The organism is Sporosarcina quadrami, assembly GCF_014836615.1.
Taxonomy (GTDB): Bacteria; Bacillota; Bacilli; order Bacillales_A; family Planococcaceae; genus Sporosarcina; species Sporosarcina quadrami.
This window is the reverse complement of the sequence record NZ_JACSQN010000001.1, coordinates 288,357-346,027: the sequence shown is the minus strand read 5'-3', so window position 1 is coordinate 346,027 and position 57,671 is coordinate 288,357. Positions and strand designations below refer to the sequence as shown.

General features: G+C 39.2%; 60 protein-coding genes and 1 tRNA gene (2 of these 61 cut by a window edge). 26 read left to right on the top strand and 35 right to left on the bottom strand.

Annotated features, from left to right (window positions below; genetic code table 11):
- From H9649_RS01770 to H9649_RS01755, 4 genes are all read right to left on the bottom strand, one after another.
- Window positions 1–152 carry the beginning of an amino acid ABC transporter permease gene (locus tag H9649_RS01770; protein WP_191692922.1) on the bottom strand. It extends 511 nt beyond the left edge of the window, so only the first 152 of its 663 coding nucleotides appear in the window; the start codon lies at window positions 150–152; the stop codon falls past the left edge of the window.
- 91 nt (window positions 153–243) lie between these two features.
- Entirely contained in the window at window positions 244–1,131 is an 888-nt protein-coding gene (gene ehuB / locus H9649_RS01765; RefSeq protein ID WP_318241635.1) for an ectoine/hydroxyectoine ABC transporter substrate-binding protein EhuB, read from the bottom strand.
- Window positions 1,132–1,484: 353 nt separating this feature from the next.
- On the bottom strand, window positions 1,485–2,618 hold the full coding sequence (locus H9649_RS01760; protein WP_191692921.1) for a virulence factor: 1,134 nt from the start codon (window positions 2,616–2,618) through the stop codon (window positions 1,485–1,487).
- Window positions 2,619–2,636: 18 nt separating this feature from the next.
- The gene (locus tag H9649_RS01755) at window positions 2,637–4,523 is read right to left on the bottom strand and encodes an ABC-F family ATP-binding cassette domain-containing protein (protein WP_191692920.1); all 1,887 of its coding nucleotides are present in this window, start codon (window positions 4,521–4,523) and stop codon (window positions 2,637–2,639) included.
- A 383-nt stretch (window positions 4,524–4,906) separates the two neighbouring features.
- Here H9649_RS01755 and H9649_RS01750 point away from each other — a divergent pair, with 383 nt between their 5' ends.
- Both H9649_RS01750 and H9649_RS01745 read left to right on the top strand, forming a co-directional pair.
- On the top strand, window positions 4,907–6,400 hold the full coding sequence (locus tag H9649_RS01750; protein ID WP_191692919.1) for a peptide MFS transporter: 1,494 nt from the start codon (window positions 4,907–4,909) through the stop codon (window positions 6,398–6,400).
- A 135-nt stretch (window positions 6,401–6,535) separates the two neighbouring features.
- On the top strand, window positions 6,536–7,549 hold the full coding sequence (locus tag H9649_RS01745; RefSeq protein WP_191692918.1) for a DUF1646 family protein: 1,014 nt from the start codon (window positions 6,536–6,538) through the stop codon (window positions 7,547–7,549).
- A gap of 68 nt (window positions 7,550–7,617) precedes the next feature.
- On the opposite strand, the gene H9649_RS01740 is transcribed toward H9649_RS01745, so the two are convergent.
- Window positions 7,618–8,586, bottom strand: coding sequence for a proline dehydrogenase family protein (locus H9649_RS01740; RefSeq protein WP_191692917.1), 969 nt, complete (start codon window positions 8,584–8,586; stop codon window positions 7,618–7,620).
- A gap of 244 nt (window positions 8,587–8,830) precedes the next feature.
- Here H9649_RS01740 and H9649_RS01735 point away from each other — a divergent pair, with 244 nt between their 5' ends.
- Window positions 8,831–9,253, top strand: coding sequence for a MarR family winged helix-turn-helix transcriptional regulator (locus H9649_RS01735; RefSeq protein WP_191692916.1), 423 nt, complete (start codon window positions 8,831–8,833; stop codon window positions 9,251–9,253).
- A 90-nt stretch (window positions 9,254–9,343) separates the two neighbouring features.
- Here the strand turns inward: H9649_RS01735 and H9649_RS01730 are convergent, their stop codons facing one another.
- Window positions 9,344–10,780, bottom strand: a complete 1,437-nt coding sequence (locus H9649_RS01730; protein WP_191692915.1) for an amidase — start codon at window positions 10,778–10,780, stop codon at window positions 9,344–9,346.
- Between the two features lie 394 nt (window positions 10,781–11,174).
- Here H9649_RS01730 and H9649_RS01725 point away from each other — a divergent pair, with 394 nt between their 5' ends.
- The 3 genes from H9649_RS01725 (at window position 11,175) to ilvA (ending at window position 13,503) form a co-directional block, all read left to right on the top strand.
- A complete protein-coding gene (locus tag H9649_RS01725) occupies window positions 11,175–11,762 on the top strand; it encodes a diacylglycerol/lipid kinase family protein (protein WP_191692914.1) in 588 nt (195 codons plus the stop codon).
- A complete protein-coding gene (locus H9649_RS01720; protein ID WP_191692913.1) occupies window positions 11,762–12,073 on the top strand; it encodes a diacylglycerol/lipid kinase family protein in 312 nt (103 codons plus the stop codon). Before H9649_RS01725 ends, H9649_RS01720 begins: the two co-directional genes overlap by 1 nt.
- Window positions 12,074–12,240: 167 nt before the next feature.
- Window positions 12,241–13,503: a threonine ammonia-lyase IlvA gene (ilvA, locus tag H9649_RS01715; protein WP_191692980.1), complete on the top strand. Its 1,263-nt coding sequence runs from the start codon at window positions 12,241–12,243 to the stop codon at window positions 13,501–13,503.
- Between the two features lie 56 nt (window positions 13,504–13,559).
- On the opposite strand, the gene dacB is transcribed toward ilvA, so the two are convergent.
- Complete coding sequence (dacB, locus tag H9649_RS01710) at window positions 13,560–15,047, bottom strand: D-alanyl-D-alanine carboxypeptidase/D-alanyl-D-alanine endopeptidase (RefSeq protein ID WP_191692912.1); 1,488 nt, start codon at window positions 15,045–15,047, stop codon at window positions 13,560–13,562.
- Between the two features lie 157 nt (window positions 15,048–15,204).
- A complete protein-coding gene (locus H9649_RS01705) occupies window positions 15,205–16,623 on the bottom strand; it encodes an NAD-dependent succinate-semialdehyde dehydrogenase (protein WP_191692911.1) in 1,419 nt (472 codons plus the stop codon).
- A 203-nt stretch (window positions 16,624–16,826) separates the two neighbouring features.
- Here H9649_RS01705 and selD point away from each other — a divergent pair, with 203 nt between their 5' ends.
- Window positions 16,827–17,876, top strand: coding sequence for a selenide, water dikinase SelD (gene selD / locus H9649_RS01700; protein WP_191692910.1), 1,050 nt, complete (start codon window positions 16,827–16,829; stop codon window positions 17,874–17,876).
- A gap of 25 nt (window positions 17,877–17,901) precedes the next feature.
- Entirely contained in the window at window positions 17,902–18,933 is a 1,032-nt protein-coding gene (mnmH, locus tag H9649_RS01695; protein WP_191692909.1) for a tRNA 2-selenouridine(34) synthase MnmH, read from the top strand.
- Window positions 18,934–18,977: 44 nt separating this feature from the next.
- Here the strand turns inward: mnmH and H9649_RS01690 are convergent, their stop codons facing one another.
- On the bottom strand, window positions 18,978–20,273 hold the full coding sequence (locus H9649_RS01690) for a purine/pyrimidine permease (RefSeq protein ID WP_191692908.1): 1,296 nt from the start codon (window positions 20,271–20,273) through the stop codon (window positions 18,978–18,980).
- Window positions 20,274–20,358: 85 nt separating this feature from the next.
- Window positions 20,359–21,069 carry a DUF421 domain-containing protein gene (locus tag H9649_RS01685; RefSeq protein ID WP_191692907.1) on the bottom strand — a complete coding sequence of 237 codons (711 nt, stop codon included), beginning with the start codon at window positions 21,067–21,069 and terminating at the stop codon, window positions 20,359–20,361.
- A gap of 195 nt (window positions 21,070–21,264) precedes the next feature.
- On the opposite strand from H9649_RS01685, the gene H9649_RS01680 reads away from it, so the two are divergent.
- A complete protein-coding gene (locus H9649_RS01680) occupies window positions 21,265–21,747 on the top strand; it encodes a general stress protein (RefSeq protein ID WP_191692906.1) in 483 nt (160 codons plus the stop codon).
- Window positions 21,748–21,794: 47 nt separating this feature from the next.
- Here H9649_RS01680 and H9649_RS01675 read toward each other — a convergent pair whose 3' ends face one another.
- The 4 genes from H9649_RS01675 to H9649_RS01660 all read right to left on the bottom strand — a co-directional run bounded on the left by H9649_RS01675 (window position 21,795) and on the right by H9649_RS01660 (window position 24,747).
- Window positions 21,795–22,352, bottom strand: coding sequence for a DUF420 domain-containing protein (locus tag H9649_RS01675; RefSeq protein ID WP_191692905.1), 558 nt, complete (start codon window positions 22,350–22,352; stop codon window positions 21,795–21,797).
- 158 nt (window positions 22,353–22,510) lie between these two features.
- Window positions 22,511–23,260 carry an amino acid ABC transporter ATP-binding protein gene (locus H9649_RS01670; RefSeq protein WP_225229603.1) on the bottom strand — a complete coding sequence of 250 codons (750 nt, stop codon included), beginning with the start codon at window positions 23,258–23,260 and terminating at the stop codon, window positions 22,511–22,513.
- A 25-nt stretch (window positions 23,261–23,285) separates the two neighbouring features.
- Window positions 23,286–23,945 (bottom strand): amino acid ABC transporter permease, encoded by a 660-nt coding sequence (locus H9649_RS01665; RefSeq protein WP_191692904.1) that lies wholly within the window; start codon window positions 23,943–23,945, stop codon window positions 23,286–23,288.
- Window positions 23,946–24,009: 64 nt separating this feature from the next.
- The gene (locus H9649_RS01660; protein ID WP_404828694.1) at window positions 24,010–24,747 is read right to left on the bottom strand and encodes an amino acid ABC transporter substrate-binding protein; all 738 of its coding nucleotides are present in this window, start codon (window positions 24,745–24,747) and stop codon (window positions 24,010–24,012) included.
- Window positions 24,748–25,029: 282 nt separating this feature from the next.
- On the opposite strand from H9649_RS01660, the gene H9649_RS01655 reads away from it, so the two are divergent.
- Complete coding sequence (locus H9649_RS01655; protein ID WP_191692902.1) at window positions 25,030–25,518, top strand: hypothetical protein; 489 nt, start codon at window positions 25,030–25,032, stop codon at window positions 25,516–25,518.
- 76 nt (window positions 25,519–25,594) lie between these two features.
- On the opposite strand, the gene H9649_RS01650 is transcribed toward H9649_RS01655, so the two are convergent.
- Both H9649_RS01650 and H9649_RS01645 read right to left on the bottom strand, forming a co-directional pair.
- Window positions 25,595–25,921 carry a four-helix bundle copper-binding protein gene (locus H9649_RS01650; RefSeq protein WP_191692901.1) on the bottom strand — a complete coding sequence of 109 codons (327 nt, stop codon included), beginning with the start codon at window positions 25,919–25,921 and terminating at the stop codon, window positions 25,595–25,597.
- Between the two features lie 862 nt (window positions 25,922–26,783).
- Window positions 26,784–26,856, bottom strand: a tRNA-Arg gene (locus tag H9649_RS01645).
- A gap of 181 nt (window positions 26,857–27,037) precedes the next feature.
- On the opposite strand from H9649_RS01645, the gene H9649_RS01640 reads away from it, so the two are divergent.
- The gene (locus tag H9649_RS01640; RefSeq protein WP_191692900.1) at window positions 27,038–27,211 is read left to right on the top strand and encodes a hypothetical protein; all 174 of its coding nucleotides are present in this window, start codon (window positions 27,038–27,040) and stop codon (window positions 27,209–27,211) included.
- A 27-nt stretch (window positions 27,212–27,238) separates the two neighbouring features.
- On the opposite strand, the gene H9649_RS01635 is transcribed toward H9649_RS01640, so the two are convergent.
- The 3 genes from H9649_RS01635 to fdhF form a co-directional block, all read right to left on the bottom strand.
- A complete protein-coding gene (locus H9649_RS01635; protein WP_191692899.1) occupies window positions 27,239–27,889 on the bottom strand; it encodes a Yip1 family protein in 651 nt (216 codons plus the stop codon).
- A gap of 88 nt (window positions 27,890–27,977) precedes the next feature.
- Window positions 27,978–28,460 (bottom strand): DUF1641 domain-containing protein, encoded by a 483-nt coding sequence (locus H9649_RS01630; RefSeq protein ID WP_191692898.1) that lies wholly within the window; start codon window positions 28,458–28,460, stop codon window positions 27,978–27,980.
- A gap of 5 nt (window positions 28,461–28,465) precedes the next feature.
- Window positions 28,466–31,423, bottom strand: a complete 2,958-nt coding sequence (gene fdhF / locus H9649_RS01625) for a formate dehydrogenase subunit alpha (RefSeq protein WP_404828691.1) — start codon at window positions 31,421–31,423, stop codon at window positions 28,466–28,468.
- 244 nt (window positions 31,424–31,667) lie between these two features.
- Here fdhF and H9649_RS01620 point away from each other — a divergent pair, with 244 nt between their 5' ends.
- The 4 genes from H9649_RS01620 (at window position 31,668) to H9649_RS01605 (ending at window position 35,392) form a co-directional block, all read left to right on the top strand.
- A complete protein-coding gene (locus H9649_RS01620; RefSeq protein ID WP_191692896.1) occupies window positions 31,668–32,012 on the top strand; it encodes a DUF2294 domain-containing protein in 345 nt (114 codons plus the stop codon).
- A 13-nt stretch (window positions 32,013–32,025) separates the two neighbouring features.
- Complete coding sequence (fdhD, locus tag H9649_RS01615) at window positions 32,026–32,814, top strand: formate dehydrogenase accessory sulfurtransferase FdhD (protein ID WP_191692895.1); 789 nt, start codon at window positions 32,026–32,028, stop codon at window positions 32,812–32,814.
- A 192-nt stretch (window positions 32,815–33,006) separates the two neighbouring features.
- Entirely contained in the window at window positions 33,007–34,293 is a 1,287-nt protein-coding gene (locus H9649_RS01610; protein WP_318241634.1) for an L-lactate MFS transporter, read from the top strand.
- 109 nt (window positions 34,294–34,402) lie between these two features.
- Window positions 34,403–35,392 carry a polysaccharide deacetylase family protein gene (locus tag H9649_RS01605; protein WP_191692893.1) on the top strand — a complete coding sequence of 330 codons (990 nt, stop codon included), beginning with the start codon at window positions 34,403–34,405 and terminating at the stop codon, window positions 35,390–35,392.
- A gap of 86 nt (window positions 35,393–35,478) precedes the next feature.
- Here H9649_RS01605 and H9649_RS01600 read toward each other — a convergent pair whose 3' ends face one another.
- From H9649_RS01600 to H9649_RS01570, 7 genes are all read right to left on the bottom strand, one after another.
- Window positions 35,479–36,939 (bottom strand): alanine/glycine:cation symporter family protein, encoded by a 1,461-nt coding sequence (locus tag H9649_RS01600; protein ID WP_191692892.1) that lies wholly within the window; start codon window positions 36,937–36,939, stop codon window positions 35,479–35,481.
- Between the two features lie 158 nt (window positions 36,940–37,097).
- Entirely contained in the window at window positions 37,098–37,664 is a 567-nt protein-coding gene (locus H9649_RS01595) for a hypothetical protein (protein ID WP_191692891.1), read from the bottom strand.
- Entirely contained in the window at window positions 37,661–38,293 is a 633-nt protein-coding gene (locus H9649_RS01590) for an SCO family protein (RefSeq protein WP_191692890.1), read from the bottom strand. The genes H9649_RS01595 and H9649_RS01590 overlap by 4 nt, the downstream gene beginning before the upstream one ends.
- A gap of 76 nt (window positions 38,294–38,369) precedes the next feature.
- Window positions 38,370–40,064 carry a cbb3-type cytochrome c oxidase subunit I gene (locus H9649_RS01585; protein ID WP_191692889.1) on the bottom strand — a complete coding sequence of 565 codons (1,695 nt, stop codon included), beginning with the start codon at window positions 40,062–40,064 and terminating at the stop codon, window positions 38,370–38,372.
- A 14-nt stretch (window positions 40,065–40,078) separates the two neighbouring features.
- On the bottom strand, window positions 40,079–40,546 hold the full coding sequence (locus H9649_RS01580; RefSeq protein WP_191692888.1) for a cytochrome c oxidase subunit II: 468 nt from the start codon (window positions 40,544–40,546) through the stop codon (window positions 40,079–40,081).
- 39 nt (window positions 40,547–40,585) lie between these two features.
- Window positions 40,586–40,732: a hypothetical protein gene (locus tag H9649_RS01575; protein WP_191692887.1), complete on the bottom strand. Its 147-nt coding sequence runs from the start codon at window positions 40,730–40,732 to the stop codon at window positions 40,586–40,588.
- Between the two features lie 281 nt (window positions 40,733–41,013).
- Window positions 41,014–41,706: a Crp/Fnr family transcriptional regulator gene (locus tag H9649_RS01570; protein WP_191692886.1), complete on the bottom strand. Its 693-nt coding sequence runs from the start codon at window positions 41,704–41,706 to the stop codon at window positions 41,014–41,016.
- A 148-nt stretch (window positions 41,707–41,854) separates the two neighbouring features.
- On the opposite strand from H9649_RS01570, the gene H9649_RS01565 reads away from it, so the two are divergent.
- Window positions 41,855–42,331, top strand: a complete 477-nt coding sequence (locus H9649_RS01565) for a DUF948 domain-containing protein (protein WP_191692885.1) — start codon at window positions 41,855–41,857, stop codon at window positions 42,329–42,331.
- A 23-nt stretch (window positions 42,332–42,354) separates the two neighbouring features.
- The gene (locus H9649_RS01560) at window positions 42,355–42,795 is read left to right on the top strand and encodes a DUF948 domain-containing protein (protein ID WP_191692884.1); all 441 of its coding nucleotides are present in this window, start codon (window positions 42,355–42,357) and stop codon (window positions 42,793–42,795) included.
- Window positions 42,796–42,874: 79 nt separating this feature from the next.
- Here H9649_RS01560 and H9649_RS01555 read toward each other — a convergent pair whose 3' ends face one another.
- Genes H9649_RS01555 through cax form a run of 3 tightly spaced genes read right to left on the bottom strand, consistent with a single transcriptional unit; the run spans window position 42,875 to window position 44,973 of the window.
- Window positions 42,875–43,423: a DUF948 domain-containing protein gene (locus tag H9649_RS01555; protein ID WP_191692883.1), complete on the bottom strand. Its 549-nt coding sequence runs from the start codon at window positions 43,421–43,423 to the stop codon at window positions 42,875–42,877.
- Between the two features lie 17 nt (window positions 43,424–43,440).
- Window positions 43,441–43,857, bottom strand: coding sequence for a DUF948 domain-containing protein (locus H9649_RS01550; protein ID WP_191692882.1), 417 nt, complete (start codon window positions 43,855–43,857; stop codon window positions 43,441–43,443).
- A gap of 60 nt (window positions 43,858–43,917) precedes the next feature.
- On the bottom strand, window positions 43,918–44,973 hold the full coding sequence (cax, locus tag H9649_RS01545) for a calcium/proton exchanger (protein WP_191692881.1): 1,056 nt from the start codon (window positions 44,971–44,973) through the stop codon (window positions 43,918–43,920).
- A gap of 183 nt (window positions 44,974–45,156) precedes the next feature.
- Between cax and H9649_RS01540 the strand changes: the two genes are divergently transcribed.
- Entirely contained in the window at window positions 45,157–45,345 is a 189-nt protein-coding gene (locus tag H9649_RS01540) for a hypothetical protein (RefSeq protein WP_191692880.1), read from the top strand.
- 68 nt (window positions 45,346–45,413) lie between these two features.
- Here the strand turns inward: H9649_RS01540 and H9649_RS01535 are convergent, their stop codons facing one another.
- Window positions 45,414–45,725 carry a YunC family protein gene (locus H9649_RS01535; RefSeq protein ID WP_191692879.1) on the bottom strand — a complete coding sequence of 104 codons (312 nt, stop codon included), beginning with the start codon at window positions 45,723–45,725 and terminating at the stop codon, window positions 45,414–45,416.
- Window positions 45,726–46,123: 398 nt separating this feature from the next.
- On the opposite strand from H9649_RS01535, the gene qoxA reads away from it, so the two are divergent.
- The 5 genes from qoxA (at window position 46,124) to H9649_RS01510 (ending at window position 50,909) form a co-directional block, all read left to right on the top strand.
- On the top strand, window positions 46,124–47,041 hold the full coding sequence (gene qoxA, locus H9649_RS01530; protein WP_191692878.1) for a cytochrome aa3 quinol oxidase subunit II: 918 nt from the start codon (window positions 46,124–46,126) through the stop codon (window positions 47,039–47,041).
- Window positions 47,042–47,077: 36 nt separating this feature from the next.
- Window positions 47,078–49,021 (top strand): cytochrome aa3 quinol oxidase subunit I, encoded by a 1,944-nt coding sequence (gene qoxB / locus H9649_RS01525; protein ID WP_191692877.1) that lies wholly within the window; start codon window positions 47,078–47,080, stop codon window positions 49,019–49,021.
- Window positions 49,018–49,614, top strand: coding sequence for a cytochrome aa3 quinol oxidase subunit III (gene qoxC, locus H9649_RS01520; protein ID WP_191692876.1), 597 nt, complete (start codon window positions 49,018–49,020; stop codon window positions 49,612–49,614). Before qoxB ends, qoxC begins: the two co-directional genes overlap by 4 nt.
- Window position 49,615: 1 nt before the next feature.
- Entirely contained in the window at window positions 49,616–49,906 is a 291-nt protein-coding gene (gene qoxD / locus H9649_RS01515; RefSeq protein WP_191692875.1) for a cytochrome aa3 quinol oxidase subunit IV, read from the top strand.
- A gap of 154 nt (window positions 49,907–50,060) precedes the next feature.
- Window positions 50,061–50,909: a S1C family serine protease gene (locus H9649_RS01510; protein ID WP_225229602.1), complete on the top strand. Its 849-nt coding sequence runs from the start codon at window positions 50,061–50,063 to the stop codon at window positions 50,907–50,909.
- 63 nt (window positions 50,910–50,972) lie between these two features.
- Here the strand turns inward: H9649_RS01510 and H9649_RS01505 are convergent, their stop codons facing one another.
- Window positions 50,973–52,280 (bottom strand): alkaline phosphatase family protein, encoded by a 1,308-nt coding sequence (locus H9649_RS01505; protein WP_225229601.1) that lies wholly within the window; start codon window positions 52,278–52,280, stop codon window positions 50,973–50,975.
- 124 nt (window positions 52,281–52,404) lie between these two features.
- Between H9649_RS01505 and H9649_RS01500 the strand changes: the two genes are divergently transcribed.
- On the top strand, window positions 52,405–52,560 hold the full coding sequence (locus tag H9649_RS01500) for a DUF1540 domain-containing protein (protein WP_191692874.1): 156 nt from the start codon (window positions 52,405–52,407) through the stop codon (window positions 52,558–52,560).
- A 105-nt stretch (window positions 52,561–52,665) separates the two neighbouring features.
- On the opposite strand, the gene H9649_RS01495 is transcribed toward H9649_RS01500, so the two are convergent.
- The gene (locus H9649_RS01495; RefSeq protein ID WP_191692873.1) at window positions 52,666–53,319 is read right to left on the bottom strand and encodes an MOSC domain-containing protein; all 654 of its coding nucleotides are present in this window, start codon (window positions 53,317–53,319) and stop codon (window positions 52,666–52,668) included.
- A gap of 285 nt (window positions 53,320–53,604) precedes the next feature.
- Here H9649_RS01495 and H9649_RS01490 point away from each other — a divergent pair, with 285 nt between their 5' ends.
- Complete coding sequence (locus H9649_RS01490) at window positions 53,605–54,597, top strand: LCP family protein (RefSeq protein WP_191692872.1); 993 nt, start codon at window positions 53,605–53,607, stop codon at window positions 54,595–54,597.
- A 75-nt stretch (window positions 54,598–54,672) separates the two neighbouring features.
- Here the strand turns inward: H9649_RS01490 and H9649_RS01485 are convergent, their stop codons facing one another.
- The gene (locus H9649_RS01485; RefSeq protein ID WP_191692871.1) at window positions 54,673–55,533 is read right to left on the bottom strand and encodes a YitT family protein; all 861 of its coding nucleotides are present in this window, start codon (window positions 55,531–55,533) and stop codon (window positions 54,673–54,675) included.
- A 113-nt stretch (window positions 55,534–55,646) separates the two neighbouring features.
- Window positions 55,647–55,835: a hypothetical protein gene (locus H9649_RS01480; RefSeq protein WP_191692870.1), complete on the bottom strand. Its 189-nt coding sequence runs from the start codon at window positions 55,833–55,835 to the stop codon at window positions 55,647–55,649.
- A 235-nt stretch (window positions 55,836–56,070) separates the two neighbouring features.
- Here H9649_RS01480 and H9649_RS01475 point away from each other — a divergent pair, with 235 nt between their 5' ends.
- Window positions 56,071–57,294, top strand: a complete 1,224-nt coding sequence (locus H9649_RS01475) for an MFS transporter (RefSeq protein WP_191692869.1) — start codon at window positions 56,071–56,073, stop codon at window positions 57,292–57,294.
- 261 nt (window positions 57,295–57,555) lie between these two features.
- On the opposite strand, the gene H9649_RS01470 is transcribed toward H9649_RS01475, so the two are convergent.
- Window positions 57,556–57,671: the 3' portion of a hypothetical protein gene (locus tag H9649_RS01470; protein WP_191692868.1), read on the bottom strand. 133 nt of this gene lie beyond the right edge of the window; the window shows 116 of its 249 coding nt (coding positions 134–249); its start codon lies beyond the right edge, outside the window — the gene reads right to left on this strand; the stop codon is at window positions 57,556–57,558.

Below are 57,671 nucleotides of genomic sequence, written 5' to 3'. Positions count from 1 at the left end.
GTAAAGCCTGTTAATAGACGATTATTTGACACTCTCGAGAGACCTGCAACTAACGCTATTATCGTTGAAAGCATCATAGATAGTACTAGTACAATAAGGGTTACTTTTAAACCTTTCAGTAAGATAAGGGATATATCGGGTATTGAACTCATACAAACAACTCCAATTATATTCTAGTGGTTTTTTACAAGGTAAAGAGGTTAGGGGTCATACCTAAAAAGGCGTGACCCCCGTTTATCCTGCTTAGTAATTTTCACCGCTACAAATACTTTCAGTCGTAATTGCCGGATCCACTACGTTCATTTCTTCTGTAAATCCGAATGGTTCAATTAGTGCAGCAATCTTGCCCTCATCTTTCAATTTCTTAAGTTCAGCGTTATAGGCCTCTCTTAATTCATCATCGTCAATTCGGAATGCTGCAGCGCCGTAACTTGGTACTCCTTCGATATCCGGTTGTTCAAAATCCTCGACGAATTCAAGTTTATCTTGATTCGCTGATTCCAAGGCCATTTTAATCGTCATTTCCGTACCTGTTGTTGCATGTGCACGTCCTGACTCAACTGCAGCAAATGATGCAGGAATATCAGGCACCATCATAATTTGCTTCTCATCCACACCTTCACGCATCATGAAGTCTTTTTCAGTTGCTCCACTCATGACTGCTACTTTAATATCTGGGTTTGCAGCAATATCAGCATAACTGCGAAGATTTTCAGGATTCCCTTTTGCAACGATCAATCCCTCTCCGTATTGCATTTCAGGTTCACCGAATTCAACACTTCCGCAACGATCAGGTGTAATTGCCATTCCCGCTGTGATGACATCAAACTTCCCCGCACCGAGTCCAGGTATTAAGTTACTGAAGTCTGATAGTTTACCGTCCACTTGCTCTATACCAAGGTTTTCAAAGACAGCTTTTGCGATTGCAACTGCTCCTCCTTGCAACTCACCATTATCATCTTCGAATGCATATGGCTTCTCATTTGCGAAGCCTACTTTTACTACACCCTTATCTCTCAATGAATCCAGTAAACCTTTGTCTCCGCTTGCCGAAGATCCTTCTTTGCTGCCGCATGCGGCAAGAATTAATGCAACTACCATGGCCAAAATACTAAACTTGAATTTTCTCACAGTCTTCCTCCTTTATTTTTTAATCAAACATTGTAGTTCGATAGTTTACAGACTATCATAGGTAATTTTAAACATCAACTCATTATCGGTTGCTTTAACATTTAAGCAACCAAGCGAACCTTTTTAAACCCTTTAGTATCAACAATTACTAAAGAAAAATTTTTTTCGGAATATTTTATGTGTATTACTTAATTTGAAATGTAACCGTTCTCTTTTATATTATTTTTTCCATTTCGAGATTGAATTTCATCGGATTTCATAACCACATTAATATAAAAATAAAAAAATCATCGACCACTGAAAAAGCCTTCAGCAGTCGATGATTCGACAATTATTTCATTTACCAATCAGATTCAGCGATTACCGCCACTACGCGCTTCAGTCATTTGTTTCCATACAGAACCTTTCGCTTCTTCACCTTCAGATATACGGGCAATCGCCATTCCGATTTGAAGTTTCACTTCGAATTCAGAATCATTCTCAGCCGCTTTTAAAGCAGGCAATGCATTCTCAGTCCCTGCTTCATAAAGGAACATAGCAGCACGCCATCTTACAAGCTTATTTTTGTCTTTTAAAGCGTTAATAGCAGCATCTTCAAATCCAACAAAACCTAAGTCACTCATGCAGTCACCCGCTGTTCGACGTACAGCCCAGCTTTTGTCGACTAGTGCTTTCTCTACATAAGGAATGACCGATTCATCTTCAATCATGCCGAGATATACGGTCGCAAGGCGTCTTATTGACATCTTTTCATCATCAAGTGCTTTATCGAGCAGAGGCAAATCAGATAAATCAGGATCAGGCATTTGATCAATGAGTTGAAATCTTTTTTCCCATTCATCATTTTCGAATTGAGCAAGTGTCACTTTTACTTTTCCAGCATCCTGAGACTGCCTATCCTCTTCGGATCGATTGATAATTTCCTTTAATCGTTCTTCAGGATAAGCGGCTTCCACTTCAGCAACAACTGTATCGCCTATTTCACTTTTATCGCCGTAACGTATTCCATAATCCGCCCATTTTCGCAAAAGAATATAGTTCTCCACTTCCGAACTATGAACTTTTTCCATCGCACTTACAAAGCGCTCATGTAATCCAAAACGCAGTTCAGATTCGCTATCAAACACCTTCACTTGCAAAGGGATATCTTTATACGTTTGCACGTGCACATACACTTCTCCATAATTATCGATAACAATTTCCTCGTCCGCCTCATCTTCTTCTCTATGTTCATCATTGAAAACAGCTTGAACTTGGGCAAGAATATCTTCCCACTGTACATTACCTATTCGCTCAACAGCCATGAAATTCATTACATGATAAATTCCTTTTACGCCTTTAATTGCAAGTATTCCCGAAATCGGATAAGGTGCACTTTCCTCATCTTCCTTCTTATAATTACGTCCGATACCCGATGCAAGCTCTTCATCGACTATAATTTTCATTGAGTTTGGGCTTGGTGTAGGTTCGATTGTTACTATTTTCACTTTAAATCACTCCTCTTATTATGCATTAGCTATTTCCTGCAAATACGTCCATCTCTCAATAAGCTGTTCATATTTACTGTTTAATGCGTCCAACTGCTTTTGAAGATCACTTAACTTGTCATAGTCAGAGCCAAATTCAATCATCTTCGACTCAGCATCACAAATTTGGCCTTCAATTGTTTCTATATCTTTTTCGATTGTTTCCCATTCTTTCTTCTCAGCATATGTCATTTTTTTCTTTTGATTAGTTTGAGCCGGAACAACTTCAACTGCTTCTTTCTTTATCGCAACCTGTGGAGCTTTCTTAAAACTCATTTCTTCCAGGAAATCGGTATATGTGTTGAAGGAAATTTCAATTTCACCTGATCCGTCAAGTACCCATAATTTTGTTGACGTCCTGTCTAAGAAGAAGCGATCATGCGAGATTGTGAGTACAACACCTGCAAACGAATCGATAAACGTTTCAAGCACTGAAAGCGTTTCGATATCAAGATCATTTGTCGGTTCATCTAACAATAGAACATTCGGTTGTTCCATAAGCAACTTTAACAAGTAAAGTCTCTTTCTTTCTCCACCAGATAATTTCCCAATCGGAGTGCCATGGGCGGAGCTAGGGAACAAGAATCGCTCAAGCATCTGGGTCGCCGATATACGGACACCATTGCCATCCTCGATATCATTGGACGTTTCCCTAATATATTCAATAATTCTTTTATTCTCCTCCATTTTCGGCAGTTGCTGATGGAAGTGGGCGATTTTCACTGTACTTCCTTTTTCGATATGACCTGAGTCGGGCTCTATCTCTTCAGCAAACATTTTCATCAACGTCGTCTTGCCGACCCCATTCGGCCCTACGATTGCAATTCTATCGCCTGACTGCAAAAGACTGCTAAAACCGTTAATAATCACTTTACCGTTATAAGACTTTGATATCTCCTTAACTTCGATCACTTTTTTACCAAGGCGCGAAGTCTTCAGTGCAACATCCATTTCTCCTGAATGATCGTTTTTGGATACCTTCTCTTCAAGTTCCTCAAAACGGCCGATGCGGGCTTTCTGTTTCGTCGATCGAGCTTTCGCTCCGCGACGAATCCACTTTAACTCTGTTCGATAGCGATTGCGCATCTTCGCATCCGTCGCTTCAGACATTTCTTCCCTGATGGCTTTGGATTCCAAGTAATCTGCGAAATTCCCTGTATGAGAGTAAAGTGTCCGGTCCGCCAACTCAAAAATATGTGTCGATACTTCATCTAGGAAATAACGGTCGTGTGTGATGAAAACGACAGCCCCTGATTCATTTTTCAAATAATCTTGTAGCCATTTAATGGATTGGACATCAAGATGGTTAGTCGGCTCATCTAGTAATAGCAGATCTGCCGGCTCTATGAGTACTTTTGCCAATGAAACGCGTTTTTGCTGCCCACCTGAAAGTTCTCCCATCTTCTTATCAAAGGAATCAATTCCTAATTTGGTTAAGATCATACGCGCTTTCGTATTTAAATCCCACGCAGAATTATTATCCATCTCGTTTTGCATATGTGAAAACCGTTCCTGGTTTTCTGTGGACATCGGATCGTCAGTCAACGCGATAAGTGCATGCTCATATGCCAAATTCACTTTCAAGACTGGAGCAGCTGATGTAAATACCGTTTCCATGACGGTAAGTTCTTGGTCAAGAATAGGATCTTGGGGCAAATACGAAATGCTGTATTTGTTTGGATGCTCTTTATTCAAGCTGTCCGCTTCTTCGGTTCCTGCAATAATTGATAGAAGCGTTGATTTTCCAGTACCGTTTATACCGATTAGGCCAACTTTCTCACCTTCAACGATTGTGAAAGCAATATTTTCGAAAAGGGTTTTCTCCCCGACCGTTTTCGTTAAGTTTTCCATAATTAATTGACTCATTCAAACACATCCATTTCTAGTAACTGCATATGTCCATAATAGCTCATATCGAGCTTTTTTTATATGCGAACGTATTTTTAACGCCATTTACCTTTTCACCTACAAACTAAGAACAACTACACATAAGTCTAATTTCTGTATTGAAGCTCTGTTACCGGGCAACATACAAACGTCGATTTAGAATTCAAATCATCGTCAACAGTTAGAAAAATCTATAAATTAATTATTATAATATAACATAATATTATCCCCTAAAATAATCCAAAGGTCTAAAAATACTGCTAATTCGCCATTAATCGATATTTTATCTTCAGTGAATTTAGTTTTGACAAGTAAATTACTTATTTCGTATAATGATAAGCAGTAAGGGAGGAGTGTACTCAATGACACGGTTGCAGAAAGAAGAAATTGTTGAAAGTGTTCCTCAAACTGGATTTTTTGGCCATCCTAAAGGGCTATTCACTTTATTCTTTACAGAATTTTGGGAACGCTTTTCATATTATGGTATGAGAGCAATCCTCGCCTTTTACATGTATTACGAAGTGTCTAAAGGTGGTTTGGGAATCGACAAAAATACGGCACTCGCCATTGTCTCGATTTACGGTTCATTAGTGTATATGTCAGGTATTATCGGTGGCTGGCTCGCTGACCGTATTTTTGGTACTTCTAGGGCTGTTTTCTTCGGTGGAATATTTATTATGCTCGGTCATATTGTTCTGGCTATGCCTGGATCATTGACGATGTTCTTCATTTCGATGGTGCTTATTGTTATCGGAACAGGACTTCTAAAACCGAACGTTTCCACAATGGTTGGAGATATTTACAGTAACGATGATGTTCGTAAAGATTCAGGTTTCAGTATTTTCTACATGGGTATTAACATGGGTAGCTTTATTGCACCTTTAACTGTCGGAACATTAGGTCTAGAATATAATTTCCACCTAGGTTTTGGACTAGCTGCTGTAGGAATGTTCTTCGGACTTCTTCTATTCGTCTTTACAAAGAAAAAGAATTTAGGCTTAGCAGGGACACAAATCGCTAATCCATTAAGTCCGACAGAGCGAAATCGTATGATAAAAATCGTCATTTCAGTTGTTTTGGTTCTAGGAGCGCTTATTGCCATTTCCATACCTAGAGGCTGGTTGACATTCGACTCATTCATTAAGTTCGTAGGTGTGTTAGGCTTCCTAATTCCATTCTCTTATTTCTTCTATATGTATAGAAGTAATAAGACTACTAAAGACGAAAAGTCGAGAATTTTAGCGTATATTCCATTATTCCTTGCGTCCGTCATGTTTTGGGCGATTGCGGAACAAGGTTCAACAATTCTTGCATTGTATGCGGATACACGTACAAACTTGGATGTATTCGGATTCCATATTTCTCCAGCATGGTTCCAATCTTTAAATCCGTTGTTCATTATTATTTTAGCACCTGTTTTTGCTTGGCTTTGGATTAAAATGGGCAGAAAACAACCGACTGTACCACAAAAGTTTTCATTCGGTATTTTACTTGCCGGTATTTCATTCATTGTCATTTTAGTGCCAGGCTATTTAGGCGGAACGGATGCACTTGTTAACCCAATGTGGTTAGTGTTAAGTATTTTCATTGCCGTCCTCGGTGAACTGTGCTTGTCTCCTGTTGGACTATCGGCAACGACGAAACTAGCGCCTGCTGCGTTTTCCGCACAAACAATGAGTTTATGGTTCTTATCCAATGCTGCGGCACAAGCTTTGAATGCCCAGATTGTTCAATATTACTCACCTGAAAATGAAATGATGTATTTTGGTATTATCGGTGGAATAGCGATTGTATTGAGTATTATACTTTTCCTCATTTCGCCTATCATTTTACGATACATGAAAGGTGTCCGTTAACCTTTCAAATAGAGAGCATTGTAAGCATACCCCTTTCCGGGTATGCTTTTTTCGACTTAATTTCTATTATGAAACTAAATTGAATAGACTAAGCTATACGTTGAAAAATTATGATAGCCAGAGATGAGGTGTTAAATGTATTTCGGGTTAACTATCGTTCTTGTAATGGTTTTATTATTACCTTTTGCAGTAAAGAGCATTGAAAGCAATTTGGAATCATTTCTATTCACAATGGGCGTACTGGCTGTCGTTATTAGTGGTGTGTTAAATAAGGAGTTACTATCTACCGCACTAAGTGATCCTATCAACATTACGTTTGCAGTTATAATAGCAGGACTCCTATTCCGCTTATTTCAGAAACCTTTTGAGAAAGTTGTTAGGTACGTCTCTCGACACATGCCTTTTCCATTGTTCGTTGCGATTATCGTCATCGGTTTAGGTATAGTCTCAAGTGTCATTACAGCTATAATCGCCGCTATTATTTTAGTTGCAATTGTAAGTGTGCTCAATTTATCAAGAAAAGATCAAATTCGCATGGTCGTTATTACATGTTTTTCAATTGGTATGGGAGCAGTTTTGACACCTGTTGGAGAACCATTGTCGACAATTGCAACGAGTAAAATGAATGAGACATTCTTTTACTTATTAAAACTATTAGGCGTCCAAATTATTCCAGGAATTTTTGCATTTGGAATTTTGGCTGCTATTATTGTCAGAAAGCCTGCTCGGAAACTTGGAATTGCTCCTAGAAATAAATTAGAAACAATACCAGAAATCATCATACGAGGCATTAAAGTATATATTTTCGTTATGGCCTTAACATTACTCGGAGCAGGTTTCGAGCCATTCATTGAGCGATTCCTTTTGAACATTAATCTCTATGCACTTTACTGGATTAATATGGTTTCTGCCGTTCTAGATAATGCTACTCTAGTAGCAGCGGAAATCAGTCCTGAAATGTCGGAGTCTACGATTCAAGCCATTTTACTCGGATTAATTATTAGTGGCGGCATGTTAATACCTGGTAATATTCCCAATATAATAGCTGCAGGAAAATTACAAATTACAAGCATTGAATGGGCACGTATCGGTGTTCCTGTCGGTTTACTTTCCATGATTGTATATTTTATCGTTATCGTATTTTCTTGACGAGAATTTCTTCTTTGCAAGATGAAAAACCGCCTATTCATCAGAATAGACGGTTTTTCATCTTATTTTTATTTCTTTTTTGTCATTCTACCTAGAGCAAATGCACCAGCAGCTAAACCAATCATCGTATTCGTTTTCTTATTGAAAACCTGCTTCACAATAAGGTTCATGTTTTGTGGTCTTTCAGCAAGTCTACGCATGAAATAGCCGTACCAGTCTTGGCCGAAAGGAACATACGTACAGAAATTATAACCTTCTTTTGCCAATTCCAACTGCATATCTTTTCGGAAGCCATAAAGCATTTGGAATTCAAATTTATCATTTGGAATGTTATTTTCTTTAACAAACTGCTTCACGTGATTAATGACATTATGATCATGCGTAGCAATGGATGTGAACTTACCGTTCAATAAATGCCATTCGATCAATTCGATATAATGCTTATCAATAGCCGCTTTATCCTGATGAGCATATTCTGCAGGCTCTTTGTAAGCCCCTTTTACAATTCGAAGACGGTAATTCTTGTGCTTGTGGAGATCTTCATCAGCACGGAAGAAATATGCCTGAATGACCGTTCCAATATTATCGTAGTCAACAGAAAGTTCATCCAACAAATCAAAAGAAGGTTGTAGACGAGCATAATCTTCCATATCAAAATTGACAAATATTCCGTATTTGTGTGCCGCTGACACAATTTCCTGAATGTTCGATTTGCAGAACTCATAATCAATGTCCAATCCTAATTGGGAAGGTTTCAACGAAATATGGGCGTCGACTTCGTGTTCATGAATAGCTTCTACGACAGCAAGGATTTGATTTTTCGCATCCGTAGCTTCTTCTTTTTCATAAACAAACTCACCGAGGTTGTCCACTGTACATGAGATGCCGTGTCTATTCAATTCTTTGATGCTCTCAATCGTTTGAGCAATATTAGTTCCCGCAACGACATTTTGCGCACCTAATTTTAAGCCGTACTTTTTCGCTGCACTATTCAAAAACTGATTTTGAGATAGACCGATAAAGAAATCTTTTAACATTTCCATAACTCCTCGACAAAATATTATTATTTTCAACAAGAATTATACCATAGCCTTGTCAATTAAACACGATTTTAAGCGGTCTAAACCATAACTATTTGTCTCCAATAATCGTCATTAACAATAGTATTGGACAATTGCTCTCTTTCACTACTATCGCACAATTACTTTGTTTATCATTAAACTTTGTGGTTAAATGATTATGGGACGATTTTCGATGTTAATACAAAAAGGGGGTTTTTTCGTGTCACAGAAAACGATATTTGAATTACTACATACCATTGAACAAGTAACACATAAAATGCTAGTCCGCTGGCGCCAAGCTTCTACAATAGATCTTGGAATTTCTCATATTTTAGTATTGCATGAACTTAGCGTACACGGAGAAAGCAGACCGTCAGATTTAGCGAAGAACCTAAACTTCACTCCAGCTTCTTTGACTCATCTCTCTACAAAATTGACGAAGCAGAAGTTAATTTCAAGAAGACAAGATGAAACAGATCGTCGCACATCCTATTGGTCACTCACTGAAATAGGTTTAGAAGTTCTTACTGAAGCTCAAGAAAATGGTCATATTGTCCGAAAGGATCTGTTTTCCCATTTATCGGAAGAAGAACAAACTACTTTGCTAGCAATTTATACTAAGTTGAATCAAACGTTGAAATAATTTATAACCTCATAAAAGGCAATTAGTAAGCCGACAGATAAGATAGCATGCTCATCTGTCGGCTTTTAAATTTTAATATCAACTAAATTACTATTTCGCTCTGGAATACCCGCCAAATTCTTTTTCAATATATTCACCTAATGAAAATACGGCGTCTTCCTGTCCTATTTTACCGATAATCTGTAGCCCAATAGGCATTCCATCATGATCTTTACCTATAGGAACTGTTAAAGCAGGCAGTCCCCATGTGTTCGCATAGGCAGTGAATGGCATATAATCTTGGTACGTTTTTCTAATTGAAAATATTTCTTTATAAACTTTTCCATGTAAAGGAGCTGCAGAATGGTAAACCGGCAAGATCAACAAACGATTATCAAGATAGGTATCAAGCAATTCATCTCCTTCTCGCAGAGCTCTCCTCATTTCTTCCACCCTTTTTGCAGACGGTTTAAATAAAGAAGCACCAATCATAGCCCAAGATAGGTAACGATGAATTTTTGAAGTCCCTTTTATCAGTTCCTTTACATATTCTCCATACGGATTGCCTTCTTCTCGTCCAAATGCATCTTGCTTGGTAGAGTTCCCACCATCTATTGACATGATTTCCTGCCATAGTAAAGCTGATTCACTTAGTAATGGAACAAGTTCCCTCTCTGTATGAAATTTTCTTTTTAAATTCACGTAAATAGCATTGAGCAATAAAGTCGTTTTATTTGAAATCGGGTATTCAGTCGTACGAAAAACGTTGATCGTATAGTTAGTTAAGTGTTTTTTTAGTAACTCTCTACCAGAAATGATTTCATATATTAATTTTGCATCCCTAACCGATTTAGCGATTGGACCGATGCCTAACATTCGCTGTTGCCAATCATTCTCTACAAAAGGGTAACTGCCCGTCTGTGAAACTTGTCCGTTACCCGATTTAAAACCGATCACCCCGTTAAAATGACTAGGAAAACGGATTGAACCACCTATATCCGAACCGAGACCAGCCGCAGCACAGCCTACAGCAATTGCAGCACCTTCTCCACCACTTGATCCACCGGCAGTCCTTTTTACATTCCACGGGTTATTAGTTCTTCCATACAATTTATTGTCAGTTTCTTGACAAAAACACAGTTCCGGAGTATTTGATTTACTAAGGATGATTGCACCTTCAGCTTTTAACTTACTGACCACAACTGCATCTTTGTTTATAATCTTATTCTTTCGTCTAATTAAACCACCCGTTGTCCGCATCCCTTCGACATCAAAAGACTCCTTCATACTAATCGGAACACCGAACAGTCTACCTTTAGCTTCTCTATTTGCCATCTTATGATCCGCATCTTTCGCTTCACGTAACGCTTCTTCAAATCGGTCTTCTGTCATGAAATTTATCACTGGCTGCTTTTCTTTAATATGTTCAATGTAGGTCTCTGTAATTTCAACTACAGAAAACTCTTTAGTTCTAATCCATTCACTAATTTGTGTTGCATCCGCATCCAAAATCGATATTCTGTTTGTTAATAACGTTACATTATTCAAGTTCCTAGCTCCCCCTTTTAAAAACAATTCATTCTATTCATTATAATGAATATTACTTCAAGACACAAAATTGTTCACTCGTATATTCATTAAATGAAAAGATGACCAAAAAACCGTTCGCTTCAAGTTTGTCCGGTCACCTTTCATTTTTAACTCAAAGAAGATTCGCGAATAGGACGATGAGGATGATAATGGAAACAAAAACTAGTGCCATCCATTGTCCCGAATCAGGTTTTTCCGGCCTACTATCCCATTTTTGCAAAGTATTCATCTCCTTTGAATTTCACTTACATAAAAAGCATGCACCACAAGGAGTTGCAATAACCGTCATTATGAAATTAATCTACTATAGTTACTGATTATGCTAAACTTGAAGTAGAATCGGAGGGGAACAATGTATATCTTCTTAATTAACCAAAAATCAGGAAACGGAAAAGCGTTTACCAAATGGAAAGAACTTCAAATTATACTTAATGACATGAACATATCTTATGAAATACATACATGTACTGATAATGAAACTACTTATAAATATATGGATAAAAAAATCAAATCTAAACGAGTAAAAGCATTTGTAGTTATTGGTGGAGACGGGACAATAAGCTCAGTAATTCAAAAACTTGCTCATACACAAATTCCGTTGGCTATATTGCCGGCAGGTTCTGGTAATGATGTTTGTAGGAACTTCAATTTAGCTTCAGACATACCAACATTTGTAAAGAAACTTCTTGAAAACAGACAAATCACGATTGATCTTTTGAATATCAATGGATTATTCGGAATTACTGTAGCCGGCATAGGACTTGATGCAAAGATTGGTAAACGCGCAGATAAGTCTTTCTATAAAAGATGGTTAAACAAGATTAACAAAGGTTCTTCCGCCTATACAATTGCCGCCGTAATGGAATTATTAACATTTAGACCTTTTCTCGGAAGCGTATATGTGGACGGGAAAACCACTTACATTCCGAATTATGGTTAGTGGCGTGTGGAAATGTAAAAAAATACGGTGGCGGTATGCCTATTTGTCCGACCGCGGACCCTCAAGACGGTTGGATTCACGTGACTGCTTTATATGATGCGCAGCGGTTTAAAGTCTTGACACAACTCTTCCCTAGATTGCTTAAAGGAATACAGATTTCGGATAAGAAAGTGCATTATACAAAAGGCAAAGAGATTGTTATCCAAACAGATCAGCCAGTTCCTTTAGTTATTGACGGTGAAACATATGAATATACTCATACTGTCATTACTATTAATGAAAAAGCTTTAAAGATCATTAAAACGGATTAATAGATATAATTCTTTTTTCATAAAGAAAACGCTTACAGAACGACCATGAATTGTCTTATATTTAAATACATCTACAATTTAGATAATACTTGTTTCATTCTCATCCGTTTCATGTTACTATGATAAAATCTTCATTATGACAACGGAGGAATGAGCACATGACCAAAATGTTAAATACACATCCGAAAAAGGTTCTTGTGGAAGACATACTTATTGCAAACCAATTGCTAAAAGATGTTGTTGCACATACGCCATTGCAAAAAAACGAAAGACTTTCAGAAAAGTACGGTTGTACTATTTATATTAAGCGTGAGGATTTACAACATGTCCGTTCCTTCAAACTACGAGGAGCTTACTACAAAATTAAACGGATAGAAACTGAAGCTAAAGAAAAAGGAATCGTTTGTGCTAGCGCAGGAAATCATGCGCAAGGGGTTGCATATGCATGCGCTCATTTACGAATTAGCGGTAAAATTTTCATGCCACAAACAACTCCTAAACAAAAGGTTAACCAAGTAAGGATGTTTGGAAAGGAATTTGTTGAAATCATTCTCGTCGGAGACACTTTCGATGATTCGTTCACACATGCTATGAATTGTGCAGAAGTGGACAATCGGGTTTTCATCCATCCTTTTGATGACAAAGATATTATTGCCGGACAAGGGACAGTTGCAGTCGAAATTATGAATGATGTAGAAGAACCAATAGACTTCGTTTTTTCCAGCATTGGCGGCGGCGGTCTTATGTCAGGTATAAGTACATATATAAAAAATCTATCACCACAAACTAAAATGATTGGTGTAGAACCTGAAGGCGCACAGAGCATGAAAACGTCCATTAAAAATGGTGAAGTGACGACTTTGGATACGATTGACAAGTTCGTTGATGGCGCAGCAGTAAAATGCGTAGGACAGCTGACTTATGAAATTTGCAACAAATACGTAGACAGCATCGTTAGTGTACCTGAAGGTAAAGTATGCACTTCCCTATTGGAATTATATAACGAGCATGCGATAATCGCAGAACCTGCAGGCGCTTTGCCAATTGCTGCCCTTGATATGTATAAAGAACAAATTAAAGGTAAAACGGTCATCTGTGTCATTAGTGGTGGCAATAATGATATTGGACGTATGCAGGAAATTAAAGAGAAATCTCTACTTCACGAAGGCTTGCTCTATTATTTTATCATTAACTTCCCACAACGGGCTGGTGCCTTACGTCAATTCCTGGATTCAGTTTTAGGACCTGATGATGATATTACAACATTCGAGTATACGAAAAAGCATAATAAAGAAAATGGTCCCGGTCTAGTCGGTATTGAATTAAAAAGAAAAGAAGATCACCCCGGATTGTTGGAACGAATGGAGCAAAATGGTTTTCCATTCACAGAAGTAAATAAAGACAGCACTTTGTTTGAACTTCTTATCTAAATAAAAAATCCGACAATTGAGCGTTAAAGCTCGTTTGTCGGATTTTTTAAAATTCATCATTTTGTTGAAGTCGTTACAATGACGTTTGCTATTCGATCTAATGTTGGGATTGTACTCTTTTTCTGATTTTGTGTCAGTATACTGAAGATAAGTGTTTCACCCTCTGCAGTTTCCACGTAACCCGCCAACGAGTTAACGTGATTCAGACTACCTGTTTTAGCAATCACTTTGCCTTTAACAGCACTTCCAGACAATCTGTTTTTCAAAGTGCCACCGATAAATCTTTCCGGCATTCCGGAAACAGGTAACCCTTGTACAAAACTTCCGTACCAAGGAGCATTGCGAACAAGGTATAGGAGCTCAGTTAGTTGTGCTGATGAAACCTTGTTTTTATGAGACATACCTGATGCATCTTCAAAAGTCCATTCCGCCGAATTTAATCCGATTGATTTTGCATATTCTCGCATGACTTGCAAACCAGCGTCCCAACTGCCATCAGCATATACATGCTTCCCCATTGTTTTCGCCAATGTTTCAGCATGTGTGTTATTGCTCAGTTTCATAAATGGACGCATAAGACTTTTAAGTGGCATAGATTGTTTAGTCACAAGAACCTCTGCGCTTGCTGGAGCTTGTCTACGTAACACTTGAGTAGAAGGTGCAAATTTTATCCCTTTTGAAGAAAGTGATTTTTTCAATACATCTAATGTATATGCTGTAGGGTTTGAAACCGTCACCCATTCTCTTTTGCCGGAACTACCAACTGGCACATTACCTGTAATGACAATTTTATTTGTTCCAGGTTGACGTTTTATAGTCAATGTATTTCGGTTCCCTTTTGCGACTGTTTTCGATTTATTGACGATAGAAACAATATTTGTTTCAGGCGACATCGACACCTTTGCTTTATAACCATTTTTTGTAGGTTTTGCATTCACAATAACTGTACCTGCGTCATAATCATTGTTAGGAGAAAGTGTGAGTCCGGAAATCTGAGCGGCATAATAATGCGTTTCATCATTTTTTTCAATGCTTGGTGACAATCGGACAGAGTCAAACCAAGTATCATCACCGATAAGATGACCGTTAACTTTTTTAATACCAATCGCTGATAATTGTGTTGCAAACTTATCCAAATCCGATTTCAAAAGTGTCGGATCTCCTTGTCCTCTAAGATATAAGTTACCATTTAATACACCATTCACTACATTACCATCCGTCAGTAATTCAGTCGTGAATCGATATTCTTCACCTAAAGTTTCAAGTGCGGCAGCAGATGTTAACAACTTTAATGTTGATGCTGGTGTTACTTTACGGTCTGCATTTGCTTCATAAATGATTTCACCAGTAGAAGCTTTCCGAATCGCAACACTACTGATTACAGAATTCATGGATGCATCACTCAGCAATACATTTATCTTTTTTTCCAAAGACTCATAGGGACTTGAGGCATGAACTTCCGATTGTACGGGAAGCACTGTGAACACAGCTGCTAACGACATGACAACAGCCATAAAGACCATTGCACTTTTTCTCAAAAACAAATATTCCCCCTCCTTCTAGGTTGACGCTATAAGTCTACCATTTAATTAACAATTAATATATAGTTTATTAGTTTCTATTTAAAGCTACTTTGAACCAACTACCTCCAATAGTAAAGACATCCAACGAATGAACTCATTGAATGTCTTTTCAACTGTTTTATAGGCCGACGGATATGTATTTCACTTCAATATACTCATCAATTCCATGATGTCCACCTTCTCTTCCGAGTCCACTTTGTTTAAATCCACCAAATGGCGCTTGTGGAGTGGATGGCTTTCCGTCATTTAATCCTACGATACCGTATTCAAGCTTCTCACTCATCCGAATGCCTGTAGAGAGATTCTCAGTAAATAAATAAGCGGCGAGTCCATAGATTGAATCATTTGCTCGATGTAGCACTTCATCTTCCGTCTTGAATGTTGTAATTGGTGCAACCGGACCAAACGTTTCTTCTGTCATGCATTTCATGTCATCCGTTACGTTAACTAATACAGTTGGTTCATAGAACAAACCAGTCAATGTTCTGCCACCAATAGCTACTGTCGCTCCTTTTTCCGTTGCATCATCCACATGACTTTGCACTTTCTCGATTGCCGCGTTGTCGATGAGAGGGCCAATCGTTACGCCTTCTCCTTTGCCATCTCCAATTTTAAGTTCTTTTACACTTTCAACAAATTTCTCTGAAAACTCATTAACAACCGATTCATGGACATAAATTCTGTTAGCACACACACAAGTTTGACCAGCATTTCTGAATTTAGCAGCTAATACTCCTTTTACCGCTTTATCGATATCTGCATCATCCATGACAATCGCTGGAGCATGTCCACCCAATTCCAAAGAGATTTTCTTCACTGTATCTGCCGCACCGCGCATTAATAATTTGCCTACTTCTGTTGAACCCGTAAATGTCAGTTTTCGTACTCGAGAATCTTCAAGCCAGCTATCACCAATTTCGCCTGATTTGCCCGTGACGACATTTATCACACCATCCGGAATACCTGCTTGTTTAGCCAACTGTACTAATTTAATAGCAGTTAAGGGCGTCTGACCTGCAGGTTTTATTACGACTGTACAACCCGCTGCAAGAGCGGGCCCAACTTTTCTAGTAATCATTGCTGCTGGAAAGTTCCACGGTGTAATGACTGCAGTTACGCCCACTGGTTGCTTATGGATAATAATACGTTTGTCGCGATTGCTTGATGGTATCGTTTCCCCATAAATTCGCTTAGCTTCTTCGGCATAGAAAGAGATGAATCCATTCGCATAATCTATTTCCCCTCTCGCCTCGCTTAATGGTTTTCCTTGTTCTTCTGTCATAACTGTTGCTAACTCTTCCGTCTGTTCAGCAATCAATTGATGCCACTTCATTAAATAAGCACTTCTATCATATACGGTGAGCTCTGCCCATGGCTCAAAAGCTGCAAACGCTGCATCCACTGCCTTTTCTGCTTCATGTGCTCCTCCTTTAGGGACCGTCGCAATAGGTTGACCAGTTGAGGGATTGATGACCTCTATTGTCGAAAGGTTCAATCCTACCTCTTCACCATTAATGATCATTGAATATGTCTTCATCTAATTACCTCCTAGATTTTATAGCTTCTTTGTACAAATGTACCATTAATAATTCCGAATTTCAGTCCAGATGTTCTGAAAATACGTATCTTGCCAAAAAAGTGGTTTTTATAAATTCATACGACAGAACGTTGAAGTGCGCTTGATGATAGTGATTGTGTTACACTAAATAATGTAAAATTGCTTGAAAGGCGGTTCGTTAAATGAGTAATTCTGAAACTGTAAAATTAACAACATTAACCACGAAAGGAGGATGCGGCTGTAAAATTGGACCTGCCGATTTATCGGAAGTTTTACGCTCGCTTCCTCCTTCTCCACATGATCCTAATCTACTCGTCGGTTTAGATACGAGTGATGATGCGGGTGTTTATAAATTGACTGAAGATCTTGCAATTGTACAAACACTCGATTTTTTCACTCCTATTGTAGATGATGCATACGATTTTGGACAAATTGCTGCAACAAATGCGATAAGTGATGTATATGCTATGGGTGGTAAGCCGATAACTGCACTTAATATTGTTGCATTCCCGATTGCTAATTTGGAGAAGAGTATACTCTCTGCTATTTTGCGAGGTGCGGGAGATAAATTAATCGAAGCGGGCGTTACACTAGTTGGTGGACATTCGATTGATGATCAAGAACCGAAATTCGGACTAGCAGTTACAGGAACAGTTCATCCGGATAAAGTCCGTACGAACGCTGGAGCACAAATTGGTGACAAGCTAGTACTGACAAAGCCTATAGGCGTTGGAATTTACACGACTTCATTGAAGAACGGTTTGTTGTCTGATGAAGAAGTGAAACAGGTGACTACGGTTATGACAACGTTGAACAAAACTGCTTCTGAAGTAATGTCATCCTACGATGTCCATGCAGCAACTGATGTAACTGGTTTCGGATTGCTTGGTCACGCGACTGAAATGGCAAAGGCGAGCAAAGTGTCCATTCACATTGTTGCAAACGATGTTCCTGTTTTACCTCGAACGAAAGAACTTGCTGAAGCTGGTAAAATTCCTGGTGGTACAAAGAATAACTATGCACATGTCGCAGATGACGTAACGTATTCTGATGAGCTTGATCAGATTGATCGCTACATACTGTGCGACGCTGTCACTTCAGGCGGGCTTCTTATTTCACTACCCGCTAATCAAGTCAATCAAATGATTCGTGAATTAAAAGAAAAAGGCGTTAATGCTTCTATTATCGGTGAAGTGACTAACGGCCAAGAAGGAAAAATTATTGTTGAATGACCCCTATAATAGAAGGTGAATGTAAATGTTTCGAGATATAACATTAGATGACTTACTGGTACAAAAACAACGGGAGCCCCACACGCTCATTGATGTGCGCTCCCCTTCGGAGTTCCAAGAATCGACTATTCCTGGTAGTATTAACATTCCTGTTTTCACAGATGAAGAGCGAGCAGAAATTGGAACGCTTTATAAGCAGGTTAGTAAAGAAGCAGCAACTCAGCGTGGTTTAGAAGTCTTTGCGGCCAAACTACCGACTTTCATTAACGCGTTCAAGCAGATTGAAACTTCGATGACAGTATTTTGCTGGCGTGGAGGGATGCGCAGTAAGACGGCTGCAACAGTTCTCGATTTAATGGGCATCCATGCAACTCGGCTCAGTGGCGGAATCCGTACATATCGACAATGGGTTGTAAAAGAGTTAGAAGAGGCAACATTTGAGCCTGAACTCATTGTGTTAAACGGTTACACCGGATCCGGAAAGACCGTTTTACTGCATCGCCTCGCGAAAGATGGATACCCGATCCTCGATTTAGAAAATCTAGCGGGACATCGCGGATCCATTTTTGGACAAATCGGTCTTATTCCTAACAACCAGAAGAAATTCGACTCTCTTTTACTATCTGAAATCGAAAAAGTGAAAAATTGTCCATATGTGTTTATTGAAGGTGAAAGCAAACGAATCGGCAAAATCCTCGTCCACCCTTTTCTATTTGATAAAAAAGAGAAAGGTGTCCAAATCTTTATCCAGCTCCCTGTCGAGGAGCGTGTGAAAATCATTTTGGAAGACTACGATCCGACGACATCGCCAGAAAAATTTATTGAAGCATTCAACATGATCAAAAGAAGAATTCATGTGCCGATTGCAAACGAAATCGAACAAGCATTAGCTGAAAATAATTTTGAAAAAGCCGTAACATTGTTGCTTAAACATTATTATGATCCCCGCTATGAATTTTCTTCAGCGAAAGAACCACATTTCAGCAACATAGTTATCAAGGCGACATCAGTTGATGATGCATATAATCAGCTTATAAAACTAATTCCCACATTTTAAATGCAAAAGGCCATTCAACGAATTTTCGATGAATGGCTTTTCTTTTAATTATGAAGCTGTTTACTCTCCCGCCAAAGCAAAAACTGTTCTACACAAATCGCAATAACTGTTCCGATTATTAATCCATTTGAAAGAACTGCTGAGAAGGCTTGTGGCAAATTGGCCATGCTCTGTTGGGGGATGAACATAATTCCAACCCCAATCATTAAGCCAATTGCAGCCGTTTTATACGCTCTCAACTGATTGCTCTCTCCAGCAAGTTCGAGGAATGCCATTTCAACCATTTTAGTGAAAATCGCAAATGTGACCGCATAGGCGACTGCTGGCGGCAAAGCTGCGAACACCGACATAATTGATGGGAAAATCGTCATCACCATGATGAGAACACTGCCTATTATAAAAGGTTTTAACGAAGACAAACGCGTGGCTCCGACAAATCCTGCAGCTCCTGAAATAGGAACTGGTCCTATGGCGGAAAATAGTCCCGCAAGAAGGTGATTCACACCAGATGCGATCGATCCTTGTTTCATTCGATCAGGAGGTGTTACAGAGAATGACTTTTTCAATAGGCTTTCCATCACTCGAATGGAAGCCATCATATTTGCAATGAGTAATAATGTAATGAAAGATGCCGTCACAATTATACCCGTATCCCAAACAGGTTTTCCATAAACAAATACATCTGGCAGCCGGATAAAGCTATCCATGTCAGGTGTAATGAAAGTCGCTTTCCCGACAGCTAAAAACAAAATCCAACCTACTGCGATAGATATCAATACAGAGTATCTCGAAATCCAAGGGATTTTGTGATTCATCGTTAAAAACGTCACGAGAACGACAGCCAGACTCCCTAGGAATAAAACGCCATCCACACGATCCGCTGAAGAATCGACACCGACCATGCCTGTTAAGAACGTGCCGCTCAATTGAAGAATCAGCAACATTAAGTATGTGAATGTAATAGCTGGCGTGAACAGTTTTTTCATTTTGTTAATGACTCCCGTGAGGGCCAACACGATAAACAGAAAGCCACTAACAATCATTCCGCTTTGAAGAGCTTGAAGCGCGTCTGAACTTGTTGGATACATAACACCAACCATTCCAGCATAAACAACGAATATCCCCCACCATAATCCTGCTGGCCCTTCATTGATCGGCAGCCGGTGACCGATAAATGCTTGGATAAGACAAGCCGCACCGAGAACGAATATCGTCCGTTGTATGAACAATGTCGTCTCGCCGGAATCCATGCCAAAGACGTGGGCAATGGCAATTGGTGCTGCTATGGATGATGCAATCAGGAACACAGCCCACTGAATGCCACCAAGTAAATTTTTCATTCTTACACCTCTACCACTTTGGAGTCATTACTTTTTCGTTTTATAGTATACCATTTAGAAGAGTAAATCCCAGTGTTAATAATTTTTAGCTCGGTTTATTACTGTCTTCATATAAAGTGTCTTCATAACCCTTTACAAAGAAACCTTCTGTTTCGGACCATTCACAATAAATGATTTCTTTATATGAATCATAGCCTAAAGCACTCAGTTCTTTTAACAACCAAGCTTCAGTCTTTCTAATTGCATGTAGGACTTCCTGTTTAATTTCCCCTTCATCTATAAGGAGAACGCTCGGTTCCTCCTCTTCTTTATCGATATTCAAATCACCGTTTTGTACTGCCTTATATTTTGCATAGGTATTAATGGAAATTTGACCACCAGGTTCGATATACATATCACGAACTTCCCGCAATGAAAAAATCCCTTGCTGTCGAAGCATTGTTCGTAATTGCTCCATCTCAAGTTGATTTTTCTTGAATAATTTTTCGTTGATCAAGCCATCTGAAATAATTTGATCAGCCTCCCCTTTAATCACTACACGCAATAGATCGAACCGATAGACCAATTTTTCGATACAAAAAATTGCCAACACCCAAACCGCTAATGAAAAGAGGAACATCCAAACACTGATTTTACTATCATAAAGACTTTCTTCTAGAATACCTCCGAACATTATAAGATAGACAATGTCATATGGCGTCATTTCAGATAAATGCTTCTTTCCAAGTAATCTAAGGACTATCATGAATGCAATCAAGCCAATAAGAAGTTTTATTCCATTCATCAAATATTCCATTGCAATCACTCCTTGCTTATCGTCTTGATAAAAAATACCCGTTAATAGTTCGATATAATCTTTCAGCATTAGAATCATATATGATGAATAACATAATTGCTTTTGTAACAATTGTAATGTTTCAAACTATAATCATAGGGTATTTTCTAGAGTAGCAATCGAAGAATAATAACATTACTCAGGAGGCGTTTTATTATGGTACAACGACACGTAGTAGGCTATTATCACACGGAAGCAGAAGCGGTACAAGCAATTGAGGATCTAAAAGCACAAGGTTACACTTCAGATGACATCTCAATTATTAGTAAAGATAGCAACCAAGTCGATCACATTCAAGAAGAGACAGGTACACACGCAGCTGACGGTGCAGCTACAGGTGCTGCAACTGGCGGTGTCCTAGGTGGACTTGGCGGCGTATTGCTCGGTATTGGAGCATTAGCCATTCCAGGGATTGGACCAATTATTGCAGCTGGACCAATCGTTGCAGGAATTACTGGTGCTGCAGCAGGAGCTGGTGTTGGTGGACTCGCTGGAGCTCTAATCGGTATGGGTATTCCTGAAGAGGAAGCACATCGTTATAACGAATACTTCAATGAAGGTAAAATTCTCGTATTAGTCGATGGTGAATATACACGTCCTGATAACCGCATGGACTATCCTGATCGACCACTCGTATAAATGAAATTTAAAAGGCTGTCCGCATTTGCGGGACAGCCTTTTCTGTATTAATAATAAGGAGAAATCATTACGTAAACGAGCACTCCTGTAAAACTGACGTATAACCATATCGGCATAGTCCACCTTACAATTTTACGATGACGTTCATGTTCTTGATTCCATGCGCGTGCCACACTCGTCAAAGCAAGTGGTACAATTGCTGCCGCCAATACTATATGCGTAATCAAAACAAAAAAGTAAATGCCTGCAAGAACCCCTGAACCCCCGTACGGAGTGGAAGGTGCTAAATAATGGTATGATACATATGTCACGAGAAAAAGACTTGTTGTCACGAATGCTGCATAAATGAATTTTTTATGGACATTAATATTCCTTTTCTTAATCGCAATTAATGCACCAACAAGAAATAGAAATGTAAAGCTGTTGAATATTGCATTCATCATAGGAAGAATCGTAATATCAAATGCAGTGAATTCTTCTACTCCCCTTCTTCCAGAGAGTAATCCAATGATCCCTATCAACACAACTGACAAGATAATAATTGCAGGTTTATAATTTCTTTTTTTAAACGGCTTGCCTGATTGTATTCCTGTTCCTTGATTCATAAGAAGTACATCCCTTTCTATCCTCTATATCACTTTGTAGTGTACCATATTTCTATCTAAACAAAGTCAACTTCACAGTGTTGTCAAATTCAATATAAAAAAAGCCGAAGAGCAAGTCTTCAGCCAATAAAAGTTAGAAGTGTTTTCCTAATCTATTACTAATTACGAACAGTACGGTGCAAGAATGCTTTTGTACGATCCCTTTTAGGGTTCGTCAATAACTCACTCGGACTTCCCGATTCAATAATTTCCCCATTATCCATGAATATCGCTTTATTGGCGACATCTCTAGCGAACTCCATTTCATGTGTAACAACAATCATAGTCATCGATTCTTTCGCAAGATCTTTCATCACTTGCAACACTTCGCCCGTCAACTCCGGGTCGAGTGCAGAAGTCGGTTCATCAAACAATAATATTTCGGGATTGCGCATTAACGCTCGAGCTATAGCGACCCGTTGCTTTTGTCCTCCTGAAAGCTTTGCTGGCAAGACATCCGCTTTGTCCGACAGTCCGACTTTAGCTAACAATTCCAATCCACGTTCCCGATGTTCAGTCGTACTCCCCTGTTTTAGAAGCTTAGGTGCCAGTACAAGATTTTCGAGTACGCTTAAATGAGGGAACAAGTTAAAATGTTGAAAAACCATCCCCATTTTAGAAGCGATCTTTTTTAATTGCTGTGGTTTCGAATAAACACCATCATTGACGATAAATTCTCCGTCTACTGCAATACTTCCTCCATCAATTTCTTCTAAATGGACAAGGCTTCTTAACATCGTGCTTTTGCCTGAACCTGATGGTCCAATTATTGCAACGACATCGTTTTTATTTACTTCAAAGCTGATCTGCTTCAACACTTCAAGTTGTCCAAATGACTTCTTCAAGTTACTTACTTCAAGAATTGCCATAGTACTCACTCCCTTAGAGGTTTTATTAATCAAATCGTAATCGTCTTTCAAACCACTTAAAGAATAGCGTCAAACATAAAGTGATGAGAAGATAAATGACACCTGCTATGAGAAACGGAATTATCGTGAAATCGCGATTGACTGCTGTTTGTGCAAAATGCAGCAACTCAGGCACTGCAACTGCATATAACAATGCTGTATCTTTAACTAGCGTAACTGATTCATTCGCAACTGCTGGCAATGCAATTCTGATCATTTGCGGCAAAATGACTCGTGTCGTTGTTTGCCATCTATTCAGTCCAAGCACTTTGGAAGCCTCATATTGCCCTTTATCAATAGCAAGCAGTCCTCCACGAAAAATTTCCGCAAAGTATGCTGCATAGTTTAAGATGAAACCAATCGAAGCTGCGACAAATCGGTCTAATACGAGATATTCCCCAATGACCGGAATTAGCGGTAAACCAAAGACGATAAATAGAAGTTGCAGTAATAATGGGGTTCCACGCATCAGATAAATGTATGCATTTGCAAGCCATGCTAACGGTTTTATCGCACTTCTTACAGCTAACGTCAAAAGAAATCCCAGTGGAATCGACACAATGATAGCAATAAGGAAAAGAAGTACTGTCGCTTGGGCTCCTTCTAACATAGGTTTTAAAATAGATAGTAAATAATCGATTGTCATATATATGAACTCCTTTAAAAAGCAAAACAGGTTTTCATAATGAAAACCCATTATGCCATCCTATTTACTTCACGACTTTATCTTCACCGAACCACTTCGTCGATATTGTCGCTGCACTACCGTCTTCATTCATTTTGTCTAAAGCCGCCTGCAATTTATCAAGTAATTCTTCATTATCTTTTTTCACCCCGACACCGTACTCTTCAGGAGCTAACGATTCATCAATCACTTTAAATACCCCATTTTGCTTGGACATGTAATAATCAATAACAACTTCATCGATTACGACTGCGTCAACCCGCCCCGCCTTCAAATCCGTCAAAGCTAATACATTATCAGCGTACTCGGAAATCGACTTCACTTCAGATTGAATGGGATTAGCATTTAGAGCATCCGATGCCGAAGAAAGTCCTTGCAATCCGATTTTCTTACCGGATAGGTCGTTCAACTTCGCAATATCAGAATCAGCCAACGTTGCAACTACTTGTGCATTTTTCAAATATGGCTTTGTAAATAGCACTTTCCCTTTACGCTCATCCGTAATTGTATAACCATTCCATATCAAATCGATGCGTCCACTGCTCAATTCCGTCTCTTTCGTTTTCCAATCTATCGGTTGGAACTTTACTTCCATGCCCATGTGCTCCGCTGCCGCTTTTGCATAGTCAATATCAAAACCGGTAAGCTCATTATTTTCATCACGGAAGCCCATCGGCGCAAATTTATCGTCCACTCCAATAACAAGTACATCTTTGTCAGTAGTATTATTTTTTGAACTGCCACATGCAGATAGGATAAACATTGTAGCAATCGAGACAGCGATTAGTGTCATCATTTTATTCATTAGAACTATCTCCTTTTAATTAAAATAACTTCAATACTTTAACTCGTTAACGTGTTAATAACATAACATACTATTTTCATGTTGAAAACCCTAAATTATAAACGCGAAATCTTCTATAATTTCAATTTTAACGACCATTGAAAGATCAAAAGCGTTTAAGAAGAGAGAATAAAGGCTATTGAATGACTATAACTAAATAATTCTAAAACATTTTCAATAAAGTATAGAGGAGGAATTAATATGAATAACAATCCTAACGAATATCCAGTAGAAGAAGAACGTCGCAAATTAGAAGTGGAAAGTCATTTCGAAAACGATCTTGCTAAACCAGCAAGAGACGAACCACTATCGAACGAATTCGAAAAAAATGAATTGGATCAAGAACTGCATAAAGACCTTGGTACACCAATGGGACAACACCCTTTATCCGAAGAATATGAAAGCAATGAATTGAACAAGCCGCCTTCCAACGTGAATACAAGCGTTAACGAACCACACGCTGGGGAAACCGTTGACATGGAACGCGACGGAACAATCGTCAACGACGCTGAACCAAATGGTGTGAATCCTTTGCTAAACAACAATGCAGAACCAAACGGCATGAACCCTCAATATAACGTTGAGCACGGACAATCTTTCCAACAAACACCTGGTGAAATTCAAGCTCAGAATATGAAGCACAATGAAAAAGAACCTAACAGTATTAATCCTAAAGACGAATGGAAATAAAAAGAGCCGTCGATACCCATTTTGGGATATCGGCGGCTTATTTATGCTATTGGAAAAACTTTCACGGACTGGATGCTCACGCAACCACTTGACGACATGCATCCGCACACTTCTTACACGCTTCAGCGCATCGCTTACAATGATCATGTTCATGCTTCCCACACTCTTGTGAACATTGATCACACACTTTTGCACAAAGTTCTAATATGTGATTCACAAACGGACTGTTACGTGTAATCGCCTGAGCAGCATATGCACAAACATCTGCACATTCCCGGTCCAAACGAATACACTCCGCCATCATCTTCACGTCATCTTCTTTCAAACATGCGTCAAAACAACTGTTGCAAGCGACTAGACATTCATGGATAGTCTTCATTAGATTTTCGTGGTTAGTAATCATCGTTTCCCCTCCGTTTAATTGTTTTCCTATATTGGTTTCCCTTAGGTGACAAGATTAAACGGTAATCAGCAATCTTTCTCAAATCAATAAACTGTTTCAGTTCTAGAAGTGTGTAATTGCCATTCTGAAAACTTTCACGTTTACCAAATAAAATTATTCTGTCTGCGATTTGAACATCGACAATCCGATCCTTGTCTTTGATTAAAATTCTGATTATCTAAGAAATCTCGGTCATCACGGAAATCACGATTGTTGTTGTTGTTGTTGTTGTTGTTGTTGTTGTTGTTGTTGTTGTATTGATTAACCCATACTTCTCGACATTCACAAACTAACCGAACTCGACGTCTCCTTCTATTGTAAGAACACATAAAATCACCACCCCTTCACCATTTGTAAAACCGGCCGGCCTTCTTTACATTATATGGACGAGTTTGAGGAGTGATTGGACGAACTATATGGTTAAGCAGAAAGATCTTCATTATTCGACAGTATTAAAGCATATTTCTATACGCAGCCTTCATTGGCACAGTCACACCATCCGCTACTTCATCCTTAACCACATTATTAATATAAGGATAAAGAGAATGACTAGCTGTTTGAATAATAGTTCGAGGTAGCCACTGAAAAGACCACTACTGTTGATTTGCGCTTCTGTCGGACGCGTTCCGCGGGGCGAGCGGTGAGCCTCCTCGTTCGCGGCGCTTCGCTCTGCTCCCTGCGGGGTCTCACCTGTCCCGCTTATCCCGCAGGAGTCGCCGACTTACGCTCCATTTAACGGAGACTACCAGGAACGCAAACCGCTCACCCTTTTTGAACAGAAAAAAAGCCCCAGAACCATGATGGCTCTAAGGCTAATCGATTATGTCCCAGGCAGGAATCGAACCTGCGACCCACAGCTTAGGAGGCTGTTGCTCTATCCCCTGAGCTACTGAGACAAAAAGTTTTACTTCCATAGTATAATCAACAAAACAGCCGAGGGCAATAACTTTGTTTTCTTTTCTCACCTAAACTTCTCAAACATTCTCCAATGTACAACACTCCATTTATTTTACACAGTATAAATTCTCCAGCATTGGGCATTCTTATATAAATACTGGATGATTCGGAGGTTACACTATGGATCGTGTAGAAAGAGCCATAACAAAAAGAAATGAAATCGCCAAGCAAAAAATGATGGCAGAGGAATTTGCACATGAATTCGCTTCCCCTAGAGACTATAAAGAAGCACTCAAGCAGCAGTTCCGTAATTCCCAAGCGGATCAAACCGAAAAAAACAAGCCATCCGACTAATCATTGTCAGATGGCTTTTACATTTACCTATGAAAAAAGCATAAATGGAACTGTAAGCATTACAATCGTGAAAATAAAAATGATAAGCAATGTTACAGGTAGCAAAACAACAAGCACCGCTTTCCATATAGCTAACTCATGGACTTCCGCAATCGCACCGATCATAGAAACTGTTGCCCAAACTCCAAGCGCAAAATTCAAGAAAAGACTTACAACTAACCAAATGACTTGAAATATCGAGAAATCATAATCGGCAACAAACATTCCTCTTCCATTAATCAATAAGTCAGGAAGCCATACAAATCCTAATACAATCAAGATCAGATTTGAAACTGTATAAGCCATCTTTGTATGTGCAAAAGTTCCACGTCCACCAAACATTTTCGAAAGCAGATGCAAAACCCCACTTCCGATATATAGTGAAATTACCCCTAGAATCGGACCAGCCAATAGTGCAATCAGTGCTATCGTTCCCATTCCCATTGAATCGCCTAAGTCATTTGAGGATGCTTGGTCGAGTGCTGTGAAAATACCACTTATCAATGCAATTATAATTACAAAACGCCACGTTTTGTGTTGAACCGCATAACGGACCGTTTTTCTCGGATGGAGCCAAATGGATTTCCACATGTTCAACGGTTCTACTGGACCATTCTTCTGTTCTTCAATTGTGTACATACCTAAATCTCTCCTTCGTATAACTGCGAGTATTTATAACTCTTCTATTGTTATACGAAAGAGCAGATAAAAAGATTCATAGTCAAGTTCATTTGTCGTGCAAACCTTTCCCCATACCTTTCAGAAAATCCATTCCGAATTTAATGGACCGATTAATATCAGGATCATTCAGTGCTTTCATCAGTTGGAATATCGATACTTTTTCTTCAGTTCCACCGTATAGTTCAGCTTCATGGATACCACTGGAAATTCCGTTTTTCAGTTTCGCAGTCACTTCAGGATCAATTGCCGTTAAAATCCCAGCCATGTTCATCGCATTGTTCAACATATTTGTCATTGGCTCTCGAGACGCCTGGTGCACAGCGATGCCTGCAATTTCGTCTTTTGCTTTAATCATCGCATTCAATGCATCAAGGACACCAGCTTTGTCCAATTCCGCTGTTAGTTCAAGTATTTTATTTAACGATTGCTGCTGTTCAACAATGAGTGCTTGCAATTCGTGCACTTTCACTTGATGCAATTCTTCATCTGTCAGTTCAATCTTTTTAATAGAAGTAATTGGTGCTGCCATTTAGTTCATCCCTTCTTCCCTTGGTCAGTAAGATGTTCATAGCCAGGTTTAGCCCATTTACGTTCAACTTCTATACCGGATGTCGGGTGTCGTTTTTTATTCCGATGATTGGTAGCCGGTAATGGATTGTCAACCTTCTCCTTCAATACTTCCATTCGGACTTTTGCCTGTTTGAATGCAGGAGTATTCGTACGCTGGTCTACAGCTGTCCCCGTCAAGAAGTTAATGGCAGATTCCTTTTCCACTGAGTTCATCGGCAGGAACAGTTCATTCCCTTTTACCCGATCTGTAACGAGAGCAGGTAAACGTACTGCGCCATGAGGAGAAATTAGCCTTACCATCGTTCCGCTGACGACTCCTCTTTCCTTCGCAAGACCAGGAGATACTTCAACAAAAATTTCCGGAACTTTTTCTTGGATGCCTGCAGATTTATTCGTCATATTTCCTTCATGGAAATGTTCAAGCATACGACCGTTATTAATGTGAAGGTCGAACTCATCTGGATATTCTACAGGTTCTATCCAATCAGAAAGAGCGAATCTCGCTTTTTTATCCGGGAAGTTAAAGCCATCAGTATACAGCAATGGTGTGCTTTTCCCATCTAAGCTACCCCAGAAGAAGCTGTCCCAGTCTTCCATGTTCGTATAATCAGCCTGGCTGAATATAGGTGATAGACTTGCCATTTCTGCAAATATATCGCCTGGGTGTGAGTAATGCCAGTCAGCTCCAAGTCGGTTCGCCACTTCTTGGATGATCCACCAATCAGCTTTCGAATCGCCCATTTCAGGTAACGCTTTATACAATCGTTGCACTCTTCTTTCCGTATTCGTAAACGTGCCGTCTTTTTCAAGTGAAGGCACAGCCGGTAAAATGACATCGGCATATTGAGCAGTGCGCGAGAAGAACAGATCTTGCACAACAAGGAATTCAAGTTTAGACAAGACATCATGCACATGATTTGCATTGGAATCGACAAGTGCCATATCTTCTCCTACTACGTACATCCCTTTCATAATACCCTCATCCACCGCGTGCAACATTTGGATATTGTCTTTCCCAGGTCGATCACCTATTGCAACACCATATGCTTTTTCAAACTTCTCTCTTGCAACATCGTCTGTTACATGTTGGTAACCTGGAAGCCATCCTGGTAAAGTGCCCATATCACATGCACCTTGAACGTTATTATGACCACGAAGCGGGTAGGCTCCTGCACCTGGTCTGCGGTAGTTGCCTGTAGCAAGCAACAAGTTGGAAATGGCTGCAGATGTATCCGATCCACCTGTATTTTGTGTAACGCCCATTCCCCATAAAATACACGTGCCATCTGCGTCACGGATCATTTCAGCCGTTTGGATCAGCATGTCTTTAGATACACCTGTGACATGCTCTGCATATTCCATTGTGTATTTTTTTAGGACTACTTGGAAATCTTCGAAGTGGTGGACGTTCTCCTTGATGAACTGACTGTCATGCCAGCCTTGATCGATCATATATTTAGTGACTGCCATAAGCCATACTTGGTCTGTGCCTTGTTTAGGACTGATAAAAATATCGGATCGCTCGGCCATTTCATGTTTACGTAAGTCTGCAACAATCAGTTTCTGACCGTGTAGTTTGTGTGCGCGCTTCACTCGTGTCGCAAGCACCGGATGTCCTTCAGCAGGATTCGCTCCGACAATGATCACGAGTCCCGCCTGAGCGATGTCTTTAATGGTCCCTGCATCTCCACCCATTCCAACTGTACGGAATAATCCATCTGTTGCAGGTGATTGGCAATAGCGAGAGCAGTTATCAACATTGTTCGTTTTAAAGACTTGTCGCGCTAACTTTTGGATGACATAGTTCTCTTCATTCGTAATCTTGGATGAAGAAATGATACCGATACTATCTTCCCCGTTTTCTTTATGAATGGCTCCTAAGCGTTCGGCAACGAGATCTAGCGCTTCTTTCCATGTAGATTCTACGAAAGAATCACCTTTTCGGATAAGCGGAGTTGTAATTCTCTTTTCGCTATTAACAAAATCCCAACCGAACTTCCCTTTTATACAAGTCGAAATCGCGTTGACAGGCGCTTCTGAAACTGGCTGTATTTTGAGGATTTTACGATCTTTCGTCCATACTTCGAATGAACAACCGACACCGCAAAATGTACAGACTGTCTTCGTCTTCTTTGTACGCGTATCGCGCATTGCAGCTTCTGCATCCGAAATTGCCATAATACCGCTATAACCCGGTTCCACATCTTTTACGAGCTCAATCATAGGCTCCAGTACTTCTTCTTTTAGGCCAGTCATGAAACCGGCTTCCCCAAGCATCGATTTCTCCATCAGTGCATTACACGGACAAACTGTTACACAATGACCGCAACCGACACAGGATGAATCATTGATTTTCGCGCCGCCATCCCATAAAACGATTGGACGGTCCCTGTTCCAGTCCATGCTCAATGTTTCATTCACTTGCAAGTTTTGACACACTTCCACACATTGACCACATGCGATACATTGGTTCGGGTCATAGCGATAAAATGGATGCGTGAAATCGACGCTATCTTTTGAACATTTTGGTTCAAATGGATATTTCTGTTCTTCTATCCCCATCATGTCGACAGTATTATGGATTTTACAGTTGCCGTTATTATTATCGCAAACTGTACAATACAACAGGTGATTTTCAAGAATCCGGTCCATCGCTTCTGTTTGAGCAGCTTTAGCACGATGAGAGGATAATTGGACATCCATTCCGTGCAGTGCTTTTGTTGAACATGCACGAGTTAGTTGACCATTCACTTCAACAATACACGTATCACATGTTTCAATCGGATCGACTTCTGGTAAATAGCAGATTTGTGGATGCTCAATTTTCAGTTCATTGATAATTTGAAGAATAGTCTTTCCCTCGGTGAATGAGTGATTGACACCATTGATGTTAATTAACACGAAAACGCCTCCTAATTTCATAAAAAAATCCACCATCCTCAAATACACCTATTAGGAGGTGTGATTGATGAATGGTGGAATAGTCTCCTAGCAGGTCTTGCTAAATAACCAATCCGAATGTAAAGTAATGGCATGATAACACCGAAGCAGGTTCATACTTCGGCACCATCTTTACTAGTATTATAGGTTATAGAAATTGATAATACAATGGTTATATTAATTATTGAGAGATAATTCACTATTCTTGAACAGGGAGATATTGGTAATGACAAAAAAAGTACATGATTTCAATGCGATTATTAGAAAGTTGAGGAAAGACCTCTTTGGAAAAGGTCCGGAAAGAATTCATACGGTTTTTGTTGACAATATGGTCATCTCTACTCTTTACGGAAATTTGACACCGACTGAGAAGTTCATAATAGGGACACCTGAAGGAAAAGAAATGATTCATATGGCTCGAACAAAAATGATACAAGAAGTGTATTTGGAATCTCCACCAGATGGACTCGAAGAAGTAATCGGTGCAAAGTTTCTTCACTTGTTCTCTGACATCAAACTGGAAGACGACATTGCAGTTTCTGTATTTTTATTTGACCGTAAAATTGACTGAAGGGAGAAATCCGATGAAACTCACTCAGACACAACGTATTTGGCGCTATAGTGATGGAGAATTTGAAGAAAAACAAGATGTTATCGCTACGGAGTATCCGATTACCGTCAAGTTGAACGGCAAAGAACTACTGACAATCATCTGTACCCCTGAGTATATCGAAGACATGGTAATCGGTTTTTTAGCTTCAGAAAGAATTATTATCGACTATCAAGACATAAAAGAAATTCGGTTGGATGAAGACCTTGGTATCGTTCACATAGAAACGAGTAGAGTCTTCCCCTATTTTGAACAACTTCACAATAAACGGTTTATAACATCGTGTTGCGGAATGAGCAGGCAAGGATTTGTATTTGCAAATGATGCATTAACCGCAAAACAAATGAGCGATAGGAATGTCAGTCTTGAACCCTCCGACTGTTTTGCACTCATGGACAATATGAATAACGCAGCTGACTTGTTTCAACAAACTGGCGGGGTACATATTGCAGCATTATGTGATACAGATGGATTTTCCTTAACACGTATGGACATCGGCCGGCATAACGCATTGGATAAAATTTACGGACACTGTTTACGAAACGAAATTCCTGTTAAAAACAAAGTAATCGTATTCAGTGGGAGGATTTCTTCTGAAATATTATTGAAAGTTTCAAAAATCGGTTGTGAGATTGTTCTTTCAAAATCTGCACCTACTGAACTTGCGATAAAACTTGCGAATGAGTTAGGCATTACAGCTGTTGGATTCATCAGGGGAAATTCCTTCAATGTTTATTCACATCCAGAGAGAATTAATGGATAATATCAAACTGTTAAAATAATCATAGTGACAAAACAGAATCATGATGGTACCATGACTGAAATGTGACAAAATTATGTCTCCTCCATTTTCATTTCAGTAAAAAATTAATGAATCAACTAGTTTCTTAGACACCTTTTGTTGTGGGAGGCATTGTGTGTCACATGATCTTTTAATTTAAAGGAGATGTGGACAGTGAAAGGTAAAAGAACAAAAAACAGATGGTTGATAGCTGCTTCTGCGGTTGGAATTCATATTTCAATCGGATCTGTGTATGCCTGGAGCAATTTTACGAACCCGTTAATAGACCAATTTGGCTGGTCTACTAGCCAAGTGCAATTAACGTTCAGCTTAGCGATCCTATTTCTCGGATTATCTGCTGCATTTTTAGGCCGTTTTGTTGAAAAGTATGGACCTCGTAAAGCAGGGATGTTTGCTGCTATTTGTTTCGGAATTGGTGTAATGGGTGCGGGTGTTGCTGTCAGTGCCGGTTCACTCCCCTTGCTCTACCTCTTTTATGGTGTATTGGGAGGAGTCGGTTTAGGTGTTGGATATATAGCACCTGTGTCAACTCTCGTGAAATGGTTCCCTGACAGAAGAGGGCTAGCAACAGGACTTGCTATTATGGGATTTGGATTTGCCGCTGCCATTAGCAGTCCGCTTATGGAAACGCTGATCACTTCTGTAGGTTTGCAAAATACATTTTTCATACTGGGGGCATTCTATTTCACTATTATGATCCTTTCATCGCTCTATCTTGAGAAACCTGAAGAAGGTTGGGCACCTGCAGGATATGTGGCAAAACTAAAAGCAGGAAAAGTTGAAGCGAAAGTGGACTTAGCCCAATTGACTGCGAATGAATCTGTCAAAACAAAACGTTTCTATTACTTGTGGCTAATGTTATTCATCAATGTTACTTGTGGAATTGCAATATTATCGGCAGCAAAACCTCTTGCTATAGAAAGTATCGGTATGACAACGGTACAAGCTGCTGCGTTAGTCGGTGTTTTAGGTCTGTTTAATGGTGCAGGCCGTCTAGGTTGGGCATCCATTTCAGATTTCATCGGCAGACAGCGTACGTATACAGCATTTTTCGCTATCCAAATAGTATTGTTCACACTACTTCCATTTACAACAAACGCGATCATTTTCCAAGTCATGTTAGCAGTGATTTACACTTGCTATGGTGGCGGTTTCTCATGTATTCCAGCCTATATTGGAGATATATTCGGAACAAAACAACTTGGAGCAATCCATGGCTATATTTTAACTGCCTGGTCTGCAGCAGGAGTTGCGGGGCCGATGTTTGCAGCGTGGATGAAGGATACGACTGGCAGTTACGAAAGTAGTCTCCTATTTTTTGCCGGATTATTTGCAGTAGCTTTGCTAATATCCATTCTCATCCAAGTTGATATTAAGAAAGTTAGAGCATCTCAAAAAGTTGTTAAAGGACAACCTATTCAACCTGTTAAAAGTATGTAATTCATTTTCAATAAAAGTCTTTGAACAGTTTCGTTCAAGGACTTTTTTATGTATGAAAAAATTAAATTTGGGCATTCCTACTTGAAACTTCATAAAAAGGAGAGCCACAATGAAACGCATAAAGTATTTAGGAATCTTTGCAGGTTTACTATTATTGTTCATAACCATAACTACAACCAATAGGAATGAAAAATCACTTGTTCCTGTCAGTTATAGCAAGAATACAAATCTAATTGACTCCATCCAGAAATTTGCAGACACAAATGATCTTAAACCAACTGATGCTGTTATTGATCGAGTTTGGAAAGCTATTCCTGGATACAATGGTCTTGTTGTCGATATAGAAAAAAGTTATGAACGAATGGCTCCATTAAACCACTTCGAGGAAAGAAATATAATTTTTAAAGAAGTTTCTCCCACCATTTCTTTACAAGATCTCGGCCCTTTTCCCATTTACAAAGGCAATGAAAAAAAAGAAATGGTTGCTTTTCTCATAAATGTAGCTTGGGGTAATGAATTTATTCCCCCAATTCTTGAAGCACTTGAAAAACATCAAGTGAAAGCCACTTTCTTTTTGGACGGTAGTTGGACACAGAAAAATCCCGAGATTGCAAAAAAACTAATTGAAAATGGCCACGAAATAGGAAGTCATGCGTACAGTCATCCTGATTTGGCAAATTCATCTGAGCAAAAAACGCGTATGGAGTTGGAAAAAACCAATGCAGTCATTAAAGATACACTTGGAATCACACCCAAATGGTTTGGTCCCCCAAGTGGAAGTTTCAACCAAAACACAATTGACATTGCACGCGAGCTGAATATGTTTACAGTTTTATGGACTGTAGACACAGTAGATTGGAAAATACCTGATACGCAAACTATGGTAAATAGAGTCGTCAATGAGGTGGATAATGGTACGATGGTGTTAATGCATCCAACAAAACCAACCGCTCAAGGTATGGAAGAGATGATTCTTGGTATACAGGAAAAAGGCCTTGTCATCGGTACAGTCACCGAGTTATTAAGTGAACAACGATTGGAATCACTGCTTGAAGAACGTTATTTATTACCTAGAGTAGACTTGTTATATAATTGGTAAGTCATTTTTTATATTCATCATACGTTAAAAAACTAATCGCCCCTTCCCAAAAAGGAGCGATTAGTTTATTTATAAAGCTTTAAAATTCATTTCTCTCGATGTTCATCCTCAGGAACATAATCTTTTTCCCAAAAATCAGCGTTTTTAATACCCAGTTTTTTGGGGTCAAATACCGGATCTAATCCTAGCGTCATCTGTTGCTCATAATCCTTTAACGCTAGCAAGGCTGGTTTTGCTAATATAACAATTGCAATGACATTAAGCCATACCATTATTCCTAAACCGACATCCCCAAGTGCCCAAGCGAGATCCGCAGTTCTAATTGTACCCCAGAACGTTGTTATCAGAATGACAACTTTCAGGATAAACATGACTGAACCTGTATTCCTTTTCCTAAACAGATAGGCGATGTTCGTTTCAGCAATATAGTAATATGCCATTATAGTTGTGAAAGCGAAGAAGAATAACGCAATCGCTACAAAGCCAGCACCAAAGCCTGGTAGTATACTGTCAACTGCCGCTTGTGTGTAGCCTGGTCCTTGTTCGACACCTGCCAAGTTTTCGACTATGAAACCTTTGCCATCTTCTGTCTGGGTATTGTACATTCCTGTGAACAGAATCATAAACGCAGTAGCGGAACAGACGAATAATGTATCGATATATACGGAAAATGCTTGAACAAGACCTTGTTTTGCCGGATGTGAAACTTCTGCCGCTGCAGCTGCATGCGCCCCTGTTCCCTGGCCGGCTTCGTTTGAGAAGACACCTCGTTTTACACCCCACATGATCGCCATTCCAATGATTCCACCGAATGCCGAGTCCATCGCGAATGCACTTTTAAAAATTAAAGCTAGGACATCCGGAAGCGCTGTGATGTTCATTAGTACAATCACTACTGAAAACAGAATGTAACCGACAGCCATAAAAGGCACTAGAATCTGAGCAGTAGAAGCTATACGCTTAACTCCGCCTAGAATAATAAAACCTAATAACGCGATAATAACAATTCCTGTAATATAAGGAGGAATATTAAATGCATTGTCCATACCTGCCGCAATCGAATTTGACTGTACACCCGGCATTAGAACAGCCATTGCAATTAATGCTGCAATAGCAAATGTCATGCCGAACCATTTCCAACCAATCCCTTTTTCGATGAAATATGCAGGTCCCCCACGATATTGACCGTCTTGTTTCACCTTATAGATCTGTGCAAGGGTCGATTCGACAAATGCGCTGGAAGCTCCGATGAATGCAATCACCCACATCCAGAATACTGCACCAGGTCCTCCGTAGAAAATAGCTGTCGCGACTCCGGCAATATTACCGGTACCGACACGACCTGATAATGCAAGCGACATTGCCTGGAATGAAGATATACCCGCCTTCGAACTTTTTCCTTTGAACATAAGCTTGACCATTTCCTTCACATGTCGCACTTGTAGGAAACGAGTCAATATCGAGAAAACCAGTCCGACACCGAGCAAAATGTAAATGACCGGTGTACTCCACAAAACCTCGTTCAACAGATTCACAAAACTCTCCACAGAATTCCCCCCTTAATTTTCAATAGTACTAAGTCAGACTATGAGGACTATATAGATAATATACAATAATCCTATTATAGTAAAGGGAATTTTCAAAAATTATTTAAGAAGGTAGTTTAAGTTGTTTAACGAACGTAAAAGGCGGATTGATAAGCCCATCAATCCACCTCTGTCGGTTTTGGAGAGTCTATGAAAGCGATGTAGACAAGATAGGTTGTAAAACAGATGGCTAACGTCAAGTATCCCCACCCTAATGTTATCTGATCAATTAGCAAGTAGTTATTGCACAATTGTACAGGCACTTTAATATAAAGGAAGCCCATGATATAGAAGAGTATTGTAAAGACGATGAACGTAACCCGTTGACTATTATTCGAGATCTTTCTCCAACTATCCCTTAATGGAATGCCTGCCAAAAATGGAAGACTTATGAATTTGAAAACCTCTACAGGCAATTCTGTTAAAGCGTCATCCATCGTTCGAGGAATCATCCAATATACCATGATTACTGTAAAAAGAAGAATTCCCGGTATTCCGTTTTCATTCCAACTAGCGAAAAACTTCGGGAACTGCCGCTGAAAAAATGGTGCCATTAGAAATCCGGATATGACCAGCAGAGGCATTTGCATATGCATATGCATGATCATGATCGATTCAAGCAAATGGGCGACAATCGGAATTGCCAAGAACAACAGCAGTGCTAAGCCGTATTTTGATTGTTTCATGATGGGTCCGCCTCGCTATCCAGTATCGCTAAAATGGTTTCTGCAGCAGCATCCACATGTCTGAAGTCCATCACTTCAGAAAGTTTCCCATTTGGATTCACAAGATAGAAAGCAGAGTTATGTGCATAGTTTCCATAATCATCCGGTATGACAATTACCCCAAATTCATCCAATAACCCATCCAGTTCCTGCTGATCGGGAATTCTTGCCATTCTCCACGTTTCCCCATCGCTATTGAACATGTTTTTATAAAGATCCAATTTCGCAGGATCATCCCTTTTAGGGTCGAAACTAATACTCAAAAAATCAATGCCGTTTCCAATATACTTTTTGGGAATTTTATCGTATAGCTCCGACATGTTCATTTCAAGATCTATGCAAACCGTCGTACATGCCGAATAGAAAAAAGTTATTAGTACGTAATTGCCCTTGAATTCGTCTATGGAGTATTGCCGTTCTTTGCTATCTTGAAAAGTAACCGGTGGAAATTCGGGCTGGTCCTCAAGCAATTTATTCACTCGTGCTGTTTCTGCAGTAAAGGCTGTAAACCCGTCAGTTCCGATAAAAAATAATCCAATTCCAAAGAGCATGACAAGTACTATCGAAAAGGATGTTTTATTGTTTGCCATTCTACTCACTCCTCGAGTGATATTAACTATGAAGGGCAACCCGCCTTTCCCATGGACCGCCCTTCCATTTTTCCTGTCACCACGTTTTAAACGGTGGTGAACCTGGTGGTGCATTTACAATTAGATCTACCAACGGAACGACATAGCCCATAGAGACGACGATCAGCATGATGACAATCCATAATCCCCATCTGTCTGTCCATGCAGGTGTCTTCTCTTCTGAAACTTCAGGTTCTGCAATTGGAAATTCCGTTGTGCCTTTAGGTGCGAAGAACATCATATGGAACACTGCGAATACTTGTATCAATACGCCAATGATTAATAATGTTCCACCCACTGCAAGGAATATCAAGTATGGATCCCAGCCTAGTGCAGTTGCATTCTCGCCATATGTTGTATAAGAGGTTCTTCTAGGTGAACCGAGCAAACCAACCAAGTGCATCGATCCTGACATGAACAACATGCCCAGCGTCCAGATGATTGTCTGGACAACACCAACTTTGTTCATGCGCGGTGTCAATCTTCTTTTTGAAATGTACGGAATTAGCCAATAACTGATTCCGAAGAATGTCAGGATAACAGAAGTGCCTACTGTTAAATGGAAGTGCCCGACAACCCATAGTGTGTTATGGACGACTTGATTTAATTGGTTCGTTGTCTGTGCAATTCCACCAGCTCCGGCAGGAATGAAAGCTATCATTGCGATCATTGGTGCAAGAAAACGGACGTCCCCCCATGGCAATTTCTTAAGCCAGCCAAGTAATCCTTTGCCACCTAGTTTACGGCCTGTTTTTTCAAGGACATAAAACATGGCAAATGCTGTCATCAACGAAGGGAATCCGATAGATATACTCATGAACATGTGAAGGAATTTCAATGTCTGACTCATTCCCGGGTCAACGATCTGATGGTGAAAACCTCCTGGAATATTAGTGATGACCAACAGGATAATGACTACCCGTGTCAAGGTATCACTGAATCGTCTGCCACCTATAATCTTTGGTACGACTACATACCATGCAGATACCGCAGTTAGATACCAGATATTGACTAAAGTATGACCGAATGACCAGAATAACGTTCTGCTCAATAGGACATTGACTGTAGGCTTCCATCCGAATGACCAGGCAATGAGTGTAAATACTTCTATCGTTACACCAATGCTTCCGAAGAACAATAGAATAAAGACTCCTGTTGCAAAGAAGGCGAAAATCGGAATATGTTGTCCTGGATGAGCTTTACGCCATTTCGCTACACTGATAAAAGCGCCGAATGCGCATAACCAGATACCGACTACGATTAAGGCAAGACCGATATAGAAGTAAGGTGAAGCTGCCATTGGCGGATAAAACGTATACATAACGGTAGCTTCATTCATAATAATCGGAACAACCGCAATGACAAGACCTACGACTTTCAACCAGAAGCCGATCCATGCCATTGTTCTGACTTGTGGAAGCAAACCGCCGAGCGTATGGGAAAGACCTGCATAAAAATATCCGATTGTGAAAAATGCTGTCAGTACGACGACGAGCAGAATTCCGTGAGCTGTAAGAACTTGATAATAATTGAACCAATAAGGAAGCTGAATAAGTCCTGCACGTTCCAACCCTTGGAGCAAACCTAATACTCCCCCGATCAACAATGCGATAAATGCCACACTCATATAGGCTTTTGACAGTTTTGCATCCGCAAGGTTCATACCAAGCAATTTAATGGATTTTTCATACAGTTTACTTGTTTCTTTTCGATTGACTAGTGATGTGTTCATTGTACGATCCTCCTTTATTTAACAGTTATGACAGTACTCATATGTTGATGGCCAGTGCCACAATATTCATTACATAAAACGAGGTATTCACCCGGCTTTGAAAACTTTTGAGTTGCCCGCTGTATATGGCCAGGCATGACCATCGCGTTTAAATTCGTATCCACTACCTGGAATCCGTGTACGACGTCTTTTGAAGTCATAATGAAAGTAACTGTCGAACCTGCAGGGATTTCAATTTTTCCTGGGTTGAAGTTGAACACTTCAAGCGTCATGACGACTTCATATTCATGATCTCCTGTTTGATAAACACCCGGTTTGTCGAATGGAGCTGTCTCATCGACTTTCTCGGGATCGATCGTCTCCTTATTACTTGGAGGTCCCATTCCTAATGCAAACGTCTGATATCCAGTAATTACCATGAAAATAACAAGCATTGCCCCGCTTAACATCAGCCATATCTCTTCATATCGATTCATTTTCATTGTTTTTCCTCCTACTCTCTTAAGTGTCCAACCAGTAGTTTAATATCGATACATGTAAATGACGAATAACAATAACCAAGCCAGTAGAATGACAAACCCTACAATGCCTAGCGAAAACATTGTGCCTTTCACTGTATTCTCAACTTCTACTTCTTTTTGGTTGACTTGAGCCTCAGTCGTTTTCATGTTTCTCACCTCCGTAGTTTTGATGTTAACTTCATATTAATTGATAACCATTCTCACTACTGTGATATATATCACAGACTTTTTTTATATCTTTAAATAAAAGAAAAACCATAGTCCCCATTGATCGCCTCTTCATACACGAAGCCTGTTACAACAGTATTTAAAGCACATATTTTTGGCAGATGAAAAAAGTGACAAATTGATGAATGAGTTTTCAAACGCAAAAAAGCCGTTCTGCATTTCCAATGAAACGGAAAACAGAACGGCTTTCTCAATTAATATCATGTGATATTCAACAATTCATCTTTGATTTTTTCTATATAGACGAGATATTCTCCATCCTTTACAATAACGGCATCTTCTTTGCGCAGATGTGAAATCATACGATTGACAGATTCCCTCGTTGTCCCGATCATATTCGCTAAATCGGCATTTTTAAAGCGTGTATTCAATTTGATCCATCCATCTTTTTTACCGGTACCGTGCGTTTCGCAAAGTCTCACCAATAATAGAAGGATGCGTTCATTTGCACTTCTAAGCGCCATCTCTTCCAAACGCTGCTGCAAGTTCACAATCTGGTCTCCTAGAACTCTGAACAGCTTAATGGACAAAGAAGGATTGTTCAGCAATACTTGCTCGAAGTCTTTAATGGCGATCACATACACTTCACTATCCTCTATCGCTTGCGCGTTTGCAGGATACTCGCCATGGCGGAAAAATCCCACATGAGGAAATAAGTCTCCCGATTGTTTGAAGTGGAGTACTTGTTCCTTGCCTGAAGGATCATTCCGGAAGATTTTAATTTTCCCTTCAGTTGCAATAAAGACATTTGAAATAGTATCACCCTGTAAAAACAAGTTTGTCTTATCAGGAAGCTTCCTTTTATTCATTATCGGTAAAAACAGAAGTAATTCTTGATCAGATAAATCTTTGAAGAACATCGTATTCTTTAAGACTGGTATTTCACCGCTCATATGAATTCCTCCTTACGCCATCTCATCATTGTAGCACTTTCTGCTTTTATTATGGACTACTTAAAACTATTCGTATAGTGTTTACATATATGGGAAGAGTGGTACAAAATAGATAGAAGTATAAGCTTTGGAATGGAGTTGATGTGGAATGGAATTTCTTTTGTACGCAAGTGCTGCGATCGCTGCGCTATCATTGTTGCTTATCGCAATTTTTGTCATAATCGCTTTAAAAAGCGCAAAAAGAACGATGAACGACGTTTCCGAAACGATGTCAAGAATGGAAACGAAGCTGAATGGTGTTACCGCTAAATCGGAAAGCTTGATGGATAAGACGAACAAGATCGCAAGTGATGTGGAAAACAAAATCCAACGGTTGGAAGGATTGAGCCGATCTGCTCATAATCTTAGCCAAACCACGAATCATCTGAATCATTCTTTTGAAACATTATCGACAGAAATCGAAAATCCTTCTCGGAAATACAAAGACTTGATGCAAAAAGCCGCTTTATTGACGGAAACAGCATCAAGAATGTATTACAAAGTGAAAAAGGAAAAAGAAAAACAACAGGATACTTCTTACCCCGTGCAGAAAGAACTTCCTTCTCCACGGGACACTAAGTATTAACAAATTTTTAGGAGGTGACTAAAATGGATTGGATGGGTATCGGAGTATTAGTGATCGGCATCGCCTTCGCGGTTCTCGTCATCATTCTAATCAAACCTTTACGAAAGTTAGGTAACGTGCTAGATGATGTTGAAAAAACGACAAACCAACTACCTGATGTATTAGACACTATAACAAAGCAGACTAGCGAAGTCATGCACTCAGGCAATGTTGCAATTCAAAATGTCAATGGGCAAGTCGAAAAGTTGAATCCACTTTTCACCATTATAGAAGACACTGGGCAAGCTACACGCCAACTGACTCTTACCGCTTTAGAAAAAACAAATGCTTTGAAAGCTCAAACAACGACTGCCACATCATTTACTAGACGTGAAAAATACGAAGGCATATATGGAATCATTTCCTTCATATTTTTTCTTTCTCAACGGAAGAAAGAAATTAAGAAAGTGACAGAAGACTTATAACAAACAAAAAAGCTGTCCTGGAAATCAGTATTTTAACTGAATTTCATCGGACAGCTTTTTCTGTACACCTTGCAAATCTTCACGAATCTTCTCGTACATATTTATTAATCCTTGCTGCTTCTTTTGCTTCTTCTTTCATCCTTTTAACGTCAAACATACGTTGTTCTCCGTTCAAATAAATAGTCGATGTTGAAGCCTTATTTACCTTTTTTAAACCATTGGCATTTTTTACTGTATAGTATGCAAGTGCTGTAGCCCCATACATACCACCAAGTGTCTTGTTTCTCGTTTCTTCGTCTGATGCATCTATTTTCTTTCTAGCCGATAAGGTAAAATCATGCACTGATGAAGTAAATTTACTTGTCGATTCACTTAGGTCTCCAACGATTTGAAACAGAGGAGTCAATGTACCCAACTTTACATTCACGTCAGCAAGAGTATCGTTAGAATTTTGAATGAGCTGTTCAGATTCCTTAATAACATGATCCAATTGGTCAGGAAGCCTTTCAACAGTATTACCAAGCCCTTCAACTACTTTAGCTGTATTGTTAAGGATACGAGCAAGAAATACCGATAACAGTAAAAATGCTACACCTATTAACATTACGCCGATTCCTGTCAAATCCATGATCATATCTCCCGTCTTTAGTTGATTTCTTGCCCGCGTTTCCAAGATTTCACTAGACCTTTCGCGAATTCTGCACCTTGAATAATTCGGATGAAAGGTTTTTCTCCATTTGTATTTTCACTACTAGCATAGCTGGCAGTAACATCATTCAAACCTTCACTGATCATCCCTGCAGTATTACCAATTTCACCGACAGTATGGAAAACCCCATTCAGTGCATCGACTTTCGCTTCTACATCTGTGGCTGTAACATATGTGCTATCAAGTACACATTCGACTTCTTGAATCGTTCCGAGAAAGGAAGATTCCATACGTATAATCGTATTACTCACCGAATTGCCGACTATTGATATACGCCATAAGTTCTTACAAAGATAAATAGCGAAAATCGCAAATGAGACAGCTATAAGAAATACGCCAATATGAACGAACATCAACTATCCCTCCTTTCTATTCCATACCACTTTTTGCAGGTGTGTAAGCATTCATTTTAGTTATAGTAAAAAGAATCCAATACCGATAATTAAATATGCAGCTAACAACGTCAACCCTTCAAACCAGTTCGATTCCCCATCGTTTGATAAGTTAATGACAAGCAGAGTTGCAGTGATCATAGCGACTAATTCAGGAATAGTGAATACGAGAGGCATACTTTCCGGCATGATCAACGAAATAAGAACAAGCACAGGTGCAACGAACATTGCGACTTGTAGTGTTGACCCGACTGCAATTTCCACAGCCACATCCATTCTGTTTTTCATAGCCATTGTTATAGCTGAGAAGTGTTCAGCTGCATTTCCAACAATTGCTACAATAATGACACCGATGAACAGCTCTGTCCAGCCGAATGTTTTGCCAAGCGTTTCAAAAGTATGTACAAGTTGCTCAGAAACAAAAGCGACTGCAACTGTCGACAAAAGTAAAATAATAATGGATTTCTTTTTTGACCATTCTGGAAGTTCTTCGTGCTCTTCTTTTTCAATATCGCCAGAAGAGAAAACACCTCTATGCGTAACAAGTTTAAAAAACAATCCCGCGAGATACAATGCAATTAGTATAATCGAGACACCGATACTAAGTGTAAGTGTATCAGATGCATCTAGCGACTGAGAAAAGACTTCAGGAATGACGAAAGCAATAATGACAGCGAATATAAGGAGTCCTGAATTATATCTTGCATCATGCAAACTAAATCGCTGCGTTTTGAATTTTAATCCTCCAGCCATGAACGACACTCCTAATACAAGGAGGAGATTTCCTAATACAGACCCAGTCAATGATGCAAGAACAATTCCTATCAGACCAGCTTTTAACGTGAAGATGGAAATGATCATTTCAACAGCATTTCCGAATGTTGCATTCAATAAGCCGCCGATTCTTGGTCCGCTCACAATAGCCAAGCTTTCTGTTGCCCTTCCGATAAAACTTGCTAATCCAATAATAGTCAGACAACTGATGATAAAAATTGGAATGTCCGACCAATTCATTACAATTCCTATGAGAATCGAGGGCAAACCAAGAGCTACTAGTACTATAAACAATCGATTCATGACATCACACTCCTAAAATGGAAGTTATTATATCATTCCCTTCCATTACAATTTACAAACAACAAAACGATACACAATGGTTTCACCTATTTTAATAATTAATGAAGTGTATTTTTATCATTCCAGGACATCATATGAGATGTAGGTGACACACCTAACAACATTTAAAGGAGCTACTTACACATGAGAGAAGATCAAAACCAAGAACATCAATTCAAAGATAGGCAAAACAACCGTCAAACGAATCGTCAACAAAATGACAATCCTAACACAGAGTTTGGAGAAGAGTTTTTCGGGACAATAGAAACTCCTCAGAAGAACAATGAGAAGGAAAACAAAAACAATAAAGAACGTACTAAACGTAAAAAATAAAACTGCATACGAACAAAAAACAAGGGATTCGGAGTGTAACTACTCCTATCCCTTGTTTTTTTCTTCATCTAATTTAGTTGTTTCATTTTCAATAGCGCTTCCTCACCAATCATACCAACTTCAATACCATATTTTTGCGCTTCAATCGTGACTGATTCTAAAGGAGCTCGTAGCAGTTCATCAATAGTTTTAACACCTACAGCCCTCCCCGCCACGATTTTTCGTTCTGCCAACACTTCATTGAGAAGTCCAATGTCCAAAGCACCACACATAATATAGCCAACTTCGTTTGAAACGGTCAATAATGTCGTTTTGGGCAATTTCACACTTACTCCAGTGAATGGTAAGCCATCTAATATAATAGGCGATAAAGATATCACTCATCTCTCCCCTTTCCATTCTATACATATGGATTCGCTCCATTAAATGTGATTGTTTTAGAAAGCCACTCACAAATAAAAGAATGCATATCACTTCATATTATTATCATAATATAGTATTAAGTCCAATATTATACATATTATCTTCTGAAATACTCTACTTTTTGTTATATGAAAATTTTTGTCACAAAAATAATATATTTTTTTCGTCCCTTTTGTGACAAGGCTACTTAAATATTGTACTTTAACATCAAAAGGAATATTATTTGTTTTGCAAGGAGCATCACACCATTTTGTCATTCATTCTTATCGCGTTTTATGTTATAAGAATATAATTGTTTGATCAAAATTTTAAATGTGCAGCCTTGTCAATTCATAAGAAAAGAGGGGAGTAACCATTGAAGCCAAAATGGTTGTTATTTTCACTATCTATAGCAGTTCCCCTGTTATTAGCAGGGTGCGATCAATCTCTTTTGGTCTTTGACCCGAAAGGTCCGCAGGCCAAAACATTATCAGACACCATTATTTTCTCCATTATGATGATGGTCGGTATATTAGTAGTCGTATACGCATTGTATACGTTCATGCTAGTTAAATACCGTGCATCTAAATTGGATAAAGACTATGAGCCTCCTCACGAAGAAGGAAGCAAATGGTTAGAAATTACTTGGACAGTCATACCAGTCATCATCGTTATCGTACTTTCCGTTGTCACAGTTCGAACGACGATAGATGTTGAGAATGTACCGGAAGCATATGCTAATGAAAAGCCTCTAGTCATTTACGCGTCATCATCGAACTGGAAATGGCATTTTAGTTATCCGGAAGAAGGCATTGAAACAGTAAACTATGTCAACATTCCAGAAGATCGACCTATTGAGTTCCGACTTTACTCATATGGTCCGATTACAAGCTTCTGGGTTCCTCAACTTGCGGGTCAAAAATACGCAATGAGCGATATGGTCACTACTATTCACTTAGCAGCAGAAACACCTGGTTCTTATATAGGTAAAAACTCAAACTTCAGCGGGAAAGATTTTGCCCATATGGAATTTGAAACACTCGTTATGACCGCTAAGGAATATGATGAATGGGTTCAAGATGTAAAAGAAACTGCACCAGCTCTTTCAGAAACGGAGTTTAATGAATTGATCGAACCAAGTGTTCTTGGACGAAAAACGTTCTCTTCGACGCATCTTGAATTTAATCCTCCGCCTGAAGGTGATAATGCCGGCCATCATCACGGAAGTGAAAATCATCATAGTGAAGATGCTAGCACTACAGATGAACATATGCACCACGAAGATATGAAATAATCATTTTCAATCCACTCTCGAAAGGAGTATACATCTATGAAATGGGATGAATTTTTCGTCACTGGCGAGCCGATGATTTATGCTGCCATGGTTTCTATCGTACTTGTTTCCATAGCAATCCCAGCTGGTCTAACCTATTTTAAAAAATGGGGATATCTCTGGAATAACTGGCTGACGACTGTCGATCATAAAAAAATCGGGATCATGTACATTATTGCCGCGTTACTTATGCTATTCCGTGGGGGCGTAGACGCTCTTTTAATGAGAGCTCAAACGGCTATACCGGAAAACGGTCTGTTAGATGGCCAACATTACAATGAAATCTTTACAACACACGGGATAATCATGATTCTTTTCATGGCAATGCCCTTTATCATAGGTTTAATGAACGTCGTTGTACCGCTTCAAATTGGAGCGCGTGACGTTGCGTTTCCACGTTTGAATGCAATTAGCTTCTGGTTATTCTTCTTTGGCGCAATGTTATTGAACATCTCATTCGTTATCGGTGGCTCACCCGATGCAGGTTGGTCAGCATACTTCCCACTTGCAAGTTTGGAGTTCAGTCCGACGGTCGGGAATAATTACTATTCACTAGCGTTGCAAATTGCAGGAATCGGTACACTAATGACAGGAATAAACTTCCTTGTGACGATTCTGAAAATGCGTGCACCAGGAATGAAACTGATGAAAATGCCGATGTTCACTTGGTCTATTTTGATTACAAGTGTCATTATCATCTTCGCTTTCCCTGTTTTGACTGTTGCACTTGCATTGATGATGCTAGACCGCCAATTTGGAACACAATTCTTTGCAATGCAAAATGGCGGAATGGACATGCTTTGGGCAAACCTATTCTGGGTTTGGGGTCATCCTGAAGTATATATCGTTATTTTGCCAGCCTTCGGAATTTACAGTGAGATTATCGCAACGTTCGCACGCAAAAACTTGTATGGCTACAAATCAATGGTTTACTCCATGATTGCCATTTCATTGCTATCGTTTCTCGTATGGGTACATCACTTCTATACAATGGGACATGGCGTTATGGTCAATAGCGTCTTTTCCATTACTACAATGGCTATTGCCATACCGACCGGGGTCAAAATATTCAACTGGCTCTTTACACTCCGGCGAGGAAAAATCAGCTTTACGACGCCAATGCTTTATGCACTGGCATTCATACCGATATTTACAATCGGCGGAGTAACTGGTGTTATGCTCGCGATGGCAAGTGCTGACTATCAATATCATAATACAATGTTTCTAGTCGCCCACTTCCATTACGTATTAATTCCTGGTACGGTCTTTGGTGTAATTGCGGGATTCCATTACTGGTTCCCGAAAGTATTCGGTTTCAAGTTGAATGAACGGCTTGGTAAATGGGCGTTTTGGTTCATTACGATTTCATTCAACGTCACATTCTTCCCTCTCTTCATCCTTGGATTGAACGGAATGACAAGAAGAATGTACACGTATTCTGCAAGTACTGGTTACGGACCATTAAATATGCTATCCATGGTCGGAGCTGTCGGCCTAACGATTGGGTTCATCTTGCTTGTTTACAATATTTATTGGAGTACACGGTACGAGCCTCGCGAAGTCACAGGAGATCCTTGGGATGCTCGTTCACTGGAATGGAGTACACCAAGCCCACTTCCTGAATACAACTTTGCGATAACACCTGCAGTTGATGAATTGGATGCATTCTGGTTCGCCAAAAAGACCAATAAGTCATTGTTTGAAGGCGAATATGAACCGATTCATATGCCGAACAATAGTGGCCTGCCTTTCATTATGGGTATCGCTTTCTTCTTCTTCGGATTCTTCATGGTGTTCAGTTGGTGGATTCCAGCTGTTGTTGCCGGTTTAGTCATTCTCGGCACGATGGCATACCGCACATTTGAACAAGATCACGGTCACTACATCTCTGTCGAAGAAATTGAACGAACAGAAAATGCATTGAGAGGTGAAAATTCATGAAAATCGATCACTCTTTGCCGTTAGAATATAGTACTGAGGAAAATAAGTTGAAGATTTTAGGTTTCTGGATTTTCTTAGGAGCGGAAATTGTTCTTTTCTCAACTCTTTTCGCTGTCTATTTCACGTTACAAGGAAACTTCGCTGACGGTCCAAGTGCAAGTCAAATATTTGAGTTGACTCCCGTTATGATTGAGACGATTTTGTTGCTAACAAGTAGCTTTACAATCGGGCTGGGAATTCACGCAATGCGAATTGGTTCCAAAAAGGCGATGATGACCTTTTTCGGCATCACCCTTCTTCTTGGGCTAGGCTTCCTCGGTGTGGAAATCACAGAATTTGTGACGTATGTCCACGAAGGAGCTACAATGCAAACAAGCGCTTTCCTATCAGGACTGTTTACGTTACTCGGAACACACGGTGCTCACGTAACGTTTGGTCTATTATGGGGTGGAGCAATATTGTATCAAGTGAAAAAGCGTGGTTTAACACCGGAAACAGCTAATAAGTCATTCATCTTTTCATTGTACTGGCATTTCTTGGACGTTGTCTGGATCTTCATCTTCAGCTTCGTTTACTTGAAAGGAATGATGTAAGATGAAACGACTGTTTCCCGTTCCACATGTAATTGGATTTGCTTCTTCACTGCTCCTTTCACTTATTGCGCTTGTCGTCATTAAGTTTGATTTAACATTTGCTATGGGAATGACAATTTTAGGTGTTACTGCCTTAGTCCAAGCGGGCTTACAATTGTTCCTCTTCATGCATGTCAGTGAAAATGAAGATAAGAAAACATTGTTCACGAACATCGGCTATGCGCTATTTGTCGGTCTCGTAACTATCTTCGGAACATTGTTCGCTATGATGTGGGGATATAATATGGGTTAAGAAACATTCGAGTCAGAAAGAGTATAAACTCTTTCTGGCTCTTTATTCATTTATAACTAATTCTTGTTTCATAAATACCTTAATTCTCTCGTTTCCTAATGTAACTTGCTATACTAGTAGAAGGTCATCAATAGAAGCGGGATGTGAGAAGCAGATGAGTGATGATGAACATACGCGTAAAGAACATATGGAAGATGAAAAATATGAGCAAGATGTTGAACAAGTCGACCTCTCATCAATCGATGATGAAGATCTGACAGAAGAACAAATGAACAAACTCGTTCTAAAAGCGCAAGAGGAGTCAAGACTTCATAGAAAAGAACTGATTCCTACTAAGCGAATTCCAAAATGGTTCATATGGATGCTCTCAATTACATTAGTGTTAAGTACGGTCGCTGGCTTATTTCAAGTTTTTTCTATACCAGCAATCGACTTTCTGATGACTTCAGCCAAACTATCACAAGAAGAAGACATCTCGATTTATAAAGAATCGGTTGTCGTAGTCGTCTCAGAAGACGGAAAAGGAACTGGTTTTTCCATTTCAAAAGACGGTATTATCTTGACGAACTATCATGTAATTGAAAATAAAGAGTCCATTTATGTTGTTTTTCCTGAAGACGGACGATTCGAAGCAACTGTGTTGGAAACATTCGAGGACATTGATGTAGCTGTTTTAAAAATTGAAGGTTCACACTTCCCTTCCTTAACCTTAGCTGAAAATCCAAAAATCGAAAAAGATGATGCCATTACCTTTATCGGTAATCCACTCAGTTTTAAAGGGATTGTTAACGAAGGTACAATTTTAGCACCATTGAAATTGGCAGATTGGCAAGCAGAAGTGATGATGATACAAGCACCTGTCTACCGCGGGAATAGCGGTAGTCCTGTTTTCAATAAAGCTGGTGAGGTGATTGGAATTGTTTTTGCCACATTGAACCATAACGAATATGGTAAAGTGGGTCTTTTCATCCCAATCGATTTGTATTATGACAAGTTAAAATGACTCTACGTATAAAGAAAACACCGGAACTAGGTCCGCAATGACCTATTCCGGTGCTTTTCACTGTTAGCTCAATATGATTTCATCTAGAATTCGACCATCGGTTTCACCCAAATTCAATCCTAATAATCTTGCAAACGTTGGACCTTCGTCAACCAGACTCATCGATTCTATCGTAACATTAGGTACAATACCTTTTCCTTTTGCAATAAAAACTGTTCGATAATCTATTTTAGATGGAGAATAACCATGGACGGCTTGACAATACTTCCCTGACGTAATATCGCATGGCTTGATTTCCACCAATGGTTGTACGTTCATATCTTCAGTAAAATAAAATCCTTCCCTCGCTTCCAACATGAATGCAGCTTCCCCGTCTGCCCCCATTTGCGCCGCTTCACTTCCCCTAACTACTTTTTCAAGTCCGTTGTCAGGATTCTGCATGAGCGAATGCAGAAGTGCACCAAGCCTTTCAGTAGATGGTTTATCGTTTTCATCTTTGACATATAGATAAGCAGAACCATCGTTACTTTTGCAATAAACCTTCCAATTTTTCACTTTCCCATTACGATCTGTTTGGATTAATCCACTTTCTTGTAAATAAACATTCATATTTATGGCGTGCGTGACGTCAAGTGCGCTGTGATCACCTAGCGCAATAATCGTAGTCTCTTCAGCATTTCCACTCTCATCAATCGCTTGCAGAATCTTTCCCAACCGTTTATCTTGACGACGCAATGCGCTTAATGATTCCTCCCCTGCAAAACCGTGTTCATGCCGTTGATAATCTATATCTACAAGATGTATGAGCATTAAATCCGGCTTTTTTGTTCTGATCGTATGCGTTGCGACAGCTGTGACAAAATCGTCTAACCATGGTTGTTTTATGCCTTTCCGCATGTTGCCGAAACGCCGGTTCATTTCTAACGTATAAAAGAAGCTACCATTGAGCAAAGAAACGGCAACTTGAGAATGCCATGGTCGATTGGCGAATATCTCAGGTATATGATAATCAATTTTCGCTCTCGCGGTTACTGGCCAGAGTAATGCACCGGTTTTCATGTTTTGTTTCTTTGCTTCATCATACAAAGTTGTACCTTGAATATATTTTCTTTGCCAATACCAATCCGGTGATTCTTTTCCGGGCTGAATTAATGTATTCCTTACGATTCGATGACGATTAGGATAATTCCCAGTAATAATAGATGTGTGGCATGGATATGTAACGGAAGGATAAATTGGCTTTACATTTTCACAAACGGCAGCTCCGTCCAGCAGCTTTTTGAAATTTGGCAGTTCCCTAACTATGGGCATGTCTTTCGACGACAAACAATCAAAAGAAATGACAATCAAATGGTCCGTCAAACGGTTCAATATTATAAAGCCTCCTTAGAAAACGCCTTTCATTATATAGTAACACTTGTGCACTGAATCATAAAAAAATAGTGCACATTTTTCAATCTGTTTGTGGAATGCTACATGAAAAGGAGGTGCTCAAATGAACCAGCGTATACTTTGTGAAGTGGATAACTGCACATATTGGGGTAAGGGAAACAGGTGTAACGCTGACGTGATTTATGTAACGAACCAAACAGCAGAAGAAGCGATTGATACGGAAGACACTGGTTGTAAGACATTTAAGCCTGAAGAGTGAACGAAGTTCCGTTAACGAGTAAAGTGACTGAACCGTGAAACTTACAAGTTTCCGGTTACAGTCACTCTCCCTTTTAACTTTTGACTATCATTTATTTACAGAATTTCACTTTACACCAACCAACTTATCAATACGCTTTTGAAGCATTTCTTTCCATTCATCTGCTAATTCAGGTAGACTGAGTAGCAAACGTAAACCTTCTACGTCTTTCGGTCTGTGAAAATACACTTCGTTTCCATAGAGGACAGAAATCGCTTGAGGATGCTTTTCAATTAATTGTAATGTAGAATCGTCCCGGACCATACCTTCTTCTAACACACGGCATAAATATCCAGTATACCCCGTCTCCACCATTCGTTTCATTAATCCAGGCAAATTAGTTCGTTTTGAAATGGTGCTGCACGGGACTCGTCCTTGAGTCACTTGGATAATAGCATCTCCAAGTTGAAAAATATCGCCGATATGCACGTCTTTCTCCAGCATATTACCAGCTGTAATATTTTCTCCAAACGTAGAATCAGCTAGCTTTGCGTGAAATTCTTTCTTCCAATAAGCATAATGTTCATAAGGATAAATACTTACCGCTCTGTCAGGGCCACCATGGAAACGAAGATCAGCAACCCCATCGCCTTTAAATCCTTCTTTCGTCAGAAAAGCTTCTTTCACCTTCTCTTTGCCAATAGCAGATATCATTTCTTTCTCATTTCCGTACACCATTTTTTTAGGTTGTCCAATAGAAAACGTTTTAATATAAGGCATCTAGCAATCAATCCAATCTTCAGTAATATTTTAATTAGTATATCATGGAATATGTATAATAATAACTTACTTAAAGATAATTCAGAAAAGCGGATTACAAGCAAGCAATCGAGGGAATGACATTACTAACGAAAATTTTTCATTCGCTTCTTCGTTTCACGCGAACTTTTCTCCTTTTAATACGTCTATATATATTGGGGAAATTTTTCTTGCTGAGAATACTTTTTGGTGGTATGATAACGCGTGGTTTGCTTTATAAATTAAGAACATCAACTATACGAGGCGGTGAGCCGTTTGAGCAGAATTGAAAAGAGAAAAACAAAAAGTAAACGTTATAAAGTGATAGGTATTAGTATTGGAACTTTTTTAGTACTTCTTTTAGCTGGTGGGTATATTTACTGGACTTCGCAATTTAATGAAGGCCTTGCGTTATCAGATGAAGGAACATTGGCTGATCAGAACAAAGACTATGGTATTTTTGATGGTCCGGAACCTGAATTCGGAGAGATAAATGTTCTTTTGTTAGGATCGGATGCACGCAAAGAAGAAGACGGTCGTTCAGATACTCTAATGATTGCCAACTATAATCAAGATACAGAAAAGGTAAAACTCATTTCTATCATGCGTGATACGTATGTAGAAATTCCCGGCCATGGTATGCAAAAGATGAACAGTGCTTTTACTATCGGAGGTCCAGAGCTTGTACGTCAAACGATTAAAGATAACTTTGGCTTAGATGTCCATTATTATGCAATGGTCGATTTCAAAGGCTTCCCTAAAATTGCAGACATCATCGCACCTAACGGAATTGAGGTTGATATACCTTACACAATGTCACATGGAATTTATATGACATTGAACAAGGGAGTCCAAACTTTAAATGGCGAACAGCTATTAGGGTATGTACGATTCCGTCATGATAGCAAGAATGATTTTGGACGCGTAGAACGTCAACAAGAAGTCATCTCAAAATTGAAAGATGAAGCAGTTAGTGTTCACAGCTTAGTAAAACTTCCTAAATTATTGGGTGCAGCTGAAGCTTATATTGACACAAATCTCGATAAAATGAAAATGCTCTCTATCGGAAAAGGACTACTAGACAATAAATCAGGTAAAATTGAAACGTTTAGAATTCCGGTTGATAATTCATATACAGATCCACTTGTAGATGTTGGAAGAGTATTGGAAATTGATTTCGATAAAAACATTGAGGAACTAAACAAATTCTTAGATGGCACTTCCGATTTGGCTGATAGCGAAGACACTGAAACCAATTAAACATTGTTATACGAATAAGTATAAAAGCAGAGGATGCGAATTTTACGCACCCTCTGCTTTTTTCATTAGTACTTATTATTTCAAAGTCGGGTCTCCTTCTTTTCGGAAGAAACCAAAGATCCCTACAGTTTGAACAATATTAGTAAATGCATTTTCATCAACTTGATTGATGATTTGCTCCAAATCATACAATTCATAACGTGTTATAACCAAGTAAAGCATATTTTTATTCTCTTTGGAATAAGCTCCTTTTGCAGGTATAATTGTAATTCCTCGCACCATTTTCTCATGAATGGCTTGTTGTAGTTCTTCCGCTTTGTGAGTGATAATCATCGCTGTAACTTTTTCATGACGCGTATGAATCATATCGATAACCGCAATTGAGACGTATAAAGCGACCATCGTATAAAGTGCATTTTCCGGTTCATACAGAATACCTGCAAGCACGATAATAATCCCGTTCAATACGAGAAAATAAATGCCGATCGGTTTGTCCTGCAACCTTGAGAGGACCATCGCGACTATGTCCATTCCTCCTGTGGAAGCACCTAGCTTGAGCGAAAGACCTACCCCTACTCCAGCTATCACCCCGCCAAATACAGCATTTAAAATAATATCGTCTGACAAAGACAACACGGGCAACAGTTCAAGAAAGAGTGTGGTAAATACGACAGAGACGATGCTGTATATTGTAAACCCTTTACCTACCTTGAACCAACCGAGAATGAATACTGGAATATTGAACAGAAAGAGTAGTATTCCTGTGCTGATTACAATGCCAAGTTGATCATTTAAAACACTGGACACAAGTTGTGCAGCCCCAGAAAATCCACTTGCATAAACATTTGCATTAATCAGGAAAAAGTTCAAAGAAATTGAAACGAGTAGTGCTCCAAAAATAACAACTATAATTCTTTTTGCTTCGATAAAAAACATAAGGACCTCCTACAAATTTCAATAGCCGGTATCTGATTATACTCGATTGATGGTGAAATTACTGCAATAAACCATCGGAAAACAGAAAAAAAAACACCAGCCAAGGCTGATGGTTAAACATGGGATATTTGTTTTTTATATTGTAAGTAAAAAGTTGTCGTAATACCAAATAATAACACAAGGGATGCGAGACCAATCATAGCTCCCTCAATGTCAAAGCCGTTAAAAAGGGTAATTGCTGAAATGCTAACTGCAGAACCTGCGAATAACGCCAACATGATAATACGAAGCATGATGTTCATCCTCTCAATTTCCTCCACTCTAAATGAGTGAGAAGGTTTCTCAAGACCATCATATCTTAATTGAGAACATTTATCAATATTGAACTTCAAAATTCATCAATTATTTATATGCAGAGATAAAATGTATATGAATGCTTATGTATTGAAATCTATATTTATAAAAAGCCTTGTATTTCTATGAATCAAGATTATAATTGATAGCAATTCATAAAGAATTTTTAGTATTGGAGACATTATGCGACCTTATAACGAGAAAATTAGTATTTATCATGGTATGGCGACAACGATCGCTATAAATTTTTCCGGCAACTTCTTCCCTATTTTTGCTATAACGATACTTGGCGCAACAAATTACCAAGTCGGACTAATCAATTCGCTCCCTCCTTTGATGGCTTTGCTCATGACAATTCCTGCAGCGATATTATTGAATCGCGCTCATTTGCAGAAAAAGCTTGTCGCTCTGTCAGTTCTAATTGCACGGCTCATGTTCCTGCTAATTATTGCTCTAGTTTATATCCCATCACAGCCAACACAAGCTTGGGCCTTCCTCATTATCGTAGCGCTAATGAATTTACCTAATACCGTTGCGAATATCGGTTGGCAGACATTTATAAGCAGTTTAGTGAAAGAATCTAGGCGTGGCACCTTTTTCAGTGATCGAAACCGATTACTGACGATTGTTGGACTCGTATCGACATTAATTATCGGAATCATTATGAAAGATTCGTCCGCAAGTGTGACTGCCTATCAGATTCTTTTTGGCATAGCTTTCGTTTTTGGTTTGCTAGAAGTATATTTATTGTTAAAGCATGATGAACAACCAATGTTATCAAGCGAGGCATTCCTAAAAAAGAAAACAATGGATTGGTCTATTTTCAAGCATAAGAACTATGTATCCTTTCTAATTGCGGCATTGTTCTTCAATTTCGCTTGGCAAATGGCTTGGGGAATTTTCAACATTTATCATATTCGAGTAGTTGGTGCAACAATCTTTTGGGTTAGCATGTTCTCTGTAGGTAGTATGACTGCGCAGTTCATTTCCTTTCCGTTATGGAGAAAGTGGGCTGAAAAACGTTCCAATACACTAGTTTTTGTATGGGCTGTAATCGGCATGGCGACGATCCCCTTTCTAACAGTTCTCTCGTCAAATCTTTTTTACATTACGCTTATACAGACAGCTTCAGGCTTTTTCTTAGCAGGAATTGTACTTCTACTATTCAACTTACTGCTTGAGCAGTCTCCGGAAGAAGTACGGACGTATTGTATAACGACGTATAATGTATTATTGTCTGTCGTTGCGGTCATAGCCCCACAGATTGGTATTTGGTTGTTGAACCAGTTTGGAATTGAGATCGCGATGTATGTCAACTCAATTTTCAGGCTTTCGAGCGCAGCACTATTCTATTTTGTCTATGTCAAATATGCAAAGAGACCAACTATGGCAATTCATTTGAAATGATCGGTAATATTATAAAGAAAGCAGTATGGTGTAAAATAAACGAGTCCATCATTTTTTCATTAATGATGGACTCGTCCTATTTTCCAACTTCTTAGCTTAGGAAATCCTTAAAACCCGTGATAACAATTCCCATCTGTATCCTGAACGAAAAGCTCACCCTTTATAGCACTTATGCCATAATATACGGATTATCTTCATCATTTTCATTTACCATCTCTTTTAATATAACTATGGTAATTCCTGAATCTACTTTAACATCATCTAATTTAATGACTTCTCTGCATCTCCAGTCAATACACCCACCATTTTTCTGCCTTCTGATATTGTAAATACTTTAAATCCTCTTTTATGAGGGTTATTCTGAAGGCTTATTACAA

What these genes read in the sequence shown, in the direction of transcription:
- fdhF (WP_404828691.1), bottom strand. Translation starts at nt 31,423, where the DNA reads ATGAAATTAGGAGGCGTTTTCGTGTTAATTAACATCAATGGTGTCAAT.
- H9649_RS01590 (WP_191692890.1), bottom strand. Translation starts at nt 38,293, where the DNA reads ATGGCAAACAATAAAACATCCTTTTCGATAGTACTTGTCATGCTCTTT.
- H9649_RS01540 (WP_191692880.1), top strand. Translation starts at nt 45,157, where the DNA reads ATGAGAGAAGATCAAAACCAAGAACATCAATTCAAAGATAGGCAAAAC.
- selD (WP_191692910.1), top strand. Translation starts at nt 16,827, where the DNA reads ATGAGTAATTCTGAAACTGTAAAATTAACAACATTAACCACGAAAGGA.
- H9649_RS01725 (WP_191692914.1), top strand. Translation starts at nt 11,175, where the DNA reads ATGTATATCTTCTTAATTAACCAAAAATCAGGAAACGGAAAAGCGTTT.
- H9649_RS01580 (WP_191692888.1), bottom strand. Translation starts at nt 40,546, where the DNA reads ATGAAAATGAATCGATATGAAGAGATATGGCTGATGTTAAGCGGGGCA.
- H9649_RS01605 (WP_191692893.1), top strand. Translation starts at nt 34,403, where the DNA reads ATGAAACGCATAAAGTATTTAGGAATCTTTGCAGGTTTACTATTATTG.
- H9649_RS01690 (WP_191692908.1), bottom strand. Translation starts at nt 20,273, where the DNA reads ATGAAAAATTTACTTGGTGGCATTCAGTGGGCTGTGTTCCTGATTGCA.
- H9649_RS01665 (WP_191692904.1), bottom strand. Translation starts at nt 23,945, where the DNA reads ATGACAATCGATTATTTACTATCTATTTTAAAACCTATGTTAGAAGGA.
- H9649_RS01620 (WP_191692896.1), top strand. Translation starts at nt 31,668, where the DNA reads ATGACAAAAAAAGTACATGATTTCAATGCGATTATTAGAAAGTTGAGG.
- H9649_RS01745 (WP_191692918.1), top strand. Translation starts at nt 6,536, where the DNA reads ATGTATTTCGGGTTAACTATCGTTCTTGTAATGGTTTTATTATTACCT.
- qoxB (WP_191692877.1), top strand. Translation starts at nt 47,078, where the DNA reads ATGAAATGGGATGAATTTTTCGTCACTGGCGAGCCGATGATTTATGCT.
- H9649_RS01575 (WP_191692887.1), bottom strand. Translation starts at nt 40,732, where the DNA reads ATGAAAACGACTGAGGCTCAAGTCAACCAAAAAGAAGTAGAAGTTGAG.
- H9649_RS01485 (WP_191692871.1), bottom strand. Translation starts at nt 55,533, where the DNA reads ATGTTTTTTATCGAAGCAAAAAGAATTATAGTTGTTATTTTTGGAGCA.
- H9649_RS01650 (WP_191692901.1), bottom strand. Translation starts at nt 25,921, where the DNA reads ATGATTACTAACCACGAAAATCTAATGAAGACTATCCATGAATGTCTA.
- H9649_RS01680 (WP_191692906.1), top strand. Translation starts at nt 21,265, where the DNA reads ATGGTACAACGACACGTAGTAGGCTATTATCACACGGAAGCAGAAGCG.
- mnmH (WP_191692909.1), top strand. Translation starts at nt 17,902, where the DNA reads ATGTTTCGAGATATAACATTAGATGACTTACTGGTACAAAAACAACGG.
- ilvA (WP_191692980.1), top strand. Translation starts at nt 12,241, where the DNA reads ATGTTAAATACACATCCGAAAAAGGTTCTTGTGGAAGACATACTTATT.
- cax (WP_191692881.1), bottom strand. Translation starts at nt 44,973, where the DNA reads ATGAATCGATTGTTTATAGTACTAGTAGCTCTTGGTTTGCCCTCGATT.
- H9649_RS01660 (WP_404828694.1), bottom strand. Translation starts at nt 24,747, where the DNA reads ATGTTTATCCTATCTGCATGTGGCAGTTCAAAAAATAATACTACTGAC.
- H9649_RS01740 (WP_191692917.1), bottom strand. Translation starts at nt 8,586, where the DNA reads ATGTTAAAAGATTTCTTTATCGGTCTATCTCAAAATCAGTTTTTGAAT.
- H9649_RS01595 (WP_191692891.1), bottom strand. Translation starts at nt 37,664, where the DNA reads ATGAAACAATCAAAATACGGCTTAGCACTGCTGTTGTTCTTGGCAATT.
- H9649_RS01495 (WP_191692873.1), bottom strand. Translation starts at nt 53,319, where the DNA reads ATGCCTTATATTAAAACGTTTTCTATTGGACAACCTAAAAAAATGGTG.
- H9649_RS01635 (WP_191692899.1), bottom strand. Translation starts at nt 27,889, where the DNA reads ATGTACACAATTGAAGAACAGAAGAATGGTCCAGTAGAACCGTTGAAC.
- H9649_RS01705 (WP_191692911.1), bottom strand. Translation starts at nt 16,623, where the DNA reads ATGAAGACATATTCAATGATCATTAATGGTGAAGAGGTAGGATTGAAC.
- H9649_RS01480 (WP_191692870.1), bottom strand. Translation starts at nt 55,835, where the DNA reads ATGAACATCATGCTTCGTATTATCATGTTGGCGTTATTCGCAGGTTCT.
- H9649_RS01565 (WP_191692885.1), top strand. Translation starts at nt 41,855, where the DNA reads ATGGAATTTCTTTTGTACGCAAGTGCTGCGATCGCTGCGCTATCATTG.
- H9649_RS01500 (WP_191692874.1), top strand. Translation starts at nt 52,405, where the DNA reads ATGAACCAGCGTATACTTTGTGAAGTGGATAACTGCACATATTGGGGT.
- H9649_RS01550 (WP_191692882.1), bottom strand. Translation starts at nt 43,857, where the DNA reads ATGTTCGTTCATATTGGCGTATTTCTTATAGCTGTCTCATTTGCGATT.
- qoxD (WP_191692875.1), top strand. Translation starts at nt 49,616, where the DNA reads ATGAAACGACTGTTTCCCGTTCCACATGTAATTGGATTTGCTTCTTCA.
- fdhD (WP_191692895.1), top strand. Translation starts at nt 32,026, where the DNA reads ATGAAACTCACTCAGACACAACGTATTTGGCGCTATAGTGATGGAGAA.
- H9649_RS01555 (WP_191692883.1), bottom strand. Translation starts at nt 43,423, where the DNA reads ATGGATTTGACAGGAATCGGCGTAATGTTAATAGGTGTAGCATTTTTA.
- H9649_RS01675 (WP_191692905.1), bottom strand. Translation starts at nt 22,352, where the DNA reads ATGAATCAAGGAACAGGAATACAATCAGGCAAGCCGTTTAAAAAAAGA.
- H9649_RS01750 (WP_191692919.1), top strand. Translation starts at nt 4,907, where the DNA reads ATGACACGGTTGCAGAAAGAAGAAATTGTTGAAAGTGTTCCTCAAACT.
- H9649_RS01510 (WP_225229602.1), top strand. Translation starts at nt 50,061, where the DNA reads ATGAGTGATGATGAACATACGCGTAAAGAACATATGGAAGATGAAAAA.
- H9649_RS01670 (WP_225229603.1), bottom strand. Translation starts at nt 23,260, where the DNA reads ATGGCAATTCTTGAAGTAAGTAACTTGAAGAAGTCATTTGGACAACTT.
- H9649_RS01630 (WP_191692898.1), bottom strand. Translation starts at nt 28,460, where the DNA reads ATGGCAGCACCAATTACTTCTATTAAAAAGATTGAACTGACAGATGAA.
- H9649_RS01585 (WP_191692889.1), bottom strand. Translation starts at nt 40,064, where the DNA reads ATGAACACATCACTAGTCAATCGAAAAGAAACAAGTAAACTGTATGAA.
- H9649_RS01685 (WP_191692907.1), bottom strand. Translation starts at nt 21,069, where the DNA reads ATGGAATATTTGATGAATGGAATAAAACTTCTTATTGGCTTGATTGCA.
- H9649_RS01655 (WP_191692902.1), top strand. Translation starts at nt 25,030, where the DNA reads ATGAATAACAATCCTAACGAATATCCAGTAGAAGAAGAACGTCGCAAA.
- H9649_RS01475 (WP_191692869.1), top strand. Translation starts at nt 56,071, where the DNA reads ATGCGACCTTATAACGAGAAAATTAGTATTTATCATGGTATGGCGACA.
- H9649_RS01640 (WP_191692900.1), top strand. Translation starts at nt 27,038, where the DNA reads ATGGATCGTGTAGAAAGAGCCATAACAAAAAGAAATGAAATCGCCAAG.
- H9649_RS01755 (WP_191692920.1), bottom strand. Translation starts at nt 4,523, where the DNA reads ATGAGTCAATTAATTATGGAAAACTTAACGAAAACGGTCGGGGAGAAA.
- H9649_RS01570 (WP_191692886.1), bottom strand. Translation starts at nt 41,706, where the DNA reads ATGAGCGGTGAAATACCAGTCTTAAAGAATACGATGTTCTTCAAAGAT.
- qoxC (WP_191692876.1), top strand. Translation starts at nt 49,018, where the DNA reads ATGAAAATCGATCACTCTTTGCCGTTAGAATATAGTACTGAGGAAAAT.
- H9649_RS01560 (WP_191692884.1), top strand. Translation starts at nt 42,355, where the DNA reads ATGGATTGGATGGGTATCGGAGTATTAGTGATCGGCATCGCCTTCGCG.